The sequence below is a fragment of the Gilvimarinus chinensis DSM 19667 genome, assembly GCF_000377745.1.
GTDB classification, from domain to species: Bacteria; Pseudomonadota; Gammaproteobacteria; order Pseudomonadales; family Cellvibrionaceae; genus Gilvimarinus; species Gilvimarinus chinensis.
The window spans coordinates 1139432-1197102 of sequence record NZ_KB898706.1 but is presented as its reverse complement, the minus strand read 5'-3'; the positions used below and the strand labels follow the sequence as shown (position 1 = coordinate 1197102).

The 57671-nt window shown below is 49.8% G+C and carries 49 protein-coding genes (2 of these 49 running past the window's edge); 22 read left to right on the top strand and 27 right to left on the bottom strand.

Features of this window, described 5'->3' with window-relative positions:
• Positions 1-317, top strand: the 3' portion of a protein-coding gene (locus D568_RS0105570; protein WP_020208596.1) for a 2TM domain-containing protein. The gene continues 163 nt to the left of window position 1, outside the view; only the last 317 of its 480 coding nucleotides appear in the window; its start codon lies beyond the left edge, outside the window; the stop codon is at positions 315-317.
• A 29-nt stretch (positions 318-346) separates the two neighbouring features.
• Here D568_RS0105570 and mnmE read toward each other — a convergent pair whose 3' ends face one another.
• The 5 genes from mnmE to rpmH all read right to left on the bottom strand — a co-directional run bounded on the left by mnmE (position 347) and on the right by rpmH (position 4255).
• A complete protein-coding gene (mnmE, locus tag D568_RS0105565; RefSeq protein ID WP_020208595.1) occupies positions 347-1705 on the bottom strand; it encodes a tRNA uridine-5-carboxymethylaminomethyl(34) synthesis GTPase MnmE in 1359 nt (452 codons plus the stop codon).
• Entirely contained in the window at positions 1705-3360 is a 1656-nt protein-coding gene (gene yidC / locus D568_RS0105560; protein WP_020208594.1) for a membrane protein insertase YidC, read from the bottom strand. The genes mnmE and yidC overlap by 1 nt, the downstream gene beginning before the upstream one ends.
• 1 nt (position 3361) lies before the next feature.
• Complete coding sequence (yidD, locus tag D568_RS0105555) at positions 3362-3610, bottom strand: membrane protein insertion efficiency factor YidD (protein WP_020208593.1); 249 nt, start codon at positions 3608-3610, stop codon at positions 3362-3364.
• Positions 3607-3987, bottom strand: a complete 381-nt coding sequence (rnpA, locus tag D568_RS0105550) for a ribonuclease P protein component (RefSeq protein WP_020208592.1) — start codon at positions 3985-3987, stop codon at positions 3607-3609. Before rnpA ends, yidD begins: the two co-directional genes overlap by 4 nt.
• A 133-nt stretch (positions 3988-4120) precedes the next feature.
• Positions 4121-4255, bottom strand: a complete 135-nt coding sequence (gene rpmH / locus D568_RS0105545; protein ID WP_020208591.1) for a 50S ribosomal protein L34 — start codon at positions 4253-4255, stop codon at positions 4121-4123.
• Positions 4256-4680: 425 nt separating this feature from the next.
• Here rpmH and dnaA point away from each other — a divergent pair, with 425 nt between their 5' ends.
• The 8 genes from dnaA (at position 4681) to D568_RS0105505 (ending at position 20029) form a co-directional block, all read left to right on the top strand.
• Positions 4681-6138: a chromosomal replication initiator protein DnaA gene (gene dnaA, locus D568_RS0105540; RefSeq protein WP_026286876.1), complete on the top strand. Its 1458-nt coding sequence runs from the start codon at positions 4681-4683 to the stop codon at positions 6136-6138.
• Between the two features lie 40 nt (positions 6139-6178).
• On the top strand, positions 6179-7285 hold the full coding sequence (dnaN, locus tag D568_RS0105535) for a DNA polymerase III subunit beta (protein ID WP_020208589.1): 1107 nt from the start codon (positions 6179-6181) through the stop codon (positions 7283-7285).
• A gap of 10 nt (positions 7286-7295) precedes the next feature.
• Positions 7296-8402 (top strand): DNA replication/repair protein RecF, encoded by a 1107-nt coding sequence (recF, locus tag D568_RS0105530; RefSeq protein WP_020208588.1) that lies wholly within the window; start codon positions 7296-7298, stop codon positions 8400-8402.
• A 33-nt stretch (positions 8403-8435) separates the two neighbouring features.
• A complete protein-coding gene (gene gyrB / locus D568_RS0105525; RefSeq protein ID WP_020208587.1) occupies positions 8436-10856 on the top strand; it encodes a DNA topoisomerase (ATP-hydrolyzing) subunit B in 2421 nt (806 codons plus the stop codon).
• Between the two features lie 448 nt (positions 10857-11304).
• The gene (locus D568_RS0105520) at positions 11305-14121 is read left to right on the top strand and encodes a TonB-dependent receptor (protein WP_020208586.1); all 2817 of its coding nucleotides are present in this window, start codon (positions 11305-11307) and stop codon (positions 14119-14121) included.
• A 58-nt stretch (positions 14122-14179) separates the two neighbouring features.
• Positions 14180-15799, top strand: coding sequence for a discoidin domain-containing protein (locus tag D568_RS0105515; RefSeq protein ID WP_020208585.1), 1620 nt, complete (start codon positions 14180-14182; stop codon positions 15797-15799).
• 65 nt (positions 15800-15864) lie between these two features.
• Positions 15865-18399, top strand: coding sequence for a family 20 glycosylhydrolase (locus D568_RS0105510; protein WP_040516073.1), 2535 nt, complete (start codon positions 15865-15867; stop codon positions 18397-18399).
• Positions 18400-18442: 43 nt separating this feature from the next.
• Positions 18443-20029, top strand: coding sequence for a tetratricopeptide repeat-containing sulfotransferase family protein (locus D568_RS0105505; protein WP_020208583.1), 1587 nt, complete (start codon positions 18443-18445; stop codon positions 20027-20029).
• On the opposite strand, the gene D568_RS20990 is transcribed toward D568_RS0105505, so the two are convergent.
• From D568_RS20990 to D568_RS0105480, 5 genes are all read right to left on the bottom strand, one after another.
• Positions 20030-21157, bottom strand: a complete 1128-nt coding sequence (locus tag D568_RS20990) for an AraC family transcriptional regulator (RefSeq protein ID WP_020208582.1) — start codon at positions 21155-21157, stop codon at positions 20030-20032. It abuts the gene before it with no gap.
• 419 nt (positions 21158-21576) lie between these two features.
• Positions 21577-22956: a multiheme c-type cytochrome gene (locus tag D568_RS0105495; protein ID WP_020208581.1), complete on the bottom strand. Its 1380-nt coding sequence runs from the start codon at positions 22954-22956 to the stop codon at positions 21577-21579.
• A gap of 211 nt (positions 22957-23167) precedes the next feature.
• Complete coding sequence (locus D568_RS20985; protein WP_020208580.1) at positions 23168-25762, bottom strand: EAL domain-containing protein; 2595 nt, start codon at positions 25760-25762, stop codon at positions 23168-23170.
• Between the two features lie 232 nt (positions 25763-25994).
• Positions 25995-26915, bottom strand: coding sequence for a carboxylesterase family protein (locus D568_RS0105485; RefSeq protein WP_157497631.1), 921 nt, complete (start codon positions 26913-26915; stop codon positions 25995-25997).
• An 18-nt stretch (positions 26916-26933) separates the two neighbouring features.
• A complete protein-coding gene (locus D568_RS0105480; RefSeq protein ID WP_020208578.1) occupies positions 26934-27413 on the bottom strand; it encodes an Lrp/AsnC family transcriptional regulator in 480 nt (159 codons plus the stop codon).
• Between the two features lie 269 nt (positions 27414-27682).
• On the opposite strand from D568_RS0105480, the gene leuA reads away from it, so the two are divergent.
• From leuA to D568_RS0105460, 4 genes are all read left to right on the top strand, one after another.
• Complete coding sequence (leuA, locus tag D568_RS0105475) at positions 27683-29368, top strand: 2-isopropylmalate synthase (RefSeq protein ID WP_020208577.1); 1686 nt, start codon at positions 27683-27685, stop codon at positions 29366-29368.
• A gap of 312 nt (positions 29369-29680) precedes the next feature.
• On the top strand, positions 29681-29980 hold the full coding sequence (locus D568_RS22225; RefSeq protein ID WP_083915304.1) for a GGDEF domain-containing protein: 300 nt from the start codon (positions 29681-29683) through the stop codon (positions 29978-29980).
• Between the two features lie 180 nt (positions 29981-30160).
• Entirely contained in the window at positions 30161-31381 is a 1221-nt protein-coding gene (locus D568_RS0105465) for a GGDEF domain-containing protein (RefSeq protein ID WP_020208576.1), read from the top strand.
• Between the two features lie 78 nt (positions 31382-31459).
• A complete protein-coding gene (locus D568_RS0105460) occupies positions 31460-32596 on the top strand; it encodes a pectate lyase (protein ID WP_020208575.1) in 1137 nt (378 codons plus the stop codon).
• A gap of 6 nt (positions 32597-32602) precedes the next feature.
• Here the strand turns inward: D568_RS0105460 and D568_RS0105455 are convergent, their stop codons facing one another.
• The 4 genes from D568_RS0105455 to glyQ form a co-directional block, all read right to left on the bottom strand.
• The gene (locus tag D568_RS0105455; RefSeq protein WP_245551596.1) at positions 32603-33226 is read right to left on the bottom strand and encodes a lysophospholipid acyltransferase family protein; all 624 of its coding nucleotides are present in this window, start codon (positions 33224-33226) and stop codon (positions 32603-32605) included.
• A 152-nt stretch (positions 33227-33378) separates the two neighbouring features.
• A complete protein-coding gene (gmhB, locus tag D568_RS0105450; RefSeq protein WP_020208573.1) occupies positions 33379-33936 on the bottom strand; it encodes a D-glycero-beta-D-manno-heptose 1,7-bisphosphate 7-phosphatase in 558 nt (185 codons plus the stop codon).
• 9 nt (positions 33937-33945) lie between these two features.
• Positions 33946-36024 carry a glycine--tRNA ligase subunit beta gene (glyS, locus tag D568_RS0105445; RefSeq protein WP_020208572.1) on the bottom strand — a complete coding sequence of 693 codons (2079 nt, stop codon included), beginning with the start codon at positions 36022-36024 and terminating at the stop codon, positions 33946-33948.
• Positions 36025-36027: 3 nt separating this feature from the next.
• On the bottom strand, positions 36028-36975 hold the full coding sequence (gene glyQ, locus D568_RS0105440) for a glycine--tRNA ligase subunit alpha (RefSeq protein ID WP_020208571.1): 948 nt from the start codon (positions 36973-36975) through the stop codon (positions 36028-36030).
• Positions 36976-37187: 212 nt separating this feature from the next.
• Between glyQ and D568_RS0105435 the strand changes: the two genes are divergently transcribed.
• From D568_RS0105435 to D568_RS0105420, 4 genes are read left to right on the top strand one after another with little or no spacing between them, the layout of a single operon-like run.
• Positions 37188-38057, top strand: coding sequence for a lysophospholipid acyltransferase family protein (locus tag D568_RS0105435; protein ID WP_020208570.1), 870 nt, complete (start codon positions 37188-37190; stop codon positions 38055-38057).
• Between the two features lie 47 nt (positions 38058-38104).
• The gene (locus tag D568_RS20980) at positions 38105-38845 is read left to right on the top strand and encodes an ATP-dependent zinc protease family protein (protein ID WP_020208569.1); all 741 of its coding nucleotides are present in this window, start codon (positions 38105-38107) and stop codon (positions 38843-38845) included.
• Positions 38842-40359 (top strand): inactive transglutaminase family protein, encoded by a 1518-nt coding sequence (locus D568_RS0105425; protein ID WP_020208568.1) that lies wholly within the window; start codon positions 38842-38844, stop codon positions 40357-40359. The genes D568_RS20980 and D568_RS0105425 overlap by 4 nt, the downstream gene beginning before the upstream one ends.
• On the top strand, positions 40359-41315 hold the full coding sequence (locus tag D568_RS0105420; RefSeq protein ID WP_020208567.1) for an alpha-L-glutamate ligase-like protein: 957 nt from the start codon (positions 40359-40361) through the stop codon (positions 41313-41315). The genes D568_RS0105425 and D568_RS0105420 overlap by 1 nt, the downstream gene beginning before the upstream one ends.
• Here the strand turns inward: D568_RS0105420 and D568_RS19360 are convergent.
• The 10 genes from D568_RS19360 to def form a co-directional block, all read right to left on the bottom strand.
• Complete coding sequence (locus D568_RS19360) at positions 41307-42395, bottom strand: DUF748 domain-containing protein (protein WP_020208566.1); 1089 nt, start codon at positions 42393-42395, stop codon at positions 41307-41309. The genes D568_RS0105420 and D568_RS19360 overlap by 9 nt on opposite strands.
• Positions 42396-42524: 129 nt before the next feature.
• The gene (locus D568_RS0105410; RefSeq protein ID WP_245551595.1) at positions 42525-42884 is read right to left on the bottom strand and encodes a DUF3465 domain-containing protein; all 360 of its coding nucleotides are present in this window, start codon (positions 42882-42884) and stop codon (positions 42525-42527) included.
• A 61-nt stretch (positions 42885-42945) separates the two neighbouring features.
• The gene (locus tag D568_RS0105405; RefSeq protein WP_020208564.1) at positions 42946-43299 is read right to left on the bottom strand and encodes a VOC family protein; all 354 of its coding nucleotides are present in this window, start codon (positions 43297-43299) and stop codon (positions 42946-42948) included.
• 40 nt (positions 43300-43339) lie between these two features.
• A complete protein-coding gene (locus tag D568_RS0105400; RefSeq protein ID WP_020208563.1) occupies positions 43340-43894 on the bottom strand; it encodes a hypothetical protein in 555 nt (184 codons plus the stop codon).
• Between the two features lie 14 nt (positions 43895-43908).
• A complete protein-coding gene (locus D568_RS20975; RefSeq protein WP_020208562.1) occupies positions 43909-44607 on the bottom strand; it encodes a class D sortase in 699 nt (232 codons plus the stop codon).
• Positions 44608-44786: 179 nt separating this feature from the next.
• Positions 44787-46232 carry a TrkH family potassium uptake protein gene (locus D568_RS0105390; RefSeq protein WP_020208561.1) on the bottom strand — a complete coding sequence of 482 codons (1446 nt, stop codon included), beginning with the start codon at positions 46230-46232 and terminating at the stop codon, positions 44787-44789.
• 39 nt (positions 46233-46271) lie between these two features.
• Positions 46272-47657, bottom strand: a complete 1386-nt coding sequence (gene trkA, locus D568_RS0105385; RefSeq protein ID WP_026286870.1) for a Trk system potassium transporter TrkA — start codon at positions 47655-47657, stop codon at positions 46272-46274.
• Positions 47658-47717: 60 nt separating this feature from the next.
• The gene (rsmB, locus tag D568_RS0105380; protein ID WP_020208559.1) at positions 47718-49016 is read right to left on the bottom strand and encodes a 16S rRNA (cytosine(967)-C(5))-methyltransferase RsmB; all 1299 of its coding nucleotides are present in this window, start codon (positions 49014-49016) and stop codon (positions 47718-47720) included.
• Positions 49013-49978: a methionyl-tRNA formyltransferase gene (gene fmt, locus D568_RS19350; protein WP_020208558.1), complete on the bottom strand. Its 966-nt coding sequence runs from the start codon at positions 49976-49978 to the stop codon at positions 49013-49015. The genes rsmB and fmt overlap by 4 nt, the downstream gene beginning before the upstream one ends.
• A 32-nt stretch (positions 49979-50010) precedes the next feature.
• On the bottom strand, positions 50011-50517 hold the full coding sequence (def, locus tag D568_RS0105370) for a peptide deformylase (protein WP_020208557.1): 507 nt from the start codon (positions 50515-50517) through the stop codon (positions 50011-50013).
• A gap of 169 nt (positions 50518-50686) precedes the next feature.
• Between def and D568_RS0105360 the strand changes: the two genes are divergently transcribed.
• Positions 50687-51724, top strand: coding sequence for a LysM peptidoglycan-binding domain-containing protein (locus D568_RS0105360; protein WP_020208555.1), 1038 nt, complete (start codon positions 50687-50689; stop codon positions 51722-51724).
• A 45-nt stretch (positions 51725-51769) separates the two neighbouring features.
• Positions 51770-52870 carry a DNA-processing protein DprA gene (gene dprA / locus D568_RS0105355; protein WP_020208554.1) on the top strand — a complete coding sequence of 367 codons (1101 nt, stop codon included), beginning with the start codon at positions 51770-51772 and terminating at the stop codon, positions 52868-52870.
• Here the strand turns inward: dprA and D568_RS21370 are convergent.
• On the bottom strand, positions 52855-53004 hold the full coding sequence (locus D568_RS21370) for a DUF3149 domain-containing protein (protein WP_020208553.1): 150 nt from the start codon (positions 53002-53004) through the stop codon (positions 52855-52857). The genes dprA and D568_RS21370 overlap by 16 nt on opposite strands.
• Before the next feature lie 273 nt (positions 53005-53277).
• Here D568_RS21370 and tsaC point away from each other — a divergent pair, with 273 nt between their 5' ends.
• From tsaC to aroE, 3 genes are all read left to right on the top strand, one after another.
• Positions 53278-53844 (top strand): L-threonylcarbamoyladenylate synthase type 1 TsaC, encoded by a 567-nt coding sequence (gene tsaC, locus D568_RS0105345; protein ID WP_020208552.1) that lies wholly within the window; start codon positions 53278-53280, stop codon positions 53842-53844.
• Positions 53845-53877: 33 nt separating this feature from the next.
• A complete protein-coding gene (hemF, locus tag D568_RS0105340; protein ID WP_020208551.1) occupies positions 53878-54795 on the top strand; it encodes an oxygen-dependent coproporphyrinogen oxidase in 918 nt (305 codons plus the stop codon).
• 74 nt (positions 54796-54869) lie between these two features.
• A complete protein-coding gene (gene aroE, locus D568_RS0105335; protein ID WP_020208550.1) occupies positions 54870-55712 on the top strand; it encodes a shikimate dehydrogenase in 843 nt (280 codons plus the stop codon).
• A 145-nt stretch (positions 55713-55857) separates the two neighbouring features.
• Here the strand turns inward: aroE and D568_RS0105330 are convergent, their stop codons facing one another.
• Complete coding sequence (locus D568_RS0105330; protein ID WP_020208549.1) at positions 55858-57360, bottom strand: arylsulfatase; 1503 nt, start codon at positions 57358-57360, stop codon at positions 55858-55860.
• Positions 57361-57469: 109 nt separating this feature from the next.
• A protein-coding gene (locus D568_RS0105325; protein ID WP_020208548.1) for a GFA family protein crosses the window boundary here: on the bottom strand, positions 57470-57671 show its 3' portion. 191 nt of this gene lie beyond the right edge of the window; the window shows 202 of its 393 coding nt (coding positions 192-393); its start codon lies beyond the right edge, outside the window — the gene reads right to left on this strand; the stop codon is at positions 57470-57472.

The following is a 57671-nucleotide window of genomic DNA, read 5'->3' as shown; positions in this document are numbered from 1 at the left end:
AATGGCAGATTGAGGACGAAACCATGAGCCAGGCAGACACAGGTAACGCGGTGGATAATGAGGAGCAACAGGCGCTGGAGTATGTGCGGGATTTAAAAGCCTTTTATTCTCATTTTTGCACCTATTTAGTCATCATCCCCTTTTTGTTTTTTATTAACGTAACCACATCCCCCGGGTATATCTGGGCGTGGTGGCCCGCCATGGGTTGGGGCATCGGTTTGCTGATTCACGGTATCCAGACTTTTGAAGTGTTTAACTTCTTTGGCCCGGATTGGGAGAAAAAACAGGTAGAAAAGCGGTTGGGTCGGAAGTTGTAAGAAAGTAGTGAGCGTCTGATATCAGACGCTCACTTGCCGATACAAAAAGATGAGAAAATTCGGCCTAGCAGGTCGTCAGAAGTAAATTCACCGGTAATTTCCGACAGGTGATTCTGCGCTTCGCGTAAGTCTTCGGCCAGCAGTTCTCCGGCGGCGTGAGCCTGCAATTGCTCAGCACCGGTTTGCAGGCTGCGCTCGGCCGCTAGCAAAGCATCGATGTGGCGCTGGCGGGCGGTGAAGGTGCCCTCGGTGGTGCTTTGGTAGCCGATGCAATCTTTTAAATGCTGCTTTAACCCTTCCAACCCCAACCCTGATTTAGCACTGATTCTTACGGCATTTTCTGGCAGCTTACTGTCATCCACCAAATCAATCTTGTTATAAATCACGCTGACTTTATCGCTGTGCTGGAGTTTGTCGGTGAACTCCGGCCAGACGTTTTCGGGTTGCCAGTCGGGGTGGGCGAGTGTGTCCTGTGCGTCGATAAGCAACAGAATGCGGTCGGCCTGGTTAATTTCACTCCAGGCGCGTTCGATACCGATCTTTTCCACCGCATCGGAGGCCTCGCGCAGGCCCGCAGTATCGATAATATGCAGCGGCATACCGTCGATGTGAATGTGTTCTTTGAGAACATCACGAGTGGTGCCGGCGATGTCCGTGACAATGGCACTGTCGCGCTCGACCAATGCATTTAACAGGCTGGATTTACCGGCGTTGGGTTTGCCCGCAATGACTACGCGCATGCCATCGCGCACCAATTGCCCCTGGCGGGCTCGCGCCAGCAGTTGTTCCAGCTCGGCAATAATGGCGTTGAGGTCGGCCTCGACTTTACCGTCGCTGATAAAGTCGATTTCTTCTTCCGGAAAATCGATAGCCGCTTCAACATAAATACGCAGCGCAATCAGTGACTCGACCAGCGTGTGGACTTGATTGGAGAATACGCCTTGTAACGAGCTAAGGGCGTTGCGCGCTGCCTGCTCGGAGCTGGCTTCGATTAAATCGGCGATGGCCTCTGCCTGAGCCAGGTCTAATTTGTCGTTGAGAAACGCGCGTTCAGAGAATTCACCGGGTTTGGCTTGCCGGGCCCCCAATTGTTTGACTCGTTCCAGCAATAAGCCCAGCACCACGGGCCCGCCGTGGCCTTGTAATTCAAGTACATCTTCGCCGGTAAACGAGTTAGGGCCTTTAAACAGCAGGGCGATGCCTTGGTCCAGCTCTTGTTGCTCGGCATTATAAAAGGGGAGGTAGTGCGCCTGACGTGGGGTGAGGCTTTTGCCGGTGATGGCTTGCGCGATATCGCAGGCACCAGGGCCGGATACACGGATAATGCCCACGCCGCCGCGACCTGGGGCGGTGGCGACGGCGGCAATGGTGTCGGTATTGTTAAGCATTAACTTTTGGCGTTATCGGCCTTTTCGATCTGCCGGGTAATCACCATTTGTTGTAGGAAGCTCAGGGTGTTGTTGGTAACCCAGTAGAGTACCAAGCCGGCCGGGAACCACAGGAACATCACCGTAAAGACCACAGGCATAAATTGCATGATTTTCGCTTGCATAGGGTCTGGTGGTTCAGGGTTAAGACGCATGGTGAGCCACATGGTAAAGCCCATTAACAGCGGCAGGATAAATATCGGGTCTTTCACTGATAAATCGGGAATCCACAAAAATGGCGTGTGGCGCAGTTCAACAGACTCCATCAGTACCCAGTAAAGGGCGAGGAAGACCGGCATTTGGATCAGCATGGGCAAGCAGCCGCCCAAGGGGTTTACCTTTTCGTCGCGGTAGAGCTTCATGGTCTCTTGCGACATCTTCTGACGGTCGTCACCGTAGCGCTCTTTTAGCTCTTTCATTTTAGGTGCGAGCTTGCGCATCCGGGCCATGGAACGGTAGCTGGTGGCACTGAGTTTGAAAAACACCGCCTTGATGAGAACTGTCAGCAGAATAATTGCCAGCCCCCAGTTACCGATTAATCCGTAAATCCAATCCAGTACACTAAAGAGTGGCTTGGCCAACCACCACAGCCAACCGTAATCGACGGTTAAATCCAGGTAGGGGGCGATTTGCTCCAGCTTTTCGGTATCTTTAGGGCCGGCGTAAAACTGAGACTTGATAGTACCGCTTTGGCCTGGGGCAACAACCAAGGGCGCGGAGGTGAATCCCATCAGGAAAAGATCTTGATTACCCTGTTGGCGTAAGAAGTAGTTGTTAGTTTGTTGCTGGTCCGGAATCCAGGCACTGATAAAGTAGTGCTGCACCATGGACACCCAGCCGCCGGTAATTTGAGTTTTAAAGCTTTCGTCTTCCAAATCGTCAAAGCTGAACTTTTTATAGCGTTCATCATTGGTGGTGAGTGCCGCCCCCACAAATGGCTGCATACCGAAACCTGTGCCTGCGTAGGGTTCGTGACTATCGCGTTTGATCTGGCCGTATAAACTGGCCTGCCAAGGCTGATCGCCAGTGTTTTGTACCAGGTAATCTACCTCTACTCGGTATTCACCGCGGTAGAAGGTAAAGCGCTTGGTAATCGTGGCACTGTCTTGCTGGTGGGTTAGGTCAACCACCAAGGTGTCTGCCCCTTCAGCGAGTGAGTATTCGGTGGCTTCGCTGCTAAATACGGGGCGGCCGCTGGAACTGTCGGTACCATTTTGGCCGATCAAACCACTTTGCAGGCTGTAAGTTTCGCTGGCGTTGTTTTCGATCAATACAAAAGGTTGGTCCGGGGTATCGATTTCAGCATAGTGCTGGGGTAGGGCGACGTGGGTAACATCGCCGCCTTTGGTATTGATTCGTACGTGTAACGTATCGGTGTTGACCTGAATATTCTGCTCACTGGCTTGTTGTGAACTTGCCTCGGAAGAGTCGGTGCTTTGTGGTACATCGCTGGCGGAGGCTATCGGGTTGGGAATGTCTCCGGTGGCTGACGCACTGGCTTGTGCCTGGACGGGTTGAGACGCTATTTTTGCCTGCTGGAAATCGTCCCAGCGCATAATCAGCATAATAACAACAGCAGCCATGGCCGCGAGTAACAGGTTTTTTTGCCAGTCCATCTTAATGTTTGCCATCAGTCAGTTTGTGTTCGTTGTGTCCACCGGGAACCAGATCGATGCCACCGGGGTGCCAAGGGTGGCATTTTAAAAGGCGGCGTATGGTTAGATAAACCCCTTTTATAAAGCCGTGAGTGTTAATTGCCTCTTCACTGTAGTGAGAGCAGCTGGGGTAAAAGCGGCATTGATTGCCAATCCAGGGGCTTAATAGGTAGCGGTATAAATGTATTAGCTTGATCGCTAGCCAGCTCACGACTGGTCTCCCGATGCCTGATCCCGTTTGCGGATAATGCGCTGCCACTGTTTGCTTAACAGTTTGTAAATGCTCGGGTTGTCCAGCTCATCCAAGCCTCGGCGCGCCAGTACAATAACATCTAAACCTGTTAATTGATGCTGGTGCTGACGAAAACTTTCACGAATCAGGCGTTTTACCCGGTTGCGGTCAACGGCGTGGCGAATATTCTTCTTTGCGATGACTAAGCCCAGCCTGGCAGAGTCGGTTTGATTACTGCGGGACAATAGAAGAAGGTGTTGGTGAGAGGCGCGAAAGGGTGCGTCGTCAAAGACGGATTTAAAGTCGCGGGCGTTTAAAAGCCGCTGATGTTTACGAAACGCGAGAGAGGTGCTCACAGGGGGTGCGGCCTCGGGGTTGGAGCAATGTGCGAAGCTCAAATACTAAAGGGCACCGCTGCAGGCTTTGTACCATAGACTTGGTACAAAAACTTACAACGGTGCCCTCGGGGTCACGCAGAGTTATAAAAGCTTAAACAGCTAAGCTTTTACGACCTTTAGCGCGACGACGAGCCAATACGGCACGACCGTTTTTAGTGGCCATACGAGCGCGGAAGCCGTGGGTACGGGCGCGCTTCAAAACGCTGGGCTGAAATGTTCTTTTCATGGTTAACCTACCGATTACCTATTCGTTGATCACACGGTGTGCGAAAAAGAGGCGGCGATTCTATAGAAAAATATCTGTCAAAGCAATCGGAAACGTAAAAAAGTGATGAAATATCGAGCACACAGTTTATTCATCTTTTATACGCGAGTTTTCCTGTGGGTTATCCACAGTTTTGGGGTTTTTCAGTCTTAAAGAAACGTGCTTAAGTTTTTTGTACGGTTTTGTTTATAACTCTGTGGAAAAACTTTTTATAAGCTGGATAAAACCTCTGGAAATTAAAGGTTTAGCTTCAATTTTGCCAATTTCAGGGATTTCTTGATATTCGTGTGGATAACTAATCCTGTCGGCGGTACACTAGCGGGCTAACGATTGGTGAGGGGGGTTCCCCTTGTCTAATCTACGTGTCAATTTGGGGGTTTTAGATTTTGCCGCAGTCGGTATGGAGTTATTGTGTTTCCAGTTTGCAGGAAGAGCTGCCATCTCAGCAGTTTAATACCTGGATACGGCCGCTACGAATAGATGAAGAGGCCGATGGGCAAAGCCTGAAATTATTGGCACCTAACCGTTTTGTGTGCGATTGGGTGTGTGAAAAATTCCTTCCCAGAATTACTGAGCTGGTAAAGCAGTATGATGCCAGCGTGTCTATGGATATCGAGGTAGGTGTTGGTGGTCGTCAGCCTCAGGTTTCGCGCTTCAGTAAGCCCAGCCCTTCTTTTAACAGTACGTCCACTAACACAATAGCCCCGCCTGAACCTCAGGCACCGCCTGTGCGCCCTAATAATACATCGCCCATTGCACCAAGCCCCGAGCCTGTGGATAAACCCGTTCCCGCCGAGCCTGTGGTAGAGGGGGGGTTAAAGCACCAGGATAATCTGAACCGCGGATTTTCTTTTGCCAGTTTTGTGGAGGGTAAGTCCAACCAGTTAGGATTAGCGGCCGCGCGGCAGGTGGCGGAAAATCCCGGGGGGGCTTACAACCCTCTGTTTATATATGGTGGTGTGGGACTTGGTAAGACGCACTTAATGCAGGCGGTTGGCAATGAGCTGCTGAAAAAAAACAGCAACGCCAAGGTGATATACCTGCACTCTGAGCGCTTTGTGGCTGATATGGTTAAAGCGCTGCAGTTAAATGCGATTAATGACTTCAAGCGTTATTATCGATCGGTGGATGCGCTGCTGATTGATGATATTCAATTTTTTGCTGGCAAAGAGCGCTCTCAAGAGGAGTTCTTTCATACCTTTAACTCATTATTGGAAGGTGGCCAGCAGATTATTCTTACCTGCGACCGTTACCCGAAAGAAATCAACGGTTTGGAAGAGCGTTTAAAATCGCGCTTTGGTTGGGGGTTAACCGTTGCTGTAGAGCCACCTGAACTTGAAATGCGTGTGGCTATTTTGAAAAAGAAAGCCCACCAGGTGGCGGTGGATTTGCCAGACGATGCGGCTTTTTTTATTGCCCAACGTATACGCTCCAACGTTCGAGAGCTCGAAGGCGCCCTTAAGCGAGTGATAGCAAGTGCTCACTTCACGGGTAGGCCAATAGATGTCGAGCTTGTGCGTGAAGCCCTAAAAGATTTACTGGCGTTACAAGATAAGCAGGTGAGTGTTGAAAATATTCAGCGCGTTGTGGGCGAGTATTACAAAATTAAAATCGCCGATATGCTTTCTAAACGCCGTTCGCGCTCGGTGGCACGGCCCCGTCAGGTGGCAATGGCACTGGCTAAGGAATTAACCAACCACAGCTTGCCGGAAATCGGTGAAGCGTTTGGTGGTCGCGACCACACTACGGTGCTTCATGCCTGCCGCAAGATTAAAGAGCTGGAAGAAGAAGACGCGGATATTCGCGAGGATTTAAAAAACCTGATGCGATCACTGACCACCTGATTGCAAATACTATTATCAAGGACCTAAAAGAGAACTGCTCATGAAATTTGTTGTTTCCCGCGAGGCATTGATTAAACCCCTGCAACTGGTCGCCGGTGTTGTTGAGCGCCGTCAAACCCTACCGGTGTTGTCGAACGTTTTACTGGTGCTCGAGGGAAGTAAGTTATCTTTAACGGGGACCGACCTTGAAGTGGAGATCGTCGGTCGGGTGGAACTCGACAACCCGGGGTTAGACGGTGAGGTCACCGTTCCCGCGCGTAAGTTTGTCGATATCGTTCGCTCGCTGCCTGATGATGCGGTATTGGAGCTACACGAAGAAGAGGGCCGCGTGTTACTGAAAAGTGGACGCAGCCGCTTTACGCTTTCAACCCTGCCCGCCAGTGATTTTCCTAATGTGGAAGATGGCCCCAGCGACTTGCAGTTCAGTTGTCAGCAAGGCGAAGTAAAACGCTTAATTGATCGCACCGCGTTTGCTATGGCGCAGCAGGATGTACGCTATTACCTGAATGGCATGTTGTGGGAAGTAAAACAGGATCAATTGCGCGTGGTAGCTACCGATGGCCACCGTATGGCTATGTGCACTCGTTTTGTCGGGGTTAATACCCAAGAGACGGTTCAGGCGATTTTACCCCGTAAAGGCGTGCTGGAGCTGGTTCGATTAATGAGTGACGGGGAAGAGGTGGTGGATATCAGCCTGAGTGCTAACCATATACGCGTGACTTCTTCGGATTACACTTTCACCTCAAAGCTGGTTGACGGTAAATTCCCGGATTATGAACGAGTCCTTCCTCGCGGGGGCGATAAGATTATGTACGGTTCGCGTAGCGAGTTGAAGCAAGCGTTTTCACGTACAGCGATTCTTTCAAACGAGAAGTACCGTGGCGTACGGCTTTTGTTGGACAACGGCCAGCTTACCATAGTCGCCAATAACCCAGAGCAAGAAGAGGCGGAAGAGCAGTTGACCGTGGACTATACGGGCGACTCTTTAGAAGTTGGTTTTAACGTTAGCTATTTAACGGATGTCACCAATGTTATTGACAGTGATACGGTGAAAATCACCCTGTCTGATGCTAACAGCAGTGCACTCTTAGAAGAGCCTGAAGAGGGTGGAGACTCTCTTTATGTTGTTATGCCGATGAGGCTCTAAGTTATAGTTTATGGCGTTAACCCGGCTGGCTGTCACTAATCTGCGCAATCTCGCCCAGGTGGATATCCAGCCTTCACCTGATGTTAATCTCATTTATGGTGCAAACGGCTCCGGTAAAACCTCTTTATTGGAGTCCGTTAATCTTCTTTCTATGGGGCGATCCTTTCGCAGCCATAAAATCAAACCTCTTATCACGCAAAACGCCCAAGAGCTAACGGTATTTGGGCGTTTATTCTCCAAAGGCTCCGAACTCCCGTTAGGCGTGTCTCGATCTCGCAGTGGTGAATCCCAGTTTCGAGTCCAGGGTAGAGGGGTGGAGTCTCTCGCGGAATTAACCTCGTACCTGCCGCTGCAAGTGATTAACGCTGATGCGTTTACCTTGTTGGAGGGTGCCCCAAAAGTTCGACGCCAGTTTTTAGACTGGTTAGTGTTCCACGTGGAACATGAGTTCTACGGTGTGTGGAAGTCTGCACAGCGCAGTCTAAAACAACGGAACACAATCTTGCGCCGTGGTAGAATAGAAGGTTATGAATTAACCCCTTGGGATCGAGAGCTCGTAGCGGCTACAGAGCGAATTCAGTTGATGCGCGAAGCCTGCTTCACGAAGCTCAAAGCGGTATTTGAGCCCTTGGTAAAAGAGTTTGTTGCCATTGAGGGGCTTACCCTCAGCTTGTACCGTGGCTGGGAAAAAGATACGGACTATCAAGAATTATTGGCGCAAACCTTAGACCGTGATATCAAGCAAGGCTTTACGGGTGCAGGATTCCATAGAGCGGATATACGTATAAAGATCAATGCTCAGAGCGCTGCTGACGTCCTTTCAAGAGGGCAGCAAAAACTGTTGGTTTGTGCCTTAAAGCTTGCTCAGGGTCGATTGTTTGAACAGATTACCGGGCGAAAATGCATCTATTTAGTGGATGATTTACCTGCAGAGCTGGACGAAAAACATCGCCATTTGTTGGTTAAGTGGTTAGATAAGCTGCAAACTCAGGTGTTTATTACCGGGGTGGAGATTGAACCCTTGCTGGTGCCCTGGCGTGAGTTAAACAGAGAGTTAAAATTGTTCCACGTGGAACATGGCGCAATAACTAGTGAAGACTACCTAGGTGAGCAGTAAAACCCTGCTTATCGGAAAATAGCGGAGATAACTATGTCAGACGACAAACCCAATTACGACTCATCCAGTATTAAAGTGCTGAAAGGTCTGGATGCGGTTCGTAAGCGCCCAGGGATGTACATTGGCGATACCGATGATGGTACCGGGCTCCACCACATGGTATTCGAGGTGGTGGACAACTCCATTGATGAGGCCTTGGCGGGGTTTTGCTCTGAGATTAAAGTGGTAATCCACCCGGATGAGTCGATATCTGTATCCGATAATGGCCGTGGAATCCCTACAGAAATGCACGAAGAAGGGGTTTCGGCAGCAGAAGTCATTATGACTGTGCTCCATGCGGGCGGTAAGTTTGATGATAACACCTACAAAGTGTCTGGCGGTTTGCACGGTGTGGGTGTCTCTGTTGTGAACGCCCTGTCTAAGGAGTTAAAGCTGACTATTCGCCGGGGCGGCAAAGTGCATGAGCAGGTTTACCATGGTGGTGTGCCGCAAAAGCCTTTAACCGTTGTTGGTGATACCAGCTCGAGTGGTACTGAAATTCATTTCAAACCCTCTGCTGAAACTTTCAGCAACATCAAATTCGAGTACGATTTGCTGGCTAAAAGGTTACGTGAGCTGTCGTTCTTGAACTCTGGTGTGCGCATTGTGCTTAAAGATGAGCGCAGCGGCGATGAAGAAGTGTATGAGTATGAAGGTGGATTACGCGCCTTTGTCGAACACCTGAATACCAATAAAACCCCTATTAACAAAGTTGTGCACTTCAGCGATCAACGCGAAGACGGTATTGCTGTAGAGGTTGCCCTGCAGTGGAATGACTCATTCCAGGAAAACATTTTTTGTTACACCAACAACATCCCCCAGCGTGATGGTGGTACGCACTTGGCTGGCTTCCGTGCCGCCCTGACGCGTAGCTTAAATACGTATATTGAGAAAGAAGGCCTGGCGCAAAAGGCCAAAATCAGCACTACCGGCGATGACGCTCGAGAAGGCTTAACGGCGATCATTTCAGTTAAAGTGCCGGACCCTAAGTTTTCATCGCAAACCAAAGACAAACTGGTGTCCTCTGAGGTGAAAACTGCGGTTGAGCAGGAGATGAGCGCCAATTTAACCGACTTCTTATTGGAGAACCCTCCAGAAGCAAAAGCAATTGTTGGCAAGATGATCGATGCTGCCCGGGCCCGTGAAGCGGCTCGTAAAGCCCGTGAGATGACTCGCCGTAAAGGCGCATTGGATATCGCCGGTTTGCCGGGTAAATTGGCCGACTGTCAGGAAAAAGATCCCGCGCTGTCAGAACTTTACTTGGTGGAGGGTGACTCCGCCGGCGGTTCCGCAAAGCAGGGGCGCGACCGTAAAACCCAGGCAATTTTGCCCCTGAAAGGTAAAATCCTTAACGTCGAAAAGGCACGTTTCGATAAAATGCTGTCCAGCGCTGAGGTAGGGACGTTAATTACAGCCCTTGGCTGCGGCATCGGAAAGTCTGAGTTTGATCCTGAGAAGTTGCGTTATCACAGCATTATTATCATGACGGATGCTGACGTGGATGGCTCGCACATCCGTACCTTGCTGCTTACCTTCTTTTTCCGGCAAATGCGTGAACTGATTGAGCGAGGCCATGTGTTTATCGCCCAGCCGCCGCTCTACAAAATTGCTAAAGGTAAGCAAGAACAGTATTTGAAAGATGAAGCCGCTCGTGTTGCCTTCCTCACCCAGGCAGCGTTAGAAGGCGCCAGCCTGCATGTAAACGCCGAAGACCCGGGTATCCGCGGTGAAGCACTGGAATCACTGGTAAAAGAGTTCCGCACGGTCATGGAAACCATTGAGCGGTTATCGCGCTTGTATCCTGCAGACGTGCTTGAGCAGATGATTTATATGCCATCTGTAAAAGAAGCGGATCTCTCTAGTGAAGATACTATTACAGCCTGGTGTGAGCAGCTGCAAAGCAAGTTCACCAATAGCCATCGAGCGGGCGCTGATCGCTATGAAATTACTGTACGTGAAGATCAGGAGCGCCACTTATTCCTGCCTCACATCGAAATTATTGAGCATGGCGTCGCATCTGAATACCCCTTCAACCACGACTTTTTTGCCTCCGGCGAATACCGCTCTATCGTCGCTTTGGGTGAAAAGCTCGAAAGCCTGTTGGAAGAGGGCGCCTATGTAAAACGGGGTGAAAAGACCGAGGAAGTGACCTGCTTTGATGAGGCACTTGCCTGGTTGATGAAAGAAGCTGGGCGGGGCTACAGCATTCAGCGTTATAAGGGGTTGGGTGAGATGAACCCAGAACAGTTATGGGAAACCACCATGGATCCGCAAAGCCGCCGCATGCTGAAAGTATCCATTCAGGATGCCATTGCTGCTGATCAAATATTCACCACTTTAATGGGTGATCATGTGGAACCGCGTCGCGACTTTATCGAGTCCAATGCGCTTGCAGTAGCAAATCTTGATGTGTAAGTAAGTGCTTACTTACTTATAACCGCAGAGGCCCTCGTCTATCATTAGGCGAGGGCTTTTTTGTATTGGTAAAAGCCGCACCCGATGGCGTACTTTTAGCAACACATTGGTATTTTGAAGGCCAGAGGTGCCCGTTAATGTATAAATGGTAGTGACTCGGTGCAATTTAGGCGGATTTTTATTCTCTGTAGTCGCTGCCTATCGAGATATTAACGCAGCAAGCATTAAATATTAAAACAATACAAATCAATAACTTACAGATTGACCCACTTTGGTGACTAAAGTGATTCGGGTCAATTTGGTTAAATCGAGGAAATGAGTCGAGCTATTTATCACCAGGTAAGACTATGCACGCAAGGAGCGCCAAAGTTTCCGGTTCGCGCCAAAGCGAACCCCTTGCCCATGAGAAGAACGAGCCATAGCAATCAGTCACTTGGGGGATAAAGTAATGTTTAAAAGGTCCGCATTGTCCGTCGCCATCGTCGGAACATTAACCGCAACACCAATCACTGTGAGCGCACAAGACGCAGATGAGCAGCTTATAGAAGAGGTTGTGGTCACTGGGATAGCTGGAAGTATAGAAAGAAGCATTGACCGCAAACGCAACCAAACGCTTATTTCTGACAGTATTTCGGCCGAAGATTTAGGTAAGTTTCCTGACAACAATATCGCCGATTCGCTTCAGCGTGTACCTGGTGTTGCGATCGACCGCGATGGCGGTGAAGGACGATTTGTCAGTATTCGTGGCCTTGGGCCCGATTTTACCGCTGTAACCATTAATGGCCGCACCGCCGCGACGGAAAACGAAGAGCGAGCCTTTAGTTTCGATACCTTGGCCTCTGAACTGGTCAGTACAGTCGATGTATTTAAAACCTCATCTGCCAATTTAAAAGAAGGCGGTTTGGGTGGTACCGTTGATATTGTGACCGCCCGGCCTTTTGATTTTGATGGTTTTAAATTTGCTGGCAGTTTGAAAGGCCAGTATGAGGAGAACAGCGAAGAAACCAGCCCTCAGGGCTCGTTTATTATCAGCAACACCTTTAACGACGGCATGTTTGGCGTACTCGCTTCAATGACCTATCAGGAGCGTAACACCCTTGAGTATGTGGTGACTAACGAGCATATCGCCAATACAAATCTGGAGCCCTTCCTTACGTTTACTACGCCTAGCCAAGGTTGGGCAGGAGGCTATGCCTATTCCGGTGATGGCCTTGAAGAAGACACCTATCGCATTCAGAGTATTTACGCTGGCAGCAGAGAAGTATCTCGTGAGCGTATTGGCGGCAATCTGGTGTTTCAGGCCCGCCCTACGGATAACCTGACTCTGACCGCTGATGTGATCTATTCGGATTACGATACCTCGTCTACAGAATACTCTACTGGCTCCTACCTGTGGGCCCCAACATTGTCTGATCAGAACGTGGTGGATGAAAACGGCTTTTACGAGGTACTCAACCACGGCTACGACGAAGGTTATGATATTACCGGTTATGCGCACCAGTTGGTGACAAAAGAACGACCCACCGAATCGATTATCGGTGGGTTAAACGCCGAGTGGTACATCACCGATAACTTCTACATGGTTGCGGATATTTCGCACTCTGAGGCTGAGCTGGATAACCGAGGACTGGACAGACTGTACATCGTCGAGTTCTTGGATCGTCCTGGGTATCTCATTACCTCCGACGGTGGCATTCCGTCTTATCAATATCGTGATGAAGCGGCGATCAAACCCGAAATGGGCAGTCAGAACATGCGCGACCTGAGAGCGCGCATCAACTCAAACGACGGGATTTACAACAAAGGCATTAACGACGAGTTCAAACTGGATTTTACCTGGGAGGCGAATGGCGAGTACCTGCAAAATGTAAAATTTGGTGTGAACAACACGACCTCCGAAAAGCAAACGGAATATTGGTCAACCCCGGATCTGATTCGCCGCATGTACCACGGCCTGGCTACACAGCAGGAAATTGATTACGACAGTATCATTGTTGGGGTTAAAGAATCGGGGGATAACTTTGATGGTCTAAATGGCGATGTTTACATGATCGATCCGGTTGCCTATCGCGACTGGATGGCGGCCAACATCGATGGACGCACCCGCGCCGATAGTGCTACTGGTATTGCATCCAAAGAGGCTTTTATTGCAAATGGCAGTAGCTGGGCTGCCGTAAAATCCAATGATTCTTATGTGATTGAAGAAGATGTTCTATCGGCCTACCTTGAAATGGATTTTGAGGTAAATCTGATGGGTATGCCGTTAGAGTTGAACGGTGGGCTTCGTTATACATCCACAGAAGTCACCTCCGATGGTACATCGCAGGTGCTGGAATCACTAGAACGTGAGTCTACAGGACCGGGAGAGCCACCATCACCTTGGCTGGTACAAAATTATGCGGATGCCGCAGGCACCGCCGTCAGTATCGACAGTGATTACGATAACTGGCTGCCATCGTTAAACGCCATCTTGCAAGTTACGGATGAGTTTTATGTGCGCGCCGCCGTCAGTCAAACACTGACCCGTCCCACGTTATCAGCGCTGGCTCCCTACACAACCTACCAGACAACAACCGTATCCACGCGCACGGCCATGGGGGGGAACCCAAATCTAAAACCCTACAAGTCTACCAACTATGATCTGGCGTTTGAGTATTACTACGGAGATGCGGATATTCTCTCGTTAGCACTGTATCAAAAAGACATCGACGATTTCATTGTTCGGTATTCACAGCTTGAGGTCTTTAACCAAGTTGAAGTAGAAGACCCAAGTTGGCAGGAGTTTCTTGTCACACGACCTCACAACAGCAAGTCGGCCACCATCGAGGGTGCTGAAATCAATATCACGCACTCGTTTGATAATGGTTTCGGTGTAACGGCAAACTACACCTTTGTGAATAGCAGTGCGTCTTTAAGTGATGCAGACGACGCCGAACAGTTCGCTCTTCCTGGGTTGAGCGACACAGGTAATGTCTCTGTTTTCTACGGTAATGAAACCTACGAAGGTCGCTTAGCGTATAACTATCGCACCGATTTTCTCGGGTTAGTTTTTAACGGGCCATCCAACGAGCCGGTGCACTACGACTCTTATGGCACCTTGGACTTTTCCTTCAGCTACAACCTCACTGATGACATCTCCGCTTTCATCGAAGGTATCAACGTGACTGGCGAAACGGTGGATAAATACGGCCGCTTTGAAAACCAGTTTATGGGTTACCAGGATACCGGTGCCATCTACACTTTCGGCCTTCGCGCCAACCTCTAGTTTCCTCACTTTCGCCCGGCTTTGTCCGGGCTTTTTTAACATCAGGTAGGGAAAAGCAATGAATTCGTATATAAAAAAAACGTTAGTTGTTCTGCAATGTCTGGTTTTTGTTTTACTGAGTCAGATGGCTAATGCACAAACGTCGGCTTTTGTAGGCGGGGAATGTGTTGCCATTAACGGCATGTATGTCTCGCTTAAGCGTGGTCAGGAATCACTGTTGGGTGATTTCAGTAAAGAAACAGAGCTGTTGGAGTTCAGTAAAACCAATGGCATTAACTACTTTATTCTCTATGATTTGGAAGGTATGGGCGGCGACCCGCAGCGCCAAACGCAGCTGGCGAACTTCATTTCCAGAGCGAAAAATAACTACGGTATTCAGGAGATCGCAGCGGCTTTAGGTGCGGCAGCTTCTGCTGATGAAGTAGCCAATTACAACGATTCACACGCTTTTGATGAGCGGATTGATGTGTTGAATCTGGAATTTGAATTTTGGAATCAAACCGATCGTGAGCAAGCGTTTAGCGATACCCTGAGTATTCTGTCGCACTTTGAAACTGTCGCCAGCAGTCATAATTTGCAAACCGAAATATACATCGGTTGGATTACAGCGAGCGAAGGAGCCGCATTAGCCGATGCGGTTGATCGTGTTCTTGTCCACTACTACCGCCAAAACGATGTCAATATTCTTCAGTATGGTCTAGAGCGCCTGGAGTATTTAGCCTCGGGCAATACGTCGGTAAAAGTAGCGCCAATTTTCTCCAACGAGGGGCCGTCGAATACCGGCGATCCGACCGCCTATTTTATGGGCCCATGGCTCGAAGATCATTCTATTGATCAACCTTTTAAAACCTGGATAACGGAGTATCAGCAGCTTACCGATATCTGGAAACAAAAATTGGATGTGATGGGTAGTACATGGTTTCTCTATAACTACTTTTCAGACATACCTTATCCCAACAGCAATCACGTTACTCTTCAGCCTCAGTCAGAGCAGGCGTGCCTGGGAGACAGTGTCGTTCTAGAGGTGGGCAGTAGCTCGGTACAGCGGGACATTGGCTGGTTTCATAATGGTCAGTGCTTAACTGATTCGTCGATCCTGCAGGGAAGTGGTACAAGCATGTTACAAATATCCGATCTTGGTGCGAATCACTTTGGTCAGTATCAAGCGCGCATTGCCAGTTATGATACCGGTAACCCTTCAAGCCACTTAACCCTAGCCGCCAGTATCACGCAGAGTCAGAGCTGCTCGTCGGTACAAAATTTAGCGCTTGGCAAAGTGGCATCGGCGTCTTCCTATATTGCGGCCGGCTATGAGCCGAGCCGTATAACCGATGGTGATACTGCCAACAGTCGATGGGCGAGCGCTTATACCGATGATCAGTGGGTTCAGGTCGATCTTGGGGACGATATTGTTATTAGCGGTTTAACGCTCACTTGGGATCCTGCATACGCTATCGACTATCAAGTGTTGTATTCCAGCGATGGTAGCGATTGGCAATTACTCATAGATGTTTCAGACAATCAGCAGCTGGTTAACACTCATACTGGCTTTAGCCAGACAGCACGTTTTGTACGGATTCTCGGTACAGAAAAAGCATTACCCCAGTGGGGCTTCTCGCTTTATGAGTTGGAAGTGTTTGGATCAATGACCTCTGGTGCGTGCTCCTCCGCTCTTTGAGGTTTGACTCTGTCGAATCACCACAGATTAAGCACACGTGAACTCACGATAAACAGCAGGATTTTATGAAGAAAATATTAATGATGATGCTTGGCTGGTTTGTTCTGCAAAGTGCCTATGCGTTTGATCATCAAGAATTTGCTGACAAAGCTGATGTTACTTTTGGGGTAACCAGCAATTTTTTACCAGCCGGGAAATTCAAAGCCTTTTTTGAAATCAATAACATTTCATCACAGAGTCTTCCATCGGGCGACAAACCGTGGGAAATTTATATTCACTTTGTCAGACGGGTAACGGCTATAGGCTCTGATGAATTTACGCTCGAACGTGTTCAGGGAGACTTATACAGACTATCACCTACGAAAGCCTTTACGGGAATTTCCAGCGGAGAGACTAAGCGCATAGAGTTTGAAGCGGTAGGCTATATTTCCAGCTACAGCTATTTTATGCCTAATGCATTTATTGTTGATGAGAACGGTAAACCCTATGTTTTTGCAAGCACGGCGAAGGAGGACCCGAAAGAGTTTTCTGAGCAATTGGTAAAGCCTGAGCAATACTTGAGGTTCAACGAACCAGAATTGGATCTTTATCTGGTGGCGACACCCGAGAGTCGTTATGACCATAATTCGGGTGTGTCTGCTACCAATGACATTGTAGGAATCATCCCCTCACCGAAAGAAATGCATGTAAGTAAGGGACAAGCGAAAATTGATAGCCACTGGTCGCTTTATCAAAGTGGTGGATTGCAGTTTTCTGTCGATTACTTAAAGCAAGAGCTTTCCTTGTTGGGGGCAACGCTTACAGAGCGCAAAGAGCCTGCAACAGATAATTCCATCAATTTAGTGATTGACCCCAGCTCAAAAGCTGGTGAGCACTATGAACTCGATATAAAAAGCAACAAAATCACCATCAGGGCGGGGGACAAAGCCGGTATCTTTTATGGTGTACAAAGCTTAATAAAGCTGCTGCCTTTAAACGCCAAAAACAATGTAATCTCTGTACCGGCGGTTAGAATTTTTGATGAGCCTCGGTATCAGTGGCGGGGTATGCATTACGATCTCGCGCGAAATTTCCACGGTAAACAGACCATTGTTACCCTGATTGAGCAAATGGGGCGTTATAAGCTTAACAAGCTGCATTTGCACCTGACCGATGACGAAGGCTGGCGTTTGGAAATACCGGGCCTTCCAGAGCTTGCCGATGTTGGTGCAAATCGTTGCTTCGACCCACTTGAAAATCGTTGCTTATTAACACAGTTGGGCAGTGGACCAAACTCGGCTGAAAAAAATCAATATCTATCTCGTCAAGATTATATTGATCTCGTTCGATACGCGAGTGATAGAAACATTGAAATTATTCCTGAAATTGATATGCCAGGACACGCTCGTGCCGCAATAGTGTCTATGAAAGCGCGTTATCGAAAACTACTTAATACGGCTGGTGAGCGAGAGGCTGAGCGCTACTTACTTTCTGATCCGGAAGATCAATCGGAATATTTAACCGTTCAAAGTTATAGCGATAACTCCATTAATGTCTGCATGGAATCGACCTATCACTTTATCGATAAGATTATGTACGAGTTGCAGCGAATGCATCGCGACGCGGGAACACCTTTAAAAACTTTCCATATGGGAGGTGATGAAGTGGGGCGCGGCTCGTGGGAGCAGTCACCTGTATGTGAGAATCTTTTCAATAATCCAGGTTCCGATATTGTTGGTGTTGATGATCTAAAGCCCTACTTTGTAAAGCGCGTTGCTAAGCTTGCCAGTGATCGTGGTATGGCAATTGCGGGATGGGAAGATGGCTTGATGTACGATAAAAACACAACCTTTCTGAGAAAAAACCTAGAAAATAAAAGTGTTATTGCCAACGCTTGGGATAATATCTGGGAGCTTGGTGTTTCAGATCGAGCCTACTTACTGGCCAATGCAGGGTATCAGGTAGTTTTATCGTCAGCCACCCACCTGTATTTTGATCACCCACATGAAAGTAGCCCAGATGCGCGAGGCTATAACTGGGCAACTCGCTATACGGATCTGCAGAAAGTGTTTGGCTTTCGCCCAGATGATCTCTATGCCAATGCCAGCAAGACGTTTAGCGGCGCTAACATTGATAACCTGGAAAAGCTGACCAATAAGCTGCATGTTCCGCTAGAACGGCCAGAGAATATCTTGGGCATGCAAGGCCAGCTATGGACTGAAACCTTGCGTACTCAAGAAAGCGTGGAAAATATGATTTTCCCCCGGCTAATGGCTTTGGCAGAACGTGCCTGGCATAAGGCTGAGTGGGAAGATAAAGAAGGTAAGAGTGAAGAATATCGGGAAGATTGGCAACGATTTTTATCAATTATAGCGTATCGAGATTTACCCAAGTTAGATAAGTCTGGTATTCAGTTTTATGTACCTCCACCAGGCGTAAAAGTCGAACGAGAAAGGGTTAGTTTGAATAGTTCGCTGCCTCTGGTAACTTATGAGGTTAGCGTAAATTCCGGCGAAACCTGGAAGCCTATTGAGAAAAATCACCGTACTTTTTCAAAAGCTGCCACCTATCGCTCACGCTTTGGCAATAAGGTTAGTCGGCCCGTATCTATTAGTGATTAATATTAATGATTTTTATATGTAGCCCTCAGCAGGGAGAAGTACATTGTTGACATCGCCATCTGTCAATCAGTTAGAAGGCTTAGCAAAAGAAGCGCTCAAGGAGGGGCGCGATGAAACGGCTTACCAACTGTTAGGAAAAATTTTACAGAAGGAGCCGGAACATGTAACTGCCAGCTACTTATTGAGCTACATAGCTCATAAATATGGAAACTATCAAAAAGAAGTTGAGTTGCTGCATAAGATCGTTAGCAATGATCCGGATAATCTTCTCTTTAGGGCCTACTATGCACGGGCATTGGTTTTGTGTGGCGACATGCTTATGGCTCATCAAGAATTGCAAACCATCGACGTTGAGACTACGGAAACCCCCGAGCTGGTTGATACAGTCGCTACGACGTACAATCGCTTGAACCTTTACACTGAAGCATGTCGTTGTTATCAAAGGCTTGTTCAGTTGGATGCTAATAGCGCTTTGGTTTGGTTTAATTTATCAACGTGCTATAAGTATTTGGGCGAGTTTGAGAAGGCAAGAGAGGCGTTAGAGAAGTCCGTTTCAATTAAACCCTATTTTGAAAAGTCTCAAGCGGCACTGTCTTTATTAAATACAAAAAAGAACAGTGTAGATGCAGACATTCCGGATCGAATTTCTGAATTGACCGGGATCCAAGAGAAAAGCAAAAACCCAGAGGCCAGGTTACATATCGCTCATGCTATAGCAAAAGAGTTGGAATCGATAGGCGATTACTCCAAGGCATTCAGCGTTTTGGCAGCACACAAAGGCGCTTTACGCCATGTTATGAAGTACGATTTTGACTACAATAAGGTAATCTTGGATAAGATTGTCGCAAGACCTTCTTACTCTGTTGCCAAGATAAATCACGTTGACAATATTTTTGTTACGGGTATGCCGAGAACAGGAACCACTCTGGTAGATCGTATTTTAAGCAGTGCTGATAATGTTGTATCAGGTGGGGAGTTACCCTGCTTTCGAACCAGTTTAAAGAAGGTCCTCGGCGAAGCATCAACACAATTTATTACCAATGGTTGTGTACAAGAATTAGAAGATAATATAAGCAGAGAAGTCGGTCGTTTGTATCGAAGCAATACAAGTTATCTTAATAAGAATGGAGAAACTCTGATTGATAAACTGCCAATGAATATCCTATTGGCTGATCAGATTCTAAAGTGCATAGATAACAGCGTTATTGTATGCTTGGATCGTCATCCTTTGGATACGATAGTCGGCAACTATAGACAGCTTTTTAGTTTTTCAGATGGAGGCTTTAACTATTCATTATCGTTAATTGATACGGCAAGGTTTTATCTTTTTTTTCGCAATCTTACTCAGCGTTTACGTAAGAGTTATCCAGATAGGTTTTACCTACTGAACTATGAGAACCTCGTTAGAGATCCAGAGAAAGAATCGAAAAAGCTATTTGATTTCTGTCGTTTGACCTGGTGTTCAGATTATCTTTCGATTGAAAAAAACAGCGCCCCTGTAGCGACAGCGAGTTCGCTACAGGTACGTGAAAAAATACATACAAACGCTATTTCTCAATGGCGCCGCTACGCTGATCATTTAGATGAGGTTAAGCATCTGTTGCAGCGAGAGGGTATAGTGTATGAGTAGTTACTGATTCTGGCTGATCACTCGATTTCGATATTCTGTTGGCGATTCTCCGGTCAAACGTTTGAAAAATCGTTGAAACGAGGATTTACTGTTAAAACCAGATTCCAATAAAATTTCCATGACCGACATATGTAAGTGGTCTTTATCGCCCAGATAACGCTTCGCTTCTTCTACCCGATAAGTGTTTATAAATTCAAAGAAGTTTCTATCAAAAGCCCTGTTTATTGCGAAGGATACATCTCGATACGGAAGCCCGATCATTTCCGAGAACTGTTCAACATTGATATTGGGTTTTAAATAGAGCTTCTGTTCTGTAATACCGCTCATTATTTTTCCAATAAGGTTGTCGATATTGTCGTTAGATTGGGATTGTGTTTTCCGCGAGCCTTTTGTAGTGGTGAGTTGCTGGGCATGAGATACGCTATAGAAAAACAGCGCTATCAAAAGAATAAAGTTAATGTAGTTATCGGTTATACCAAGAGGTAATCGATAGATAACCGCTAGAAAGCTCAGCATCAGCGACCAGGCTGCGGAGCAAATAAAAGCGATCGTCAGTAAATATAGCCAAACAATGGCTTGCTCATTTACTTCTGAGTTATGTGAAAATACCGTTCGATGATATCGCCTTACGATATACAGTGCGTAAATAAAATAACAAAAGGGTGTGATTTTAACGAACCACCAAATGAAATCCACGGCGCGATAAACTGCACTGTCTATACCGAAGGTATCTAACCGCAGCAATTGATTATCAATTCCGAAAATAGCAATAACTGCTACGACGAGTAATGACGGTAATAAATGTAACCAATCCTTTGCGGTGATACGAAAGTCGTCGTGCGTAATACTGGTCACGTAAAGCACTAATATAGGGCCTTTTAGCAAAATAACGGGTGCATAAAGGTAGGGGGTTAGTACGTTGACCAAGTCCGATTTTGGTAAATGATCGTTCCAAAGCAAAAGAATACTAATATCAGCCAGTGCGATAGAAATAAAAAAAGCAGCGAGTAAGTATTTGGAAATAGGCAGTTTTGTTGTTAATAGCGGTTGTGATAACGCCAAGACGATACTTAAACCGATGGATAAAATTAAAATTACATCATTCAAATTAAAATACAGAGTGGTCATTTTCTACATCATTGTTATGAATCATAAATAGGCAATTATTATTACAACCAATTTTTAAGCCAGTATGCGTGATTCTCTGTATTGATTGGTAAAGCTATAGAGAATAGCACTTTCCTTAAAACAATTATTGCATATCTTAAGACCAAGCTCGAGATTCCGTTGTCGATATGGTCAGAAGCCGATGTAAATTTCACTGATGACGATGAAGAGTTTGTTAAGCGTCCGCTGCTGTCACAGCAGCGGAATCTCGTCTTTGACTTGTGTATTGTGAATAGAAAAATAATTTTGTCGGTGAGATCGCCAACGGTTTTCCTCGTACATTGATCTGTTTTATTTAAAGCTTTAGTTGCTTTCCAGTACGCACACCCCATTATCCGCTAAGGCGGCCAAACCGCCCCTTTAGTAGCCTTGAGAGGTAATCAGCGCGCGGCAACCTCGGCCTTTGGTTCGCCCACAAGTGACGTAAACTGGGTAATGGTTTCGACAATAACGTCTATTTCGCCTGGACCAAGCAGCTCATCGGCAAACGCCTGAGAGAAAGGCCAATAGTGCAATGTTGCGGTTAGTCGAAATGGTGGCTGGGCGGCTTTCGGTATGGAAAAGCGGTAATCCACCATAGCGTGGCCTTTGGGTAGAATGCGGTTATCCGACATAATGTGGGTGATGCGCCAGACTTCCACCTCGACTTTTTTGCCGTCTTTATCCCCGAGTTTCACCATAAAATTCTTGGTGCCCGGTTCGGTTTTACCGTCTTTCACTTGCCCTAAGCGATAAATTTCTTTGCCGTTTGCATCGGTCACGGAAAAATCCAGCCACACTTCCCGGCCCTCGGGAAAGCCTGTGGGAAGTTTGTGTCCAGCGCCAGTATTGGTGACTTTAAAGGTGACAGCGGCATAGCCTCCGGGCTCAAGTCCAGAGTTATCGACCAGCTCTACGGTGGCACTGGTGCGTAACAGTTGGCGGGCATTTTCAGCATTTTCCTTACGGCCAAAGTGTTCGAGTATGGTGGTATTGCCACCGGCAAACCAGTGAGTGGCACGGTCCGGACGATCGGGGCCCATAATGGCGCTTTTGCCCGGCGAGCCTTTCATATGGCAATCCTGGCAATCAATCCCGGCTTGGCGATAAGGGCTTTCAAACCACTCGTCATAAGTACGTTCTACGGGTACACCATTGGTGGGGTGGGTGACATTGTGACAGCTGGCGCACATCTTGGAGTCTGTGTGCAGTTCTGAATAGGCCGTTTGATGATATGGCGAACTGGCTTCTTGTCTTGGGCCGTATTTTAATTTGGCGGCGCCTGCGTCATTGATGACATAGGCTCCATTGTCCAGGCCACTGATGGCGTTGATGTTGTGGCAGGCTTCGCAGTCGACCCCAGGCATATCAGTTTCGGGGGTGTGAATGTCGGGCGGGTTTTGGTTATCAGCTGTGCTGACCTTACCCGATACCAGACCCGTTGGCGTGTGGCAGCCGGTGCAGAAGCTGTCTAATTCACCGCCGGTTGCCTTGCTGGCGCGGGCAAGCAAGGCACGATAAATAGGATCATCCCAGGCGTGAGACATGATTGAGGAGCGCCACTCTTTGTAAATATCGGTGTGGCAAGCACCGCAGACCTGCGCATTGTCAAACTGGTGCTCAGGGATGACTTTGCCGGAGCTGGTGGAGGCGCGGTGCAAACCAAACAGTGGTGTCAGTGCTTCATCGATAATGCGCTGCTCCACAGGAGTAGTCGCTAAAACATTGTGTGCGGCTACCCATAATAAGATGGCTGAGAATAACGGAAGGTACGGTTGCATGGTCTTATTCCTTTAAATCCTGCGGGTTTTTATTGTGTGGCATAGACCATCTATCAGATGGCTAATTTTTATACTTATTCTAAGAGGGAGGGATGGTAAAATAATTACCAAAAATATCAATAAGTTTTGGTAATTGTTGTTGAGTGAACGTGAAGGGCGTCACGAAGCTTCGAAGAATAACTTATGCCGACAAAATACGCCGATTAAAGTCTTATATTTGTAATGCTTCAACCTGGCTTTGAATGCACTGGCTAAAATCTTTTTCAGAAAGTGGCTTAGCAAAATAGTAACCTTGACCATAATCGCAGTTCCATCCTTTGAGCATGGTCAATTGTTGCGTGGTCTCCACACCCTCGGCAACCACTTCGAGCGACAGTTTGTGAGAGAGGGCGATCATGCTTTCCGTCAGCGCTTCAGGAATTCGCACATCCCCCAGCTTTTTAATAAAGGACTGGTCAATTTTAATGATATCAATGGGAAATTTAGTGAGGTAGCTCAGTGAGGAATAGCCGGTGCCGAAATCGTCGATAGCAATGGTTACCCCCAGAGATTTAATTCGAGTTAACACCCACATGATTCTATCTGACTCTTCAATAAGCAGGCGTTCTGTGATCTCGACGGTAATATCGAGATGCTGGGATGCTCGCGTTAATAGAGCCAACCATTGGTCCAGTGCGTTGTCTTTGCTGGAAAAAACACGCGGGGAGACATTAATGGAAAGCGCAATAGGGTAATCGAATTTCTTCGAAAGCGTGTTGATGTAATGGCTGGAGGCCTGTAAGACAAAACGGTCAATCTCATTGATACGGCCTGTTTCTTCAGCGAGGCTGATGAATTCATCGGTTGGTATCCATTCGCCATTGTGATTCCACCTCACCAGTGCTTCGCATTTTTTAATTTTATTTTCAGTTAAATCAATGATGGGCTGATAAACGACACTGAATTCGTTATTTTGAATAGCGTGAACTAATTTATTGCTCAGTGAATGACGCTTTTCTGAAATTACTTGCATTGTCTTAGTAAAAAACTGCCATCCGTTTCTACCATTTCTTTTGACTTCATACATGGCCTGGTCTGCATTGGAAACCAGATCTTCCACGGTATTGCCGTCGTCGGGAAACATTGAAATGCCAATACTGGCACCGCAGTAAACCTTATGTTTATCTAGCGTAAAGGGTGCGCTTATAGCATCGATAATATTTTGTGCGATAGAAACTGGAACTTTTGTTTCTTTAATGTCATTAAGTATGACAATAAATTCATCACCACTGTATCGGGCGACCGTATCTGATTGCCGGATACAGTGTTTGATTCTGTGGCCAACTTCTTTTAACAGAAGATCGCCTGCGTTGTGTCCTAAGTTGTCGTTAACGGGTTTGAAATGATCCAGATCAATAAAAAGAACGGCTACTTTTTGTTTGTCTCGATGGCATTTGGTTAACGTTTTGTTGAGACGATTATTAAATAACAAACGGTTAGGTAGGCCCGTTAGTTGATCGTAAATCGCTTGATGTTGAATTTTATCGGTAAACCGTTTTCGCTCGGTGATGTCTTGAACCGAACCTAACACTGAAAATGGCGGTTCAGATGTTTCTATGGGTTTGCCGATTATTCGAATCCAGCGGCCGGATGTAGATGACACCTGTAATTCGGTATCGAAGGTATGCCCTAAGGTTGCATTCGTGATGTAGGCCCGTAACTGGTTTGCTTGAGTTTTGTCGAGTTGTGTCAATACCTCTTCGGTAAGAGGGTTTTGACTGTCGACTTTAATACCAAATACTTTGGCGGTCTGGTCATTCCATAAGGTGAAGCGCAATTGATTTTTTTCGGGCGTTATTTGCCAGCCCCCAACCAACGCTATTTTACTGACCTCCTGTAGTAGTGCCTGATTTTTCTCAATAGTTTGGCGAAAATTTTTCTCGTTATAAAATTGCCGATAACGGTAACCGATAATGATGGTGAGCAATAAAGCAAGCACCGTAAAAGAGATGCGCAACAGCCAAATGGTACCTGATGCATCTTCCCAGCCGCTGCGAGGTTGAGCTGCAAGCAGCCAGCTTCCGGAGCCAACGTCTAGTGTGGTTGTGATGCTTCGTTGGTCATTAAATAGAGCCTCGTCGCCATAAAATACATCACCATTTCTTCCGTACCCATCTTTACCACGGATGGCGATTTTGATGGACAGGTCTTCATTGAGAAGCCCGGCAGCCTGATACAGTTTTTGGGTATAGATGGGTGCGGAAGTAATGCCCCAAAATTGATCATCGCCGGTAAAGACGGTTACGCGGCCGATTATGGCTTCTCCACCTTGCACCATATCGAGCGGCCCTGCGACAACCATTTCACCGCGTTTATCGAGCATTTTAACGGCATTCCATTGTGTATCAGTAAGGCGGTAATTAAGTCCTAAAGCGGCGCGGTTTGTTTCTATGGGATAAATGTGCGTAATAATCAGGTCTCGCGCTGCAGCCATGTTTACCAGCAGAGGCTCTTGGCGAAAAATACTGCTGGCATAGGCTTCAAACTCAGCTTGCGTGATATCTGGCTTCATGCCGATATGTGCGGATAAACCGCTGAGTAGAAAGAGGTTGCTGTTAATAAGACCGCTGAGCCTAGAGCTAAGGCCGGTAAGCTGCTGGGTAACTTGTAGTTGTTTGTTTTGAATATCTGCTTCTTTAAAATATTTCTCCAATATGAATTCGGTGATTAGCACGATAAAGATAACCAACAGGCCGATATACGCCGCTCGGCGGCGCAATATACTGAGCTCTGCTTTCAGGGAGTTGGTTACTTTTCTCAGTGGCATTAATTGGGGCCTCAACGGTGGTTTTGCGGTGAGTACAACTTGCCTCCATCACAATATAGCGCTTAATGGGGGATTATTTAACCGTTGGTAGCGATTGAGGGCCGCCTAACAGTGCTTAGGCGGCATTAGAAAAGTGTGTGTATGGAGTAGATTTGGGGATTTACTTTATTTGCGCTAATTTAGTTACGGTGCCTATGATTTGGTAGCGGTGTAGCGTACAGACAATTTCCAATCAGCGACTTTGATTGAGCAGCCAGTTATAAAAATCATCGCTGCGATACACACGGCGCCACGCATCATGGCCCATATCTTCGTGGGTGGTAAATCGCACTCGAGGGTGACCTAGTTGCTCAAGGCGATTCAGCCCGGGATAGAAATACTGGAGGGGAACCGTGTGATCGCGTCCGCCCGCAAACTGCCATACGGGGATCTGATGTTTTGCGATAGGACCCACGTACGAAGGATGCCCCCAGCCGACCACAGGGGCGATAGCAGCAAACAGTTCGGGATGCTTACTGGCAAGCCACCAGGTACCAAAACCGCCGTAACTTAAACCCGTCAGGTATAAGCGGTTTTCGTCGGTGCGATAGCGGCTTTGCACGGTGTTTACGATGTGCATTAAATCCTGTTCTACTTTGTCCCAGCCCTCTGGTAGTAGAGCCGGAATGCCGGTCATATCTTCGTGGCTGGGAATACCAGACATCGGCTTAGGTGTAGCAAAGTGAGGCTCGCGCGGCGGTACGCCATCTGCCTGGCGCTGTGGAATTTGCGACGCCGAGCGGTTGTCGATATAGCTGATACCGCGCTTGTCCATATCAAACATGTGCAATTGCGGTGAAATAATAATAAAGGGCAGGTCTTTCTTTTGAATCCAGGCTTCGTAGATCGGGCCGTGAATCAAGACGTAGTCCAGCTCGTCTTTGCCGTTACCTCGCTCGCCATTGCCGTGTAAAAATAAAATCACGGGCCATTCTTTATCCGCTTTGGCATCGTAGCCTTTGGGCAAATAAAGAAAGAAATCTCTCTGTTTATTGTCAACGCTACTGGTGTAGCTAATGCGCTCCAGTTTGGGTTCGGGGGCTGCCGCTTGCAGGCTAACAGTGGTTAGCAAGGAGGCGGCAAAAGCGAGCAGTGTAGTTACTGATTTCATCATGGCATTTAAGGTGATTGGTTATGCTTTATGTTGTATGGGCAACGCCGTAGTGCGTATTGGAGATTTGAGCACGAACGATGACTCTACACCGTTAACGCCCTCAGTGCGAAGCAGTTTGCCCAATAGAAACTGTTGGAAGGCGTCCATATCGTCGACGATTACTTTCAAAAGATAATCGGCGGACTGACCGGTAATTAAGTGGCATTCCAGTACTTCCGGATAGCTGGCAATGGCTGCTTCAAAGTGCTCGAATCGCTCGGGTGTGTGTTTATCCATACTGATATGGATAAACGCGGTCAAGTTCAGGCCGAGTTTGCGGGCGTTAAGCAAGGCCACATAACCATCGATTAAACCCTCTTCCTCTAGTTGGCGCACCCGGCGCAGGCAGGGCGAAGGGGATAGGCTGATGGCGTCAGCCAGTTCTTGGTTGGATATACGCCCATCGCGCTGTAAGCGCTCTAAAATCATGCCGTCATAGCGGTCAAGTTGCGTAGCCAAACTATCATCCTTTTCTAAATTTCACGTATCCGAATGGTAGCGCAACATTATGCTAATTAATGTAAATAATTCAGGGTTTTCGCAATCATCTGCCGGGGGGGCTTTTTTATACTGTGTACATCAGGAGGTCGCAGCAAGTTATACCCTAACTTAATGTGGCAGAGCCACAAGCTCGGTAGCTAAGCCCTGAGATTCTGGGTGATCCTCAGGTCAGGGTTAGCGCCACTCCACCATGTAAAGCATCGCCTTTCTAAGGCCAGGAGAACACAATGTTAGATCAACCACAGAACAAATATCGCCGGTTTGCGCCTATCGATCTGCCCGATCGTCAGTGGCCCGGCAACACCATTGAGTGCGCGCCCATCTGGATGAGTACCGATCTGCGCGATGGCAATCAGGCGCTGATTGACCCTATGTCTGTGGCGACCAAACTAAAGTTTTTTCTGGCCCTGGTAAAAATGGGTTTTAAGGAAATCGAAGTGGGATTTCCCTCGGCGTCGCAAACGGACTTTGATTTCGTACGCTTGCTGATTGAGGAAAACCACATCCCGGCGGATGTCACTATTGAAGTGTTAACCCAGGCGCGCAAAGAGCTGATTGACCGCACAGTGGAGTCATTGCAAGGGGTTCATCGCGCGATCGTGCACATGTACAATCCCACCGCACCAGATTTTCGCGACATTGTGTATCGCACCGATAAAGCCGGTGTGAAAACTATGGCCGAGCAGGGCACGCAGTGGGTGAAAGAGGCCGTTGCACAATACCCTGACACCGAGTGGGTATACCAGTACTCACCCGAAGTTTTTTCGGGCACCGAGCTGGATTTTGCGAAAGAGGTGGTCGATGCGGTCAGCGAGGTTTGGCAACCCTCCGCAGCGCGCAAGATGATCGTTAACTTACCGGCAACGGTAGAGATGTCGACGCCCAACACCTACGCCGATCAAATTGAGTGGATGCATCGCAACTTGAAGCGGCGCGAGGCGATTATTTTGAGCGTACACCCGCACAACGATCGCGGCACCGCGGTAGCCGCCGCCGAACTTGCTGTAATGGCGGGTGCTGACCGGGTCGAAGGCTGTTTGTTTGGCAATGGCGAGCGCACCGGCAATGTGGATTTAGTCACCTTGGCGCTCAACCTTTATACCCAGGGTATTCACCCTGGGGTGGACTTTAGCCAGATTGATCAAGTGCGCCAGTTGGTAGAGCAGTGCAATAAGCTGCCGGTACACCCCCGCCACCCTTACGCCGGTGAATTGGTGTTTACTGCTTTTTCGGGCTCGCATCAGGATGCGATTAAGAAAGGCTTTGCCGTACAGCAAACCGACGAGCCCTGGCGGGTGCCTTATTTACCGATCGACCCTGCTGACTTGGGCCGCAGCTATGAATCTGTGGTGCGGGTAAACAGCCAGTCGGGTAAAGGAGGCATTGCTTTCTTATTGGCTCAGGAATATGGGTTGGATATTCCCCGTCGCTTGCAAATAGAGTTTAGTCGGATCGTGCAGCAGTACACAGACAAGACGGGAAAAGAGGCGAACAGTGCAACGATTTTCGAGTTATTTGAGCGTGAGTACCTCAGCGACGCTGGCAGCTTGTCTTACCGGCATAATGAACAGCACAGTCGTGATCAAGAGGTCACCATGGCTGTAGATGTCAGCCTCAACGGTGAAGAGCGTCGCTTAACGGGGAATGGCACGGGCCCCATAGATGCCGCCGTTAACGCATTGAAGCCTTTAATTGGTGACATTGTGGTGGTTGATTACCACGAGCACGCTGTTAAGGGTGGAGGCGCTCAAGGTGAAGCGGTTGGTTATATTGAGTTGCGCGTAAACGACTCTGATCCGGTGTTTGGCGTCGGACGTGACGGCAGTATTGTTGCTGCTGCTTTGAAGGCATTGGTTAATGGTGTTAATCGCTGTCTTGTCCTCGACGAGGAGCTGCGGATTCACGCGTCTTAATTTGGCAGGCCGACGCCAACGCCTCGGCCTTACAAAGCTCTTGCTGCGAAATTACTTTTCTTCCGTAAATTCAATTCTGCTTACGCCATTGTTGAGGATGGCGTAAGTGCTGGGTACATTCATTTTGTACCTCCACCGAATGATTTAGCCCAAACAATGGTTGTGGGTTTTAAAGAGTTTAGATTAATTGAAGGGTAGCTTTGAGCTACCGGCTACCTCGTGAGTATCGCCCCCCGAAGTTTAATAACATTACCCTAGTGGGTATAAAATTAGGTGAGTGTCTGTGTTCAGTGATTGAAGCCAACGTGAGGCTTGATCTGGATCTCTAATTGCTATGGCCTCACCAAGGTCTTAGACAATTTTACCTCGATTGAAGGCGTTTGCGCTTTGTGGATGGTAGATATAGATCACTTTGAGCGTATTAATGATTGCAGAGAACCCCTGGAGGGCAATCAAGTTATGGTTCATGTGGCAGAAGTTCTTACTTCGCCGGTAAGAGCACTCGACATAGTCGTACGCTGGGGGGCTTTATCTTGTTATTACCGGGAACAGATGGGCAGGAAGTTGCTGCACTGGCAGAGTGAGTTCGCATTGTTGTGGCTGACTCGATAAAGGCTTTACGACGTTAAATTTAAAAAATGTTGCATATTGCGCCAATCTTGCTGCTAGACTGTCAGATGTATTATTCAGCGGAGGCCACATGTAGCGGTACAATTCAAAGGCGGATATTCTCGACTATTACTGGCACTTCTGCTGACAGTCGTTAGCATCATGCTTCATCCATATTTGCCCATGCGCAAACTGGATTTACTAGCGTTTCCAGATCGAGTGACTTACCTTTATTACGATCAAGTAGAGGGCGGTGGTACCAGCGGCGCGTGGCTTGATGATACCGGTCTGGCGTTTCGCTGCTACCGCGAGGATCCTGCCAAACCCTCAATATATTGCGGTCTTAGTATTGAGTTATTAACCAGTACTGATGACTTATCCCAAGGCATAGACCTGTCTGGTTTCGATAGTCTCCTTCTTGATATTGACGTTAAAAGCACTCAGCCTCGTTTAGCCATAATACTGCGAAATTTTTATCCGAATTATTCACAGCCTGATGATATAAACACTGTTCAGCATCAAGTTTTGACTCTGCGTCGTGGAGATTTGGCTGAACCATTAAAGATCAGGTTTTCTGAGTTTAACGTATCCGAATGGTGGTTGGTTAATCGGGACGTACCTAGAGAGTTAACACTTCCCAGCTTTAGCAATGTCATTGTTCTCGGGGTCGATCTTCGAGACAACCTCGGCCCAGGCAATCATGAGGTGAGAGTTAATCAAGTTACAGCGATAGGTGAATTGGTGAGTGCGGAGCGCTGGTATTTAGCTCTTCTCATTATTTGGGGGGTAGGTTTAACAGTCTATGCTATATATCGTTCGGTTCACTGGCGACACAAGGCACACGGCAAACAAAAAGCGCTTAACTCTCTTGTTAATAAGCATCGTGAACTACGGCATGAAGCGCGTGAACTTAAATACCTCTCTGAGCGAGATCGTTTAACCGGCTTGCAAAATAGAATGGGACTGGAGTTGGCGTATGAGCGATTGGATAAAGAGTCGAGCGCTCCTACGGCAGTCATGTTATTGGATATTGACCATTTTAAATTAATCAACGATCGCTATGGCCATGCAGAAGGCGATAGAGTCATCTTTGAACTCGCCCAGCTTCTCAAGAGCAGTGTACGCTCTAGTGACATTGTGTCTCGTTGGGGGGGAGAAGAGTTTTTGTTAATTTTGCCCAACACTGAGTTACCTCAGGCTTACCAATTGAGTGAGAAAATACGTAGACGAGTCCATGATGCGTGTTGGTTTGACAACAATAAGTCCAATGTCACAATCAGTATCGGCGTCGTTGGTTTGCGGTGTGATGAAAGTCTTTCGCAGGCTTTTTCCCGGGCGGATACATGTCTGTATCGCGCCAAATATTCGGGTCGAAACCAAACAGTCACCGAAGAAACGATATAGTTTTGAATTACGGTAAAGTTTTAGCTCTCTTGTCCCGAGTGGGTTACAATATTTCGTCTGTTCCGCAAGACTGACGTTATGAGATTCATTAAGTCCTCTTTTGTATTCTTTTCTACCTTATTAATACTGTCACTGTTAAGCGCCTGCGCACATGAAAAGCCGGTTTATCGGCCAATACTAACAGAAGGTTTTGCGGACTCCATCGAGCGATGGAACAGCCACCACCCAGATCGAGAAGTTGATCAATACGATAAAACTCAGATACTAGCCATTGCCGATAACTTGTTGCTTATGCAGCGAAATAATGGTGGCTGGCCTGCTCATACCAATCCGTTTCGTCAACTCAGCGGTGATGAAAAGCTGCAGTTATTGAAAGATCAAAATGCCGCTGACGCGAGTTTTATTGATCACAACGTGTTTCCACAAATTTATTATTTATCTCATGTGTATTTGCAGACAGGTGATGTTCGTTACCGGAATGCTGCACGCCGTGCTTTGAGATTGACGATTAACGCGCAACTGTACAACGGGGGGTGGACAGATCGTGCGATTGTCAGTACCAAACTAGATGGACCACATCTCTCGGTGGATACAAGGGTTACCTTAAACGCATTAGTATTTTTGCGTAAAGTTGCCTCTGGCAGTATGCCTTACGGCTATATTTCATTTGAAACGCGGCGTAAAGCGGCCGATGCAGTACGTAAAGGTGATGCGTTATTACTGCGTTTGCAGCAAGCACATAATAGTCGAGCCAGTATTTGGGCCAGCGCTTACCAATTAGAGACAAACTTACCTGTACCGGGCAGGGGGGAGCACTTAGCTGGCCTGAACACGCCACTTAGTGTGGAAATCAGCCGCTATTTTATGAAAATTAATCGTCCGCCAGTGGAGGTAAAAAGGGCGGTACAGGGCGCCTATAATTGGTTTGTGAGTAACACACTGCAGCGTTGGCAAATACGTTATCGAGATCAACAAGAAAATAATAATGTATTAGAACCACCGAGGTCAGAGATGAAGTTACCTCTCAAGCCTATGTGGGCACTGCGATACGACCTTAAAACCTCAGAGCCTCAGCTTGCATGTGCCAGTATTAATGCGGCGACTAACTGGTTAGAGCATTCAAACGAAATAGGTGATTGGCCTATAGACTTGCTGGGTGAAGAGTATTCAAACTGGCGCACTCAGAATATCCAGCAGGATATTCCTACACTTTAAACGGGCTTAATGACTCTTGGTTTTGTGTCGTTGCAATGGGCTGTAAATACCATCGTCCCGAGCCAACGGTAAATTGGCAATTTGTTGCTCGGTCCAGATTTTTACCTCTTCGGTGAGGGTTTTACGGTCACGCCCTTCGGTGCTTATGGCCTCGCCGATGACGACGGTAATAGTACCTGGGTACTTTAAGTAGTGTTTATGGGGCCAACATTCGGCCGCGTTGTGGGCTACCGGTACCACAGGTACCTTGGCCCCGCAGGCAATGTCTGGCCCGCTTTTAAAGTAGGTGCCAACCTCGCCTAAAGGCATACGCGTACCTTCGGGAAAAATTAACACACTGACCCCTTCACGCAGGCGTTCAATGCCTTTGGTTTTTACATCTTTCAACGCTTGCATGCGGTTGCTGCGGTCAATAGCGATAGGTTTGAGTGTGGCCAGGCCCCAACCGAAAAAGGGAATACGCATCAGCTCTTTTTTAAGGATGGTACTAATGGGGGCCATGTAGTATTGCAAAAACATGGTTTCCCACGTGCTTTGGTGCTTTGCCATCACCACCACCGGGTGTTCTACAGTCTGGCGTTGATCGATTACTTTAAAACGAATATTGCAGGTCACACGCAGCCACAACATTACAAACCGGTTCCAGCAGGTAATGATCCGCCAGCGCCATGAGTAAGGCATGAGAGGCCAAATTAAGATCGCTAAGCAGCCAAAAAAAACGCCGGTAGAGTAGTAGCCGATGTTGAACAATGTGGTGCGAAGGTAAAGCAAAGGCAAGATCCTTATGAGGTGAGCGTGTCCACAGCTTGAGCAAGATTGGCGAATACCTCGACGTCTCGCTCATCAAGGTAATACACATCGTCGGCTTGGCGGAGCTTGTTTAAGGTGGTTTCGCCTTTACCAGTTGTTACCAGCATTAAGCGGCATCCCTTGGCGGCGCCGGCTTCTAAATCTCGCAGGCTGTCACCGATAAAAGGTACATCCTGCGCGCTGGTGTTAAATTCTGCTTCAATGGCATCAATAAGCCCTGGCAGTGGTTTGCGGCATTTGCATTCATCATCGGGGCCGTGGGGGCAGTAGAAAATAGCCCCTAACTGGCCCCCGGCGGCTTCCACCAGTTCGGTTAACTTAGCGTGCATGGCTTCTAAGTCATCCAAATCAAATAAGCCGCGTGCCAGCCCGGATTGGTTGGTGGCAACCACCACCGTATAACCCGCCTTGTGCAAACGGGCAATGGCCTCAATGCTGCCTTCGATCGGGGTCCACTGCTCGGCCGAGCGCACGTAATCATCGCTGTCGTGATTGATTACACCGTCGCGGTCGAGAATAACCAGTTGCATAAAATGCCCTTAGCCTTTGGCGGGTGCCAATAAGGAAATGTCGGCCACCTGTAAAAACAAGCCGCGCAGTTTGGCCAGCAGTGCCAGGCGGTTGTTCTTCAGCGCTTCGTCATCGGCCATCACCATCACCTGATCGAAAAAGGTATCCACTGGCTCACGCAGGCTGGCCAACTCTGCCAGGGCATCGGCGTAACGGCGCTCGGCAAACAAAGGCGCAACGCTCTCGGCTTTGTGGGCTACGGCTTCGGCCAATTGCTGCTCGGCAGCTTCACTCAGCAAAGCATCATTGACCTGCTCGCCGGGTGCGCTGTCGAGTTTACCCAGAATATTTGAAACGCGCTTATTGGCGGCGGCCAGCGCTTGCGCTTCATTCATCTGGGCGAAGGCGTCAACGGCCAGCACGCGAGCGTTAATATCCAGCGGGTGGGACAGTTCTTTGGCGGCCACGGCCAGATACACTTCGGTAGCGATGGCGTCTTCTTCGTACCAAGCGCGAAAACGCTCCAGCATATAGGACAGAGCGTCATCGACGGTGGCTGCCGGATCTTTGATGTTGCTACCGTGGGCCGCTACGGCGGCTTCCAGTAATGCGCGCAAATCAAGGTTAATGTCTTGCTCAACCATCAGGCGCAGCGCGCCCAGGCTGGCACGGCGCAGGCCGAAGGGATCTTTAGAGCCGGTGGGCTTTTGCCCGATCCCAAAAATACCGCTAATGGTATCCAAACGATCGGCGAGGGCGATGAGGGTGCCGGTTTGTGTTTGCGGTAATTTGTCGCCAGCAAACTTAGGTAAGTACTGCTCGGTTAATGCCTGAGCCACTTCGGCGTCTTCACCGTCGTTGATGGCGTAGTAGTAGCCCGCAATGCCCTGCATTTTGTCGAATTCCAGCACCATCTCGGTGACCAGATCCGCCTTGGACAACTCGCCGGCGCGGCGCGCCTTGCTGGCATCGCCACCAAGTTGTTCGGCGATCCTGGAAGCCAGCTGCGCGATACGTTCGGTTTTATCAAAAATGCTGCCAAGCTTGGCTTGGAAGACAATGTTTTTTAAGCGCTCACGCTGGCTTTCCAGGGTGTGCTTTTTGTCGGTCTCAAAGAAAAAGGCCGCGTCGGATAAGCGTGGGCGAATCACCCGTTCGTTGCCATCTATCACCTGCGCCGGATCTTTCGATTCAATATTGGCCAGGGTAATAAAGTTGGGCTTGAGGTTGCCTTCGCTGTCCACAACGTGAAAATACTTTTGATGTTCCGCCATGGACGAGATCAACGCCTCGGCGGGTACCTGCAAGAAGCGCTCTTCAAATTTACCCGTGAGGGCCACTGGCCACTCCACCAGTGCGGTCACTTCGTCCAGCAGGTCTTCATCGATCACGGCGGTGCCGTTAATAGCGGAAGCTTCGCGGTTAACTTGTTCAATAATCAGCGCTTGACGCTCGGCGCGATCCACCAGCACATAGGCCTGACGCAATGCTTCCGCGTAATCGCAGGCGTTAGCCAGAGAAATTTCTTCATTGTGATGGAAGCGGTGACCGCGGGAGTTGCGGCCCGAGCTGACACCCAAAATTTCGCCTTCAACCACCTCTGAGCCATACAGCATGACCACCCAGTGCACCGGGCGAACAAATTCCGTGCGTGAGGCGCCCCAGCGCATACGCTTGGGGATGGGCAGTTTGGCTAATGAGTCGCTGATAATTGCGGCGATTAAATCTGTGGCTTGTTCGCCGCCGGCCTGTTGGCGTGCGACTAACTTGTCGGCCTTGCCATCGTTTTCCGTGGTGAGCTGATCGACGCTTAAACCGTTTTTGGAGGCAAAAGCTTCGGCAGCTTTGCTGGGTTTACCTTCAGCATCAAATGCGATTTTGGCCGGCGGGCCCCACACGGTCACTTCTTTGACCGGGGTGGCTGCTTCCAGGCTTTTAATTAAAAAGGCCAGGCGGCGCGGCGCGCAGTAGCTTTGGATGGCGGTGTAATTCAGCCCGGCTTTTTTAAGACCTTCTTCTACACCCGACTGCAGCGCAGCGCTAAGGGATTTAAGGGCGACGGGGGGAAGCTCTTCGGTGCCCAGTTCAAACAGAAAATCGGCAGACATGTGTTATTGCTCCTCCGCGGCTAAAACTTCCTGGCGCAGCGATTCCTCAGCCAGAGGGAAGCCCAGAGATTTACGGGTATCAAAGTAAGCCTGTGCTACGGCGCGGGCCAGGGTGCGCACACGCAGAATAAACCGCTGGCGCTCTGTGACCGAGATGGCGTGGCGGGCATCCAACAGGTTAAAGGCGTGGGAGGCCTTCATCACCATTTCATAGGCGGGCAGAGGCAGGTTGGCCTCGACCAGACGCTGGCTTTCGCGCTCGCAGACATCGAAGGTCTGGAACAGAAAATCCACATCCGCCTGTTCAAAGTTGTAGTGGGACATTTCCACTTCGTTCTGGTGGAACACATCCCCGTAGGTCACTTTGTCGCCAGTGGGGCTGATGGTCCAGACCAAATCGAAAATAGAGTCAACGCCCTGCAGGTACATTGCGATACGCTCAAGCCCGTAGGTGATCTCGCCCGTGACCGGGTAGCACTCAAGTCCCCCCACTTGCTGAAAGTAGGTGAACTGGGTCACTTCCATGCCGTTCAGCCAGACTTCCCAACCCAGGCCCCAGGCACCCAGGGTGGGGGACTCCCAGTTGTCTTCCACAAAACGGATGTCATGAATACTGGTGTCGATACCCAGCTCGCGCAGCGAACCCAAGTACAGCTCTTGGATATTATCCGGCGAGGGTTTTAATACCACCTGAAATTGATAGTAATGCTGCAGACGGTTGGGGTTTTCGCCATAGCGACCGTCGGTGGGGCGGCGGCAGGGTTGCACATAAGCGCTGTTCCAGGTCTCGGGGCCGATGGCGCGCAGGAAGGTAGCCGGGTGAAAGGTGCCCGCGCCCACTTCCATATCCAGTGGTTGCAGAATCACGCAGCCCTGGCGGGCCCAGTATTCCTGCAGGGCGAGAACCAGCCCTTGAAACGTGCTTACATCGGCTTTGGGTCTATCAGACACAGGGTAAGGCCTCCGGTGTGTGCAAAATATGATCGGGCTTGTGGCGGCCCGCGTAAATCGAAGGGGCGAATTATAGCGTCACAACAGGGCTATTGGTATGGCACTGGTACAAACTGGTGGGGATTTAACGCCAAACTGTGGCGATGTGCTTTTCGCTGGCACAAAAATTCCGGTAAGCTTCACCCTCTTTTATATCTGGGCAGGAGCTTTCCTTGAAACAACGTGTAGTGCTGGCGCTGGTTAAGGGCATAGGTTGCCTGCCTTTATGGCTTGCCCGTAGCCTGGGTGCTTTGATTGGCTGGATGCTTTGGGTCACTAACTCCAGAGCCCGACGAGTGACACAAACTAATCTGCGCTTGTGTTTTCGCGACATGCCAGAAGCTGAGTTGCGCTCTCTGGCACAAAAAAGTCTGATCGAAACGGGCAAAGCCGGTGCAGAAATACCCGTGATCTGGCGTCGTCGCGACAGCTGGTTGCGGCAAAAAGTGGTGGAGTACGAGGGTACAGAGCTTTTGCGGCGTTCAATTGAGCGAGGCAAAGGGGTCATCATGCTGACTCCGCATTTGGGCGACTGGGAAGTGCTGCCCTGTATCATTGCTCTGCACGGGAAAATGACCATTCTATACCAACCACCTGGCGACTCGGCGTTGGATGAGTACATCTGCCAGGCCCGCAAGCGGGCGCACCTTGAGCTTGCTCCCACTAACCGCCGGGGTGTGGCTTCTCTTATTAAGGCGTTACGTAAGGGGGAAATGGTAGGCATATTGCCAGATCAGGTTCCCGACCCAGGTAATGGCGGTCTTGAGGTGCCGTTTTTTGGTGAGTCGGCGCTGACCATGACCTTGGTACACAGTCTTATACGCAGCACCGAGTGTGAGGTTTTAATGTGTTATGCCCTGCGAGTGCCAGGCGGTTTTAAAGTGGTGTTTAGCGCTTGCGACAGTGACATTTACGCAGAGGAGGCAGAGCGAGGAGTAAAAGGTCTGAACTTGTCTGTGGAACAGGCGGTACGCCAAGCACCTACGCAATATCAATGGGAGTACAAGCGTTTTAAAAGTCGATCAGCGGGCGAGCCTTACTGAAATGCGGTCGAAAATATTGAATGACAACAAAATTAGAGGTGAAAAAAATGTCAGTTTATAAGCGGCTGATCGCAGCGGCTTTGATGGTGTTAATGACAGGTTGTACTAATCATTATCGATTGGTAAAGACGACCGATCTCGATTCTGTCAATCAATGTGCCATGGTTTCTGATCACAATCATCAGCAACTTTTACTGCAGCAGCAAGAATTAGCATCGGGTATGCAGCAACTGCAAACCGATCTTGATGCGACTCGCGAGCAAATACAAACCCTTAAACCTATAGCTGCGCAATGCCCAGACGCGGTTTACCTTCCTCAGGAGAAACCATCGCAGCCCGCTGTTACAGCGATAGAGCAATCGGATAAGCAAATCGTCGGTGCGGTAGAACAATTGCGGTTTGAGGACCTGAGCATTGAAACCCGTGGACGAATCGATACCGGTATTGCCACGGCTGTTTTACCTGTCCGTGACCTGCAACCCTTTGAGCGCAATGGCGAAGCCTGGGTGCGGTTTTTGTTTGTTGCCGACAGCGGCAAAGAGCAGCAAGTAGAGCGAAAAGTAGTACGACAAGCGAGTTTAAATGGCAGTGATAAGCAGCGACCCGTGGTGCGCTTGCGTTTCACTCTCGGAAGCATTACTCAGCACGGCGAGTTTATTTTGACGGACCGAAAAACCGATACTCAGGAGTTGCGACTGGGACGACTAGTGTTGCGGGACGTGATGGTTGTGGATGTGAGCCGAGACAATATTGCACCTTTGCCCGAACTTGAAGAGGCCGCCCAATGAAAATGCAGCGCATCCCGTTTTATGCAATGGTGATGGGGCTTATTATCGCTGGCCTGATTACGGCGTGGCTAAGGCACACGACCACAGAAGTGCCTTTTTTACCGGGTGAACAAAAGCCCGTCTGGTTGATTGAGGCGCGTATAGATTTTGTCGCCACCGGTGGACAAACCACGGTGCGATTAGACTTACCCGATGCGCCCCCTGGCTTCCGTTTGATCCGCGAACAAGCGGCCTCACCCGGGTATGGTTTTGCGGTATTGGACGATAACCAAAACCGCCGCGCGGAATGGACTCGCCGTCAAGTCGCAGGTCCACAAACTCTTTACTACAACGCGCAGTATTTACCTGTGAGTCAAAATAGCTCAGCTATAGAGGCCGAGCCGCCACAGGTAGCGGAGGTTTTTTGGGATGAGCCCGAGGCTACCGCCGCTCGTGAATTGCTGCGAGGTGCGCTATCTCGCTCGACTACACCTGCAAGTACCGCCCGTGAGCTTATTAAATTACTGAGTCCAAACTCGCCCGATCAAAATGCGCAACTGTTATTGGTTGCAGAACCTCAGCGCTCACAGCTTTTGGTGAAACTACTCAATCAAGCCGGTGTTGCGGCCCGCACCGCGCTTGGTTTGTATTTAGAGGATGCTCGTCGGCGCCAAAACTTAACGTCTATGGTGGAGCTATACACCGAAGAGGGCTGGTTGTTAATAAACGCCACTACGGGCGAACAGGGCGTACCCGAAAATTTGCTGCTGTGGTCACGAGGTGAGTATTCCCAGCTGGATGTGATTGGTGGGCAAAACTCACGCTTGAGTTTTTCAATGATTAAGCAAACCGTACCGGCAATGGCGTTGTCGCAGGTGCAATTTCAAGACAATATTTTCAGCATGCTGGGCGTATACAGCTTACCCATTGAAGAGCAGAGTATGTTTAAGCTGCTATTTCTTTTGCCTTTGGGCGCCCTGGTGGTTGTGTTTATGCGGGTGATGGTGGGTTTGCGAACTGCCGGCACGTTTATGCCAATCCTTATTTCCCTGGCTTTTTTACAAACGTCACTCATTCCGGGCTTGATCAGTTTTGTGTTGATCGTGGGCTTTGGTTTATTACTGCGTAACTACCTTTCTTATCTAAACCTATTGTTGGTTGCGCGTATAGCCACGCTGATTGTGCTGGTAATTTTCCTCATCTCTATTTTGAGTCTGGTGGGTTATCAGATGGGTTTAAATGCGGGTATTACCGTCACCTTTTTCCCCATGATTATTATTGCTTGGACCATTGAGCGGATGAGCATTTTGTGGGAAGAAGAGGGTGCTCACGAAGTCTTAATTCAGGGCGGTGGTAGTTTGTTGGTGGCGGTAATTGCTTATCTGCTAATGAGTCTTACCGTAGTAAACCATTTGAGTTTTAACTTTCCCGAATTAAATTTAATTATCCTTGCGCTGATTTTAATGATGGGGCAGTACACGGGTTATAAACTGTCAGAGTTGCGACGTTTCCGTTCCATGGAGCAGTTTGATTAATGTTTATCAGCCCTTTTAAGCTGCGGCGCATGGGTATGTTGGGCATGAACTGCCGCAACCGGGATTTTATCGGCCGTTATAACGATCGACGGCTTTACCCTTTGGTGGATAACAAGCTGGAAACCAAACTGCTGGCGCAGGAGCATCAGGTCGCTACTCCGCAGCTTCGTTTTGTGGTGAAAGAGCAACACGAAATCAGTCAGATTGAAAAATCATTAGACAAATTGTCTGGATTTGCCATCAAGCCGGCAAAAGGTTCTGGCGGTAAGGGTATTTGGGTAATCGTGAAACGCGATGGCGCGGATTTTATTAAGTCCAGCGGTGCAAAAATCACTCTTGAAGATATTCGCCGTCACATGAGTAATACCCTTGCCGGGTTGTATTCTTTGGGCGGGGTCAGTGATGAAGTGCTCGTCGAAGATCTGATCGAATTTGACGACTGTTTTGATGGTTTTTCTTTTGAAGGCGTGCCGGATATTCGCGTAGTGGTGTTTCGCGGCTTTCCAGTTATGGCTATGTTACGGCTGGCGACTCACGCTTCGGACGGCAAGGCCAATTTGCATCAGGGCGCTGTAGGCGTTGGTTTGGATTTGGCAACGGGGCGCTGCCTGAACGCCGTGCAGTTTGGCAAACCCGTGTACGAGCATCCGGATACCAAGCGGTCTTTAAAAGAAATCAAAGTGCCTGATTGGCGAGGCTTATTGTGCTTGGCATCGCGTTGCTATGACATGACAGGATTGGGCTATATAGGCGCCGACCTGGTGCTGGATGCCAACCGCGGCCCTGAATTGTTGGAATTAAATGCGCGCCCGGGGTTGGCGATTCAGGTGGCTAACGGTTTTGGGTTGTTGCCGCGTTTGCGCCATATCGAAACATTAAAAGATAAGCACTATCGCACGGCAGAGGCTCGGGTGGATTACGTAATGCGGGAGTTTGCCGCTAAAACTTTACTCTGAGTCGTCGGTTAACGGCGTCAGTTGATTAAAGCGCGATTCTACCGCTTCGACGAACGCGTTTTTAACAATCCCCCACGCCGCTTGCCAGGAGTTTAGCCGAGTGTCATTCAGGGTGCCCTCCACTTCGATTTCGGTGGCGAGCTTATTCGTTTCCAGGTTAGTGAACAACAGGCCGAGAAAACCCATTAAGCTCTCCCAGGTCAGTTGGAACGGGTTGTCCCCCTGATTGACAACGTCCTGTTGCCAGCTGGCGATATTCACATCTTCCATTAACGGCTTGATATAACCGGACAACTTGCCGGCTTCGGCTTCAATTTCTGTATAGAGCTCTATTTGACCGGATTTAAAATCGATACTGCCATAGGCTTGAGAAAAATCGTTCAGCTGGCGCAGCGCAATCGGGTCCGTTTTGGCAGCGAACATAAAATCATCGTGCTGAAAGGGATCGAATTCGGCATGGGCCTCAATCGCAACCTCTGAAAATAATTTCGCTGTTAGTTTGGCATTGGCCACTCGTCGGCCACGTTGATCTTTGACGTTAGTCAGGTTGGACACTGTGGCATTAATGTCACTTAGTACAATATCCACCTTGGGAGTTGTTTCTTCATTGGCAAAATGAATGGTGCCGTTGTTGATATCCAACTGGTTTAACGTGGTGGGTAGAATTTCTTCCAGCACCGCCAGCCAGTTGGTTCCCTCACCGACTTGTTGATTGTCATCGGACCGAGTATCCAGAAGGTTTAACCGTGGTTGGTTTAACGCTGCATCCACCAGCAGTTCGCCGTGGCGCAGGGCTAACCAGCTGACACTAATGTCCAAACTGTCGCTGTAGTAAAAAGGCGTTTGGGGAGATTTCTCTTTTAAATGAATATTTAAGTTATTGAGTTGATATGCGCCTTTAAACAGCCGCACCCGCACACTTTTCACGGTACCGGTATAGCGGCCCATATCCTTGAGAACATAGTTATTCAGGTAGTGTTTGGCGGCGGCCGGTATCGCCAGATACAAAGCGACCAGTAGTAACCCCAGCACAGCTGTAGCCGCGACGAATCGTTTTGAGTTTTTGGACAACGCTGACACTGAATTCACCTTCACAAATTCTGATAAGAAATCAAGTTTTGTGCCAGCGAAATACGGGTGATATTGGCCGAGTGGGTGTCGAATTTAAGAGTATTGATGTAGGCTTTGCAAAATTGATGTAATTCCGGCTTACCAGTACTTCTTTTCCCCGTGAATAATCCAGCCGTGGGGGTGGCGGGCTTGAGGATCCTTGTGAGTCCAGTGTACCAAGCCGCCTTTAGGGTTCCAGATGTATTCGCCGTAGAATTCCACTGAGTCGGTTACCGCTAGGTTTTCGATACGCGGTGCAATATCGATATTGTGCACAATCAATAAAGAAGTGCCGTCGCGAACATGGATAATAAAGCGTTGGTGTCGAGAGCCTTTGGTGTCGTCGGGCAGAAGGTGGGTAACCTTCCCCTTACCGTGCACTTGAACTTCTGTCGCCTGGTTACGCCAGAGCTCCGCGAAGTTACTTGGTGTATCAGCCTGTTGGCAAGCTGAACCCAAAAACGTCAGCAATAATGCGAGACCAAAAGTCAGGCCCAAGCGGTTGTTGCGACGGTGAAGGCTAGCGATCGGACCAGACAGCGAATTCGCTGCCTCCAGGTTCGGTAAAGTGGAAGCGTCTGCCGCCGGGAAAGGCGAAAGTGGCTGCGCAGATCGTGCCGCCTGCAGCAATCACGGCTTTTTCTGTCTGCGCCAGATTCTGACTGTAAAACACGATCAGGCAGGAGCTCTGAGCACCGCTAGCAACAGTCTCAGATAAGTAAAACCCACCCAAGTTAAAGCCGGAGTCAAAGGCGCAGTACTCGGCGCCATAATCGGTAAAACTCCAGTGAAAAACGCGGGTGAAAAATTCCTTGCTTGCGCTCAGTGAACGCGAAGGGATTTCCAGGTAGGGGGCGTGCTGTGAGTTAATCATTGCAAAAGGCGGCGGCCAGTGGCTGGCCGCCGACGGCCACTTAGATGCGCATTTTGCGGCGCAAAATGGTCAGGCCCAGTGCCAGTGAACAGGCCAGTGAACCCAGTAAAGCGTAGAGGGTAACATTCGAGGCGGTAGAAGGTAGCGCGGTGTAGGCTACTTCTTCTTCAACCGCTTCAGGTTCTTTGGGCATGTCATCTACGCTTGCAACAATCGCGAAGCGGTCAGTGGGGATAAACAGCTCTAGAGTCGAGTCACGGGTTAAGGTATGAATGCTGTGTTCACGGCCGTCGATATCGATCTTAAAGTGAGGTGGTAAATTTTTGGTTTGGTAGGTGTCACCGTAGCTACCGTCTTGGTGTTTAAACTGCAAACGAACTTGGTCACCCGCAGAGCGAATATACTTGGCATCCAGTTCTACGTATTCGCGACCGTTCATTTCCACGACACCCATACAGGCGTCGGCAATCTCAGGGTATTCGTTGAGTACCCCAGGCTTCCAATCGATTTCCGAGCATTCCTTTGCCATTGCCGCTGAACTGGCAACGAGTGCAACTCCTAAACTTGCGGTCTTAATACAGGTAGAGATCTTCATAGTCATTTCCTTTTTTAATGAAGTGTTGCAGGTGAGTTTTCTGTGGCCGTTACGATAAATCGCTCCGGTGCACTTCCAACATGGTAGAAAGGGTAGCAAGTGATCAGGGTTAGCTGATTGTGATCGGTGGGGGCGAGCACGCTAACGTTCGAAGGCAAGACAATTTGCAGCTCAGTTACGGTATAGCTTTTCTCACCCTCGAGGGTGGTCACGGCGATACGGTCACCTATTTGAATGTCTTTGAGAACGCGAAAAAAACTGTCTCGGTGCCCGGCAATGGCGGTATTACCACCGCCGGTCACAGGAGCGGTTTTGTCTAACCAGCCCAGACCGCGATTTAAATTGTTGTCGGTCGGCTCGGTAAAAATCGGTGCGCTCAGCCCCAGGCTGTCGATTTTAAGCACCGCGATAATATCGTCTTTGCTTTGTTCAATGGCGCCAAACTGTTCGATGCGTTTGGCGCTCCAGAGGCTGGTGTCGATAGTGTCGGGGTGGTTAAGAGATGGTTGGGGTTGGGTATTGGGATCGGCGGTGGCGGCTTGAGCGCGGGCGAGAAATAAATCTGTTTGCCGTTCTGCCAATGGGCCTTGGCGTAACATCTGTGAGCCCCAAAGGCACAGCAGGCTGATACCCACAAGCCAGAGACCGACTTCGGCAAAGCGGCACATATAAGAGCTTAGTTTCACACGACCCATTGCAGTTTCAGTATCCATTGAACAGTGCTGTTACAGCGAATAACCAGGGTATTGGCCGTTAACTCTAGCATAGAGATAACAAAAACGTATGAACGTTATAATCTTATTCTCTATTTTCTGGCGTAAATAATTGCCTATTAAGAGCTGATAAGGTGACGATGGTTATACCAAGAAGGGTTGTATATGGCTTAAAGGAATTAGCGACGCCAAAAAGCTGGGCTGAAAAGGACGAGTAAAGTGAAGACCTCTAACCGGCCTAGCAGCATGGCAAAACATAAAACCCATTTGGCTGGGCTATTAATATCGCCATAATGGGCGGCAACTTCTCCCATCCCGGGGCCAAGGTTGGTAATACAGGCACCTACGGCAGAAAACGCGGTACGAAGGTCCAGGCCTGTGGCAATCAGCATTAAAAACATGGCCGCAAAGGCGACCACATACATAGCGAAGAACCCCCAGACAGACTCCACCACTCGATCGGGTACAGTTAATTTCCCGACTTTGACGGAGATAACGGCGTTGGGGTGAATCAGCCGATGAATTTCACGCACGCCCTGCTTATACAGTAATAACACGCGAATCGCCTTCATGCCCCCGCCAGTAGAACTTGCGCAACCGCCGACAAACGCAAACAAAAACAGCAAATAGGGTAAAAAGCTGGGAAAGCTTGAAAAGTTCGTCGCAAACCCGGCGGTCGTCATGGTGGAGACAAAGTTAAACGTGCCCAGATAAAAACTGTCGCTAAACGAGTAAGTTTGTGACCCCGCCAGATACGCCACCGTAATGAGAATTCCCACCGTGATACAGGAGATATAAAACCGGAGTTCAGCGTCTTGGAAGTAATGCCGCAGGGACTTTTCTCGCCAGACGAGAAAGTGCAGTGCAAAGTTAACCGCGGCAATCAGCATAAATACCGTACACACCATCATAATGGCGGGCGATTCGTAGTGCAGGATAGAGGCGTCGTGGGTAGAGAAGCCGCCATTGGCGATGGTTGAAAACGCATGGCAAATTGCTTCAAACCAATTCATCCCGGCAAGCTTGTAAGAAAAAGCACAAGCCGCTGTAAACACTAAATACGTCGTGAACAGTGCCTTCGCCGTTTCGGTAATTCGCGGTGTAAGTTTATTATCTTTGACCGGCCCTGGTGCCTCCGCGCGGTACAGCTGCATACCACCAATACCCAGCATGGGCAAAATGGCGACCGCGATAACAATAATACCGATACCACCCAACCACTGCAGTTGTTGGCGATAAAACAAAATGGAAGGAGGCAGGGTATCCAGCCCGGTGATAACCGTCGCCCCGGTTGTCGTCAGGCCAGAAATGGATTCAAAAATGGCGTCGGTTATGGACAGCTCTAAACCGTTGGAAAAATACAGCGGTAGTGCCCCGAAGGTACCCAGTACAAACCAGAATAAAGCGGTTACCAAGAAGCCGTCGCGAGTGCGTAAATCGGCTCGGCTGCGATACACCGGAGCCCAGATAGCCAAACCCGAACCAAAAGCTAATGCAAAACCCCACAAAAACGTCATGTAATTGTGGTCGTTGAACCAGAGGCTGACGCTGATAGGCAGCAGCAGCGTCAGACTGAACATCATCAGCAATGTGCCAAGGACTCGGGCGATTACCGCAAAATGCATTTGGCCTCCGCGGGCTTCATGGTGTCAATGTCCACTGCATCAGAAAAAGGTAAACCCGACCTGGAAGAGTTTTTCGATATCACGAATGTGTTTCTTATTTAACAAAAACACAATAACGTGGTCACCGCTTTCCACCACGACATCGTCGTGGGCAATAATTACTTCGCTGCCCGAGTCTTTTTCGCGCACAATCGCACCGATGTTTGCGCCCTGGGGCAGGTCGATATCTTCCAGCGCACGACCCACCACTTTGGATGAGTTTTTGTCGCCGTGGGCAATCAGCTCAATGGCTTCGGCGGCGCCGCGGCGCAGCGAGTAAACACTCACCATATCGCCACGCCTTACGTGGGTCAGCAGACTGCCGATGGTGGTGGTTTGCGGAGAAATAGCGATGTCGATATCCCCGCCTTGCACCAAGTCCACATAAGCCGGATTGTTAATCAGTGCCATCACTTTGCGCGCGCCCAAACGTTTGGCGAGCATGGACGACATGATGTTGGCTTCGTCGTCATTGGTGAGGGCGAGAAACACATCGGTGTCTTCGATGTTCTCTTCGCCCAGCAAGTCTTGGTCAGAGGCGCTACCCTGAAGAACGATGGCGCGCTCTAAGTGCTCAGCTAAGTGCGCAGCGCGCGCTTTGTTGTGCTCGATTACCCTAACGCTGTAGCGACCTTCAAGCTTGCGCGCCAGGCGCATGCCGATATTGCCGCCACCGGCGATGATGATGCGTTTGTAGGCGGTTTCCATACGGCGCAATTCGCTGATAACCGCGCGAATGTCGTTTTTTCCGGCGAGGAAAAAGACCTCGTCGTCCGCTTCAATCACGGTGGCACCGGTGGGCATAATAGCTTGGCCCCGCCGGTAGATGGCGGCAACTCGTGTCTCTACGGCAGGCATGTGCTCACGTAAAAAGCGCAGCTCCTGCCCCACCAGAGGCCCGCCGTGATAGGCCTTTACCGCAACCAGCTGTACCTTGCCCTCGGCAAAATCCAGCACCTGCAAGGCGCCGGGGGTTTCGATCAGGCGGTGAATATAGTCCGAGACCAGCTGCTCCGGGCTGATAAGCACGTCGATGGGAATAGCTTCGTTGGCAAACAGCTTATTGTTGGTGAGGTAGGCGGTGGCGCGCACCCGGGCAATTTTAGTGGGGGTGCGAAATAGACTGTGAGCCACCTGACAAGCGACCATGTTAATTTCGTCGTTGTTGGTGACCGCCACCAGCATATCGGCGTCTTCTACACCGGCCTGTACGAGAACATCCGGGTGTGATCCCTCCCCGTTCACCACGCCAATGTCCAACCGGTCTCGCAATTCGCGTAGACGAGAGTTGTTGGTGTCAATCATGGTGATATCGTTGGATTCGTCGGCGAGATTTTCGGCCAGACTGGCGCCTACTTGTCCTGCCCCCAGAATAATAATTTTCATAATACTGCCAGGTTGGTCCTCAACGGTTGGCAAACTTTACCGCCTTTGGCGGTCATTTGGCTATTGTTCTGCTTTTTTAAACTTGGCGTAGTAAAAGCCGTCGTGGCCGCCTTGCTGCTGCAACAATTGCCTGCCCACAGGTTGGGGAATGCCCCAGGGCGCTTCAATGGGTATTTCCAGAGCGTTTGCGGTGCGCTGCAAAAAGGCGCTGGCCTGTTGGCTGTTTTCGGCTGGCAGCGCCGAGCATGTGGCGTACAGCAAAATACCACCGGGTTTTAACAGCGGCCACAGCGCATCCAGTAAACGACTTTGCAGCTGGGTCAGTCTGTCGATGTCGGCGGCGCTGCGCAGTAGTTTTATGTCACTTTGGCGGCGAATGATTCCGGTGGCGGAGCAGGGAGCATCCAGTAAAATGCGATCAAACATTACGCCGTCCCACCAGTGCGATGGTTCCCCCGCATCTCCGGCCACCACTTTGGCGTTAACCTGTAAACGCTGCAGATTTTCGCTAACTCGCTCAAGGCGACGGGCTTCTAAATCCAGCGCGATCACTTCGGTAAGCCCAGGTTGGCTTTGCAGAATATGCCCGGTTTTGCCGCCGGGAGCCGCGCAGGCGTCCAATACGTGTTGGCCCGGCTCTAAATCGAGCAGCGGCGCGGCGAATTGGGTGGCCTCGTCTTGGACACTGAGCACCCCCTTGGAAAACCCGGGCAGAGTCGTTGGGTCGCAAGCTGGCAAGGTCAAGCCGCAGGGACTGAAGGTGGTGGGCTCAGCCGCTATGCCTTCTTTAGCGAGTAAACGTAAATAGTCATCGCGCTCTTCTTGTCGTGTATCAAGCCTCACCGTGAGTGGTGGGTGGGCGTTGTTAGCACTTACTATTTGTTCCGCATGGTCTCCCCAGGCTGCTTGATAAGCCTGTAGTAACCACTGAGGGTGGGTGCTGGTAAATTCGGGATTGGTGTTAAGTTTTGCTGTGAGGTCGTCACGCTCTCGCTGGTAGCGTCTTAGCACGCCGTTGACCAATCCGGTTGCCCAGGGCTTTTTTAGCGCTTTTGCGGCTCCGGCGGTTTCTCCAATGGCGGCGTGATCGGGAATACGGGTGTAATCCAGTTGATACAGCCCGAGTAAAATCAGTGCCTGAACATCACTGTCTTTGGCGCGTAGCGGTTTTTCCAGCAACTGTGCGGCTATCGCATTCAGGCGTGGGTAGAAACGCATGCTGCCATAGCATAGCTCGCGTACCAATGGCCGGTCGGTTGCGTCGACTTTGTCTTGCCATTGCGGCAGAGAGCTTGCCAGCGAGCCGCGCTGGCGTAACAGTTCGGCCAAAATACGGGCGCAAGCGACGCGAGGCTTCAAGCCTCTGGCTCCATGAACGTGTCCCCGGCTTTAAATAAGGTGCTATTGCCGCGCAGTAGGTCAGCTACTGCCATGGGTTTTTTGCCCGGCAGTTGCAGTTGGGTAATGGCGATACCGCCTTTACCGCAGGCTACGGTTATGCGGCCATTGTCTAGCGTCATAATGGTACCGGGTGTGCCCGAGACAGAGGGCTCCAGCTCACATTTCCACAACCGTATTGCGGCATCGGGCTTGTTGCTATGGCGGGTAAAAGCAATAGGGAAGGGGTTAAAGGCACGGATTTTTCGATCTATATTTTCGGCGCTGTCATTCCAGTCGATGAGCGCCTCGGCTTTGCTGATTTTGGGCGCGTAATTGGATTGTGAGCCATCTTGAGCTTCCGGCGTCGCGGTACCGGTTGCGAGCTGGGTCAGTGCCTGATCCAGTGCCGGGCCCCCGATTTGCATCAATTTATCGTGCAAGCTGCCGCCAGTGTCTGAGGGTTTAATGGAACAGGTAGCCTTTACCAGCATATCGCCGGTATCGAGCCCAACGTCCATTTGCATAATGGTTACGCCTGTCTCGCTGTCACCGGCTTCTATCGCCCGTTGGATTGGGGCGGCACCGCGCCAGCGCGGTAGTATCGAGGCGTGAACATTAATACAGCCGAGCTTGGGGGTGTTTAACACCGCTTCGGGTAGTAGCAACCCGTAAGCCACCACGACCATTAAATCTGCATTGAGTGAGGCTAATTCCGCCTGAGCCGCCTCATCCTTTAATGAGACGGGTTGGTAAACCTTAATGCCGGTGTTTTCGGCAAGGATTTTTACCGGGCTGGGTTTAAGCTTTTTACCGCGTCCGGCAGGTCGGTCGGGCTGGGTGTAACAGGCGATAACCTGATGTGGGCCGTCGAGCAGCGCTTGCAGGTGGTGGGCAGCAAAATCGGGTGTACCGGCGAAAACAATTCGCAGTGGCGTGGTCATGGGTTGGTTCCGGGCCTGGTGGCGCCGGGGCTTTAGGCCCGGGCGCGGTGAAGTTTTTCGAGTTTTTTGCGGATTCGCTGGCGTTTCATTTGCGATAGATAATCCACAAAAAGCTTACCATTCAAGTGATCCAGCTCATGCTGAATACACACGGCGAGCAAACCGTCAGGCTCCAGGGTAAAGGGGTTTCCGTCTCGATCCAGTGCCTCAACACGAATGTGAGTGGGCCGGTCGACGCTTTCGTAAAAGCCGGGTACGGACAGGCAGCCCTCATCGTAGGGGGCTTCGTCGTCACCCAAGACAGTTACCTCGGGGTTGATAAAGACGCGAGGCTCGCTCTGATCTTCGGAGAGGTCCATCACCACGATTCGGCGATGCACATTCACTTGAGTAGCCGCTAAGCCGATGCCGGGAGCGGCGTACATGGTTTCGAACATGTTATCGATCAGTTCGCGAATACTGTCGTCAACCGTCTCTACCGGCTTGGCGATAGTGCGTAAGCGCGGGTCGGGAAATTCGAGAATTTCAAGTAGGGCCATAGGCTTTGTGACAAACTTCTAGTAAAAAGGTAACAAGCGCTGCTAACATGATGATCGTACAGGATTTAACCCGAGCACAACTACTAGCAGGCCGGTCGCACAGTGCGGCCGGTTACGCTATTATAACGGCTAAACCGCTCAGGGCCGAACAAAAACAGGATCGGTTTCTATGAAAAAAATGTTTTTTGCTGTTCTGGCGTTAACCACGGCCAGTGTCTTTTCTTGGGCCGATTCATCGCCTTTCAAGTCTGATTCACCCGATGAGTATGTCGTAGAGAAGGGGGATACTCTATGGGATATCTCGGAGACGTTTCTCGATTCGCCTTGGTTGTGGCCTGAAATCTGGCACGCTAATCCGGAAATCGAAAATCCCCATTTGATCTTTCCTGGCGATGTTGTGCGCTTGGTGTACATCGATGGCAAGCCTCATCTGACGGTCGATCGCACCGTTAGGCTTTCTCCTTCTGGTGATGCCAAGCTCGAACCCACCGTACGGGTATTGCCAATCGAAGAGGCCATTCCTGCGGTGTCGCTGGATAAAATCGCCTCTTACCTGTCGCGCTCGCGCATCGTCATGCCCGATGAAGTAGAAGGGGTTCCGTATATCGTCGGTGGCTCGGAAAAACGCCTTATTACCGGTAAGGGTGATACGGCCTACGCCCGTGGCACTGTGCCCGATGGCATTGGCAATTTTGATGTGTTTCGCCAGGGAGAGACGTTTGTTGACGAGCAAACCGATGAGGTCCTGGGGATTCATGCCCTCGGTGTTGGTGGTGTCAGCATCGATAAAATCGACGGTGAAATTATCCGTGTCCATGTGACTCGCTCAGATGAAGAGCTGCGCGCTGGTGACATTTTATTGCCCAATGTTGAGCGTTCGATCGTTTCTATTTTCTACCCCAGTGCGCCTGATTTCCCCATTGAGGCAGAAGTTTTGGCGGTAGAGGGTGGTGTAACTCAAATCGGCAAAATGGACGTGATGATCATTAACCAAGGTGAGCGCGACGGTGTGCAGGTGGGCAATGTATTTGAAGCCTTCGTTAAGGGTGAAACTATTCAGGACCGGGTGACCGGAGACACCTTACAGTTGATGGATGAGCGCGCCGGTCTCGTCATGGTGTTTCGCACATTTGAAAAGCTAAGTTTTGCGATTGTCATGGAAGCTACACGCCCTATGGCAGTAGGGGATTTACTGCGTAACCCATAAAATCTACCCGCCCATGGATGGGCGAGTGCTAACAGGGATGTTGCTATGCATAACGTCATTTCCGCTTTTCTTCTCTCTGGCGTTTTCGGCCTAGGCCCGGCCAAACTCAAACAACTCCAACGCGAATTCGGATCATTTGATGTCGCTTTGAATGCTAGCGCGGAGCGCTTAGGCACAGTTGTTCGCGCGGATATTTGTGAGCAAATATCCGCGTTGGCCAACCGGCGTAATACCGAAGCCTGGCAGGCCGCAGAACAGCTTTCCCATTGGCTAGATCAGCATCCGGAAGTTCAAGTTCTGGTACTGGGTGATGCAGATTACCCGGCACTATTGGCAGATACTCCTGCGCCACCGCCACTGCTGTATTGTCGAGGAAATATTGACGCCTTAGAGCTGCCCCAATTGGCGGTCGTGGGCAGCCGAAACCCCACCGCAGGTGGCAGCAAAACAGCGTTTGAATTCTCTCGCTTCCTCGCCGCAGGTGGTTTTGCAATTACCAGTGGTTTAGCGTTAGGCATAGATACCTGCGCCCACAGGGGTGCCTTGTCGGCAGGCGGCGTTACCGTCGCTGTTATGGGTACTGGTATCGATCGGATCTATCCGGCGCGTAATCGTACCTTGGCTGAAGAGATTATTACCCAGGGAGGCACGTTGGTAACTGAGTTTGCTCCCGGCACAGCCTCAGAGGCGGCTAACTTTCCCAGGCGTAACCGAGTGATCAGTGGATTAAGTGCTGGGACCATGGTGGTCGAAGCGGCGGTTAAAAGTGGCTCGCTGATTACTGCACGCTACGCACTAGAGCATCAGCGAGAAGTGTTTGCCGTGCCAGGGTCCATCAATAACCCGTTAAGCCGGGGTTGTCATTCACTGATAAAGAACGGTGCAACGCTGGTTGAATGCGCGGAAGATATTATTACCGAGTTGAGTGGTGTTTTAGCGTTCAAGCGTGAACAGCTGCAGCAAACAGACGAGTCGCAGGTCGAACAGACGCATTGGCTGTTGCCGTTTCTGGGGTTTGATCCGGTAAATTTGGACCAACTTTGTGAACGCAGCGGTAAAAGTGCGGGCGAACTCTCCGCCGCGTTGTTGGATTTAGAGCTAGAGGGGGTGATTTCCCAGCGCGGGAGTTACTACACGCGCTTGTGAGGCTGCTTCGCTGTCAGCAGTTCTGCGCGGCTATCGTCGCGTATGTGACGATACGCATACCAACCCAAGTAACCCATAATAGCTAGAATGGCGATAATGGTGGCCAAGCTGAGTACCAGTACTGAGTCAATCATAGTCACTACCTCTTTACAGCGTGTCTGGCTGAATAGTTTGGAAATTTGTCCCGCAATCTGTGCCCTCAATTGTTTAATTTACGCGCTTGCCGAAACAGCATGTTGATCTGAGTCAAATGGCCTTCTTATTGTCTTGAAGCATAAGATGGGGTAATTTTCGCGTTTTTGTGAGTCGGGTAGTGATCAATAAGCTTGCAATCCCTGACCTGCTTGGTGGTGGCCGTCGTTGGCAACAGAGAAGCAGCCGTGAGTATCTAGAGGATGGTTTCACTTATGAAGGGCTGGAGTAATCATGTTGGCGTGCAGCGCGCTGCGCAGGTCATGCGCGCTGGAGGGGTGATTGCCTACCCTACCGAATCGGTATGGGGGTTAGGGGCTGACCCGCATAATGCCAAGGCAATTGCTCGTTTATTGGCGTTTAAGCATCGGTCTGTTGAGAAAGGCCTGATTTTAATTGCGGCCAATATACAGCAGGTTGAACCCTGGTTGGAGCGGCTGTCAGCGCAGGAGCGCGAGACATTATTGGCTACCTGGCCAGGTCCAAACACGTGGTTGGTGCCCAACCATCAATTGGCTTCATATTGGGTGACAGGTCGGCATGAGTCTGTTGCTTTGCGGGTTACGGCACACCCGGTAGCGGCTGCGCTTTGTTCTGCTTTTGGTGGGCCTATTATCAGTACCTCTGCCAACCCCCAAGCGCGTCCCGCTGCGAAAGATTCTGTGCAGGTAAGGCGTTATTTTGGTTCACAGTTAGATGCCATAGCACCGGGGCGTACCGGCGGTCGGCGTCAGCCATCGCAAATACGGGATTTGGCCTCAGGCAAAACTCTGCGCCCATAGCTGGTACAATAGCCGCCTTTACGGAGCCACCCAATGACTACCACACCGGATAAACACGCCGTTAAAGCCTATTTGATGGATTTGCAGGAGCGCATCTGCGACAGCCTGGCGGCGGTCGACGGCGGACGTTTTGCAGAAGATACCTGGCAGCGCGCCGAAGGCGGTGGCGGTCGCTCGCGAGTACTGGCAGACGGTGCGGTGATCGAAAAAGGCGGGGTTAACTTCTCCCATGTGATGGGCGATGCCATGCCCGCCTCGGCAACGGCACACAGGCCTGAGTTGGCCGGACGCTCGTTTGAGGCCATGGGTGTGTCGCTGGTGATACACCCGGCCAACCCCTACGCCCCCACCAGCCACGCCAATGTACGCTTTTTTATCGCCGAAAAAGAGGGGGCCGACCCCGTTTGGTGGTTTGGCGGCGGCTATGATTTGACCCCCTTTTACGGCTTTGTCGAGGACTGTGTTCACTGGCACAAAACGGCCTTTGAAGCCTGTGCCCCCTTTGGTGATGATGTCTACCCGCGCTATAAAAACTGGTGCGATGAGTACTTCTACCTCAAACACCGCAACGAGGCGCGCGGAGTGGGCGGCCTGTTCTTCGATGATTTAAACGAGCTGGGCTTTGACCAAAGCTTTGCTTTTATGCGCGCGGTGGGCGATAGCTACCTGCAGGCCTATCGTCCGATACTGGAGCGCCGCAAGGATAGCCCTTACGGCGAGCGCGAGCGCGAGTTTCAGCTGTATCGGCGCGGCCGCTATGTCGAGTTTAACTTGGTCTACGATCGCGGTACCCTGTTTGGGCTGCAGACCGGCGGCCGCACCGAATCTATCTTAATGTCCCTGCCACCGCTGGTGCGCTGGGAGTACGATTTTCACCCGGAGCCGGACTCTCCAGAGGCGCGCCTAAGCCGCGACTTTTTGCCTCATCAGGATTGGTTGGCTCGGCAATAACAATAATGAACCCGGTAAACGTTCGGTAAAAAAACTCTGTTAGCTTTGCCGCTCGTTTCAATTATAGGTACCCCATGACCGATTCTTACGCTGTATTTGGCAATCCCATTGCGCAAAGTAAATCCCCCGCCATCCATCGTCATTTTTGCGATCAGACCGGTGAAGATATGGCCTACACCAAGCAGTTGGTGGCCGAAGGTGACTTTAAACAGGCCGCCGACGCATTTTTTGCCGAGGGTGGCCGGGGCCTGAATATCACCTCGCCGTTTAAGTTAGATGCCTTCAACTACGCCGATCGGCGCACCTCTCGAGCCGAGCGGGCCGGGGCAGTGAACCTGTTGATTAAAGAAAATGACGGATCAATTACCGGCGATACTTCTGACGGTGTGGGCATGGTGAACGACATGCTCAATTTGGGCTGGGAGTTAGAGGGAAAAAAAGTGCTGATATTGGGCGCTGGTGGTGCGGTGCGCGGTGTGCTGGAACCCCTGTTGGGGCAAAAACCCAGCAGCCTGACCATCGCCAACCGCACCGTGAGTAAAGCGGAGCATCTTGTGAAAGACTTTCACGATTTGGGCGAGCTGAAAGCCTGCAGTTTCGAGGATTTGCTTAACGGTCAGTTTGATGTGGTGATCAATGGTACCTCCGCCGGTTTGCACGGTGAACGCGTCAATCTACCGGACAATCTCTTGGCACCAGAGGCTGCTTGCTACGATATGAGCTACGCCGCTGAGCACACAGGTTTTCTGAGCTGGGCCAAGGAGCAGGGCGCGGCGAAATTATCCGATGGCTTGGGGATGTTGGTGGGACAAGCGGCCGAATCTTTTTACGCCTGGCGCCATATTCGCCCCGAGGTGGTGCCGGTGATAACCGAGCTGCGCCGCAAGATGAGTGAAAATAAGAAAAAGGCCAGCTGATTGGCGTTGGAGGTTTTAGAAAGGCTTGTGTTGGCACACCAGAAGTGGACTAACCAACAGAGGCAGGGGCGGATTGACCGGTGGGTTAATGTCCCAAAATATAAAAGCCCTAGCCTCAGTCTACCTGAGGCTAGGGTGATGTCACTTACTGCTTCGGTGTAAAGCTGCCGCCCTCTTGGCGAGGCGGATACTCTTCAAAGGTCGCCATAAAGTTTTTCACTAAATTTTGCAGAGGGACGAACGCGTACATGTGTCGCACCATCCAGTCGTCGTGGTAAGACGAGTCCTCGGGCGCCATTTCGAAAGGATCAGCGCGCAGGTCAACCAGCATTGGTGCTTTCAGCGGTGTTTGCGCGTGCATCCACGAGCCCAGACCGTCGTGTTCCTGAATGGAGAAGTGCGCTTTCCAGGGGCCGTAGCGGACAGCACCCAGTGTTCCATCATCCACAAAGGCAAAGAACTCGTTGCGTGGCCACTCATCTGAATTACCTTTCAGATTGGGTAGAACATTGTAGCCATCCAAATGAACGTTAAACTTTTTGTTACCCGCCTGGTGGCCTTTTAACAGTTTGTCCTTAATGTTTGCGTCACCCGCTGCAGCCATTAGGGTTGGGACCCAGTCCTCCAGCGAGATAATCTTGTTATTTACCTGCCCACCCGGGATCTGCGCGGGCCAGCGAACCAACATGGGTACGCGAATCCCACCTTCCCAGGTAGAGGCTTTTTCGCCGCGGAAGGGGCTGGTGCCGCCGTCGGGCCAGCTGAATTTTTCCGCGCCATTATCCGTGGTGTAGAGCACGATGGTATTATCGGTAATACCCAGCTCATCCAGCTTGTCCAGCAAAACACCCACGTGGCCATCGTGTTCCACCATGCCATCTGCATAAATACCGCGACCGGTTTTACCTTCCGACTCGGGTTTCAGGTGGGTAAAAATATGCATCCGCGAGGTGTTGTGCCACACGAAGAAAGGCTTATCGGCTTTGTGAGCTCGTTCAATAAAATCGAGCGTGGCGGCCAAAAACTCTTCATCGATGGTTTCCATGCGCTTACTGGTAAGAGGCCCGGTATCCTCGACTTTACCGTCGGCAGTGGATTTAATCACACCACGTGGGCCAAACTTTTTGCGAAATTCCGGATCTTTGGGGTAGTCGGGGTTTTCGGGCTCTTCTTCGGCATTTAAGTGATAGAGGTTGCCAAAAAATTCATCGAAACCGTGATTGGTGGGTAAAAACTTATCTAAATCCCCTAAATGGTTTTTGCCAAATTGGCCGGTGGTATAGCCCAGGGGTTTGAGCAACTCAGCCAGGGTGGGGTCCTTTTCCGAAATACCAATCGGGTCGCCTGGCATACCAATTTTAAGCAAACCAGTGCGTTTGGGCGACTGACCGGTAATAAAAGCAGAGCGGCCGGCGGTGCAGCTTTGCTGGCCGTAACCATCGGTGAACAATACACCCTCGGTAGCGATGCGATCGATATTGGGGGTGGTGTAACCCATCATGCCGTGGTTATAGGCGCTGGTATTAAACCAGCCGATATCGTCGCCCATTATCACCAAAACGTTGGGTTTGTCGGCAGCCATGGCCGAGGCGGAAAGCAGCACGGCACCTAAGGCACTGAACACTTTATGGAAAATCAGCTTTTTCATCTCAAAGTCCTTTATCGATAAGTGAGCGCCTAAGAATAGGCGTTATATATGACTATACGGAAACAAGTATAGTGTTCAACATATTTTACAAGTAGGTGATAACAGCTGTTTATTGAGAGTATTGCGCGAAAACTTCAGCGCCAGTCATCTTTACCGAATCGGATGTAAACGGATAATACTCCGGCTTTTCATCGACAAAAATTTCTTGGTCCACGGTGAAGCTCTGCTCTGAAAATAAACCGGCCGACAGAATGTACTGATCGGCCGGTATTAAATAATAAAATAAATGCGTGCCACATTGGCCGCAAAAG

Excerpts from the sequence above, each read along its gene's own strand:
- mnmE (WP_020208595.1), bottom strand. The coding sequence starts at position 1,705 with ATGCTTAACAATACCGACACCATTGCCGCCGTCGCCACCGCCCCAGGT.
- yidC (WP_020208594.1), bottom strand. The coding sequence starts at position 3,360 with ATGGACTGGCAAAAAAACCTGTTACTCGCGGCCATGGCTGCTGTTGTT.
- rpmH (WP_020208591.1), bottom strand. The coding sequence starts at position 4,255 with ATGAAAAGAACATTTCAGCCCAGCGTTTTGAAGCGCGCCCGTACCCAC.
- dnaN (WP_020208589.1), top strand. The coding sequence starts at position 6,179 with ATGAAATTTGTTGTTTCCCGCGAGGCATTGATTAAACCCCTGCAACTG.
- recF (WP_020208588.1), top strand. The coding sequence starts at position 7,296 with ATGGCGTTAACCCGGCTGGCTGTCACTAATCTGCGCAATCTCGCCCAG.
- gyrB (WP_020208587.1), top strand. The coding sequence starts at position 8,436 with ATGTCAGACGACAAACCCAATTACGACTCATCCAGTATTAAAGTGCTG.
- D568_RS0105520 (WP_020208586.1), top strand. The coding sequence starts at position 11,305 with ATGTTTAAAAGGTCCGCATTGTCCGTCGCCATCGTCGGAACATTAACC.
- D568_RS0105515 (WP_020208585.1), top strand. The coding sequence starts at position 14,180 with ATGAATTCGTATATAAAAAAAACGTTAGTTGTTCTGCAATGTCTGGTT.
- D568_RS0105510 (WP_040516073.1), top strand. The coding sequence starts at position 15,865 with ATGAAGAAAATATTAATGATGATGCTTGGCTGGTTTGTTCTGCAAAGT.
- D568_RS20990 (WP_020208582.1), bottom strand. The coding sequence starts at position 21,157 with ATGACCACTCTGTATTTTAATTTGAATGATGTAATTTTAATTTTATCC.
- D568_RS0105495 (WP_020208581.1), bottom strand. The coding sequence starts at position 22,956 with ATGCAACCGTACCTTCCGTTATTCTCAGCCATCTTATTATGGGTAGCC.
- D568_RS20985 (WP_020208580.1), bottom strand. The coding sequence starts at position 25,762 with ATGCCACTGAGAAAAGTAACCAACTCCCTGAAAGCAGAGCTCAGTATA.
- D568_RS0105485 (WP_157497631.1), bottom strand. The coding sequence starts at position 26,915 with ATGATGAAATCAGTAACTACACTGCTCGCTTTTGCCGCCTCCTTGCTA.
- leuA (WP_020208577.1), top strand. The coding sequence starts at position 27,683 with ATGTTAGATCAACCACAGAACAAATATCGCCGGTTTGCGCCTATCGAT.
- D568_RS0105465 (WP_020208576.1), top strand. The coding sequence starts at position 30,161 with ATGCGCAAACTGGATTTACTAGCGTTTCCAGATCGAGTGACTTACCTT.
- D568_RS0105460 (WP_020208575.1), top strand. The coding sequence starts at position 31,460 with ATGAGATTCATTAAGTCCTCTTTTGTATTCTTTTCTACCTTATTAATA.
- D568_RS0105455 (WP_245551596.1), bottom strand. The coding sequence starts at position 33,226 with ATGTTGTGGCTGCGTGTGACCTGCAATATTCGTTTTAAAGTAATCGAT.
- gmhB (WP_020208573.1), bottom strand. The coding sequence starts at position 33,936 with ATGCAACTGGTTATTCTCGACCGCGACGGTGTAATCAATCACGACAGC.
- glyS (WP_020208572.1), bottom strand. The coding sequence starts at position 36,024 with ATGTCTGCCGATTTTCTGTTTGAACTGGGCACCGAAGAGCTTCCCCCC.
- D568_RS20980 (WP_020208569.1), top strand. The coding sequence starts at position 38,105 with ATGTCAGTTTATAAGCGGCTGATCGCAGCGGCTTTGATGGTGTTAATG.
- D568_RS0105425 (WP_020208568.1), top strand. The coding sequence starts at position 38,842 with ATGAAAATGCAGCGCATCCCGTTTTATGCAATGGTGATGGGGCTTATT.
- D568_RS0105420 (WP_020208567.1), top strand. The coding sequence starts at position 40,359 with ATGTTTATCAGCCCTTTTAAGCTGCGGCGCATGGGTATGTTGGGCATG.
- D568_RS0105405 (WP_020208564.1), bottom strand. The coding sequence starts at position 43,299 with ATGATTAACTCACAGCACGCCCCCTACCTGGAAATCCCTTCGCGTTCA.
- D568_RS0105400 (WP_020208563.1), bottom strand. The coding sequence starts at position 43,894 with ATGAAGATCTCTACCTGTATTAAGACCGCAAGTTTAGGAGTTGCACTC.
- D568_RS20975 (WP_020208562.1), bottom strand. The coding sequence starts at position 44,607 with ATGGATACTGAAACTGCAATGGGTCGTGTGAAACTAAGCTCTTATATG.
- D568_RS0105390 (WP_020208561.1), bottom strand. The coding sequence starts at position 46,232 with ATGCATTTTGCGGTAATCGCCCGAGTCCTTGGCACATTGCTGATGATG.
- trkA (WP_026286870.1), bottom strand. The coding sequence starts at position 47,657 with ATGAAAATTATTATTCTGGGGGCAGGACAAGTAGGCGCCAGTCTGGCC.
- fmt (WP_020208558.1), bottom strand. The coding sequence starts at position 49,978 with ATGACCACGCCACTGCGAATTGTTTTCGCCGGTACACCCGATTTTGCT.
- def (WP_020208557.1), bottom strand. The coding sequence starts at position 50,517 with ATGGCCCTACTTGAAATTCTCGAATTTCCCGACCCGCGCTTACGCACT.
- D568_RS0105360 (WP_020208555.1), top strand. The coding sequence starts at position 50,687 with ATGAAAAAAATGTTTTTTGCTGTTCTGGCGTTAACCACGGCCAGTGTC.
- dprA (WP_020208554.1), top strand. The coding sequence starts at position 51,770 with ATGCATAACGTCATTTCCGCTTTTCTTCTCTCTGGCGTTTTCGGCCTA.
- D568_RS21370 (WP_020208553.1), bottom strand. The coding sequence starts at position 53,004 with ATGATTGACTCAGTACTGGTACTCAGCTTGGCCACCATTATCGCCATT.
- tsaC (WP_020208552.1), top strand. The coding sequence starts at position 53,278 with ATGAAGGGCTGGAGTAATCATGTTGGCGTGCAGCGCGCTGCGCAGGTC.
- hemF (WP_020208551.1), top strand. The coding sequence starts at position 53,878 with ATGACTACCACACCGGATAAACACGCCGTTAAAGCCTATTTGATGGAT.
- aroE (WP_020208550.1), top strand. The coding sequence starts at position 54,870 with ATGACCGATTCTTACGCTGTATTTGGCAATCCCATTGCGCAAAGTAAA.
- D568_RS0105330 (WP_020208549.1), bottom strand. The coding sequence starts at position 57,360 with ATGAAAAAGCTGATTTTCCATAAAGTGTTCAGTGCCTTAGGTGCCGTG.